At 64.6% G+C, this 55,008-nt stretch carries 55 protein-coding genes and 1 pseudogene (1 of these 56 cut by a window edge); 29 read left to right on the plus strand and 27 right to left on the minus strand.

Features of this window, described 5'->3' with window-relative positions; translation table 11 throughout:
* On the plus strand, positions 1–203 hold the 3' portion of the coding sequence (locus MnOB_RS15910; RefSeq protein ID WP_077525185.1) for a DUF2788 domain-containing protein. It extends 1 nt beyond the left edge of the window; 203 of the gene's 204 nt are visible here — the last part of the coding sequence; only part of the start codon is in view: it crosses the left edge, with 2 bases visible at positions 1–2; it ends in the stop codon at positions 201–203.
* 131 nt (positions 204–334) lie between these two features.
* Here MnOB_RS15910 and MnOB_RS15915 read toward each other — a convergent pair whose 3' ends face one another.
* Entirely contained in the window at positions 335–961 is a 627-nt protein-coding gene (locus tag MnOB_RS15915) for a pseudouridine synthase (protein WP_077525186.1), read from the minus strand.
* Between the two features lie 81 nt (positions 962–1,042).
* On the opposite strand from MnOB_RS15915, the gene MnOB_RS15920 reads away from it, so the two are divergent.
* Entirely contained in the window at positions 1,043–2,086 is a 1,044-nt protein-coding gene (locus MnOB_RS15920) for an MBL fold metallo-hydrolase (protein WP_234358276.1), read from the plus strand.
* A gap of 128 nt (positions 2,087–2,214) precedes the next feature.
* Here MnOB_RS15920 and amn read toward each other — a convergent pair whose 3' ends face one another.
* From amn to MnOB_RS15940, 4 genes are all read right to left on the minus strand, one after another.
* Complete coding sequence (amn, locus tag MnOB_RS15925; protein ID WP_077525188.1) at positions 2,215–3,696, minus strand: AMP nucleosidase; 1,482 nt, start codon at positions 3,694–3,696, stop codon at positions 2,215–2,217.
* A 117-nt stretch (positions 3,697–3,813) separates the two neighbouring features.
* Positions 3,814–5,463 (minus strand): acyl-CoA dehydrogenase family protein, encoded by a 1,650-nt coding sequence (locus MnOB_RS15930; protein WP_077525189.1) that lies wholly within the window; start codon positions 5,461–5,463, stop codon positions 3,814–3,816.
* Positions 5,460–6,113, minus strand: coding sequence for a TetR/AcrR family transcriptional regulator (locus MnOB_RS15935; protein WP_077525190.1), 654 nt, complete (start codon positions 6,111–6,113; stop codon positions 5,460–5,462). Before MnOB_RS15935 ends, MnOB_RS15930 begins: the two co-directional genes overlap by 4 nt.
* A 104-nt stretch (positions 6,114–6,217) precedes the next feature.
* A complete protein-coding gene (locus MnOB_RS15940) occupies positions 6,218–8,614 on the minus strand; it encodes a hybrid sensor histidine kinase/response regulator (RefSeq protein WP_077525191.1) in 2,397 nt (798 codons plus the stop codon).
* Between the two features lie 252 nt (positions 8,615–8,866).
* Between MnOB_RS15940 and MnOB_RS15945 the strand changes: the two genes are divergently transcribed.
* The 5 genes from MnOB_RS15945 to MnOB_RS15965 all read left to right on the plus strand — a co-directional run bounded on the left by MnOB_RS15945 (position 8,867) and on the right by MnOB_RS15965 (position 12,899).
* Complete coding sequence (locus MnOB_RS15945) at positions 8,867–9,664, plus strand: hydroxymethylpyrimidine/phosphomethylpyrimidine kinase (protein WP_077525254.1); 798 nt, start codon at positions 8,867–8,869, stop codon at positions 9,662–9,664.
* Positions 9,661–10,290 carry a thiamine phosphate synthase gene (gene thiE, locus MnOB_RS15950; protein ID WP_077525192.1) on the plus strand — a complete coding sequence of 210 codons (630 nt, stop codon included), beginning with the start codon at positions 9,661–9,663 and terminating at the stop codon, positions 10,288–10,290. The genes MnOB_RS15945 and thiE overlap by 4 nt, the downstream gene beginning before the upstream one ends.
* Positions 10,291–10,320: 30 nt before the next feature.
* Complete coding sequence (gene hemL / locus MnOB_RS15955; protein WP_077525193.1) at positions 10,321–11,610, plus strand: glutamate-1-semialdehyde 2,1-aminomutase; 1,290 nt, start codon at positions 10,321–10,323, stop codon at positions 11,608–11,610.
* Positions 11,610–12,257, plus strand: coding sequence for a hypothetical protein (locus MnOB_RS15960; RefSeq protein WP_077525194.1), 648 nt, complete (start codon positions 11,610–11,612; stop codon positions 12,255–12,257). Before hemL ends, MnOB_RS15960 begins: the two co-directional genes overlap by 1 nt.
* A gap of 93 nt (positions 12,258–12,350) precedes the next feature.
* The gene (locus MnOB_RS15965; RefSeq protein ID WP_077525195.1) at positions 12,351–12,899 is read left to right on the plus strand and encodes a tetratricopeptide repeat protein; all 549 of its coding nucleotides are present in this window, start codon (positions 12,351–12,353) and stop codon (positions 12,897–12,899) included.
* Between the two features lie 34 nt (positions 12,900–12,933).
* Here the strand turns inward: MnOB_RS15965 and MnOB_RS15970 are convergent, their stop codons facing one another.
* Positions 12,934–13,257 (minus strand): DUF1820 family protein, encoded by a 324-nt coding sequence (locus MnOB_RS15970; protein WP_077525196.1) that lies wholly within the window; start codon positions 13,255–13,257, stop codon positions 12,934–12,936.
* Between the two features lie 136 nt (positions 13,258–13,393).
* Here MnOB_RS15970 and miaB point away from each other — a divergent pair, with 136 nt between their 5' ends.
* The 5 genes from miaB (at position 13,394) to lnt (ending at position 18,798) form a co-directional block, all read left to right on the plus strand.
* Positions 13,394–14,734, plus strand: coding sequence for a tRNA (N6-isopentenyl adenosine(37)-C2)-methylthiotransferase MiaB (gene miaB / locus MnOB_RS15975; protein ID WP_077525255.1), 1,341 nt, complete (start codon positions 13,394–13,396; stop codon positions 14,732–14,734).
* Positions 14,735–14,826: 92 nt separating this feature from the next.
* Entirely contained in the window at positions 14,827–15,846 is a 1,020-nt protein-coding gene (locus tag MnOB_RS15980; protein WP_077525197.1) for a PhoH family protein, read from the plus strand.
* Complete coding sequence (gene ybeY, locus MnOB_RS15985) at positions 15,839–16,303, plus strand: rRNA maturation RNase YbeY (RefSeq protein ID WP_077525198.1); 465 nt, start codon at positions 15,839–15,841, stop codon at positions 16,301–16,303. The genes MnOB_RS15980 and ybeY overlap by 8 nt, the downstream gene beginning before the upstream one ends.
* A gap of 21 nt (positions 16,304–16,324) precedes the next feature.
* A complete protein-coding gene (locus tag MnOB_RS15990; RefSeq protein WP_077525199.1) occupies positions 16,325–17,164 on the plus strand; it encodes an HlyC/CorC family transporter in 840 nt (279 codons plus the stop codon).
* A 113-nt stretch (positions 17,165–17,277) separates the two neighbouring features.
* Positions 17,278–18,798 carry an apolipoprotein N-acyltransferase gene (gene lnt / locus MnOB_RS15995; RefSeq protein WP_077525200.1) on the plus strand — a complete coding sequence of 507 codons (1,521 nt, stop codon included), beginning with the start codon at positions 17,278–17,280 and terminating at the stop codon, positions 18,796–18,798.
* A 67-nt stretch (positions 18,799–18,865) separates the two neighbouring features.
* Here the strand turns inward: lnt and MnOB_RS16000 are convergent, their stop codons facing one another.
* Positions 18,866–19,627 (minus strand): YdcF family protein, encoded by a 762-nt coding sequence (locus tag MnOB_RS16000; protein ID WP_077525201.1) that lies wholly within the window; start codon positions 19,625–19,627, stop codon positions 18,866–18,868.
* Between the two features lie 24 nt (positions 19,628–19,651).
* Positions 19,652–20,089, minus strand: coding sequence for a hypothetical protein (locus tag MnOB_RS16005; protein ID WP_077525202.1), 438 nt, complete (start codon positions 20,087–20,089; stop codon positions 19,652–19,654).
* 255 nt (positions 20,090–20,344) lie between these two features.
* Between MnOB_RS16005 and leuS the strand changes: the two genes are divergently transcribed.
* The 6 genes from leuS (at position 20,345) to lipA (ending at position 27,501) form a co-directional block, all read left to right on the plus strand.
* On the plus strand, positions 20,345–22,966 hold the full coding sequence (gene leuS, locus MnOB_RS16010) for a leucine--tRNA ligase (protein WP_077525203.1): 2,622 nt from the start codon (positions 20,345–20,347) through the stop codon (positions 22,964–22,966).
* Between the two features lie 60 nt (positions 22,967–23,026).
* Entirely contained in the window at positions 23,027–23,635 is a 609-nt protein-coding gene (locus MnOB_RS16015; protein ID WP_077525204.1) for an LPS-assembly lipoprotein LptE, read from the plus strand.
* Between the two features lie 39 nt (positions 23,636–23,674).
* Positions 23,675–24,712 (plus strand): DNA polymerase III subunit delta, encoded by a 1,038-nt coding sequence (gene holA / locus MnOB_RS16020; RefSeq protein ID WP_077525205.1) that lies wholly within the window; start codon positions 23,675–23,677, stop codon positions 24,710–24,712.
* Between the two features lie 70 nt (positions 24,713–24,782).
* Positions 24,783–24,941 (plus strand): alternative ribosome rescue factor ArfA, encoded by a 159-nt coding sequence (gene arfA, locus MnOB_RS16025; protein WP_077525206.1) that lies wholly within the window; start codon positions 24,783–24,785, stop codon positions 24,939–24,941.
* Between the two features lie 55 nt (positions 24,942–24,996).
* A complete protein-coding gene (locus MnOB_RS16030) occupies positions 24,997–26,304 on the plus strand; it encodes a lytic murein transglycosylase (protein ID WP_077525207.1) in 1,308 nt (435 codons plus the stop codon).
* A gap of 144 nt (positions 26,305–26,448) precedes the next feature.
* Positions 26,449–27,501, plus strand: coding sequence for a lipoyl synthase (gene lipA, locus MnOB_RS16035; RefSeq protein WP_077525208.1), 1,053 nt, complete (start codon positions 26,449–26,451; stop codon positions 27,499–27,501).
* A gap of 98 nt (positions 27,502–27,599) precedes the next feature.
* On the opposite strand, the gene lipB is transcribed toward lipA, so the two are convergent.
* From lipB to MnOB_RS16090, 11 genes are all read right to left on the minus strand, one after another.
* Positions 27,600–28,226, minus strand: a complete 627-nt coding sequence (gene lipB, locus MnOB_RS16040; RefSeq protein WP_077525209.1) for a lipoyl(octanoyl) transferase LipB — start codon at positions 28,224–28,226, stop codon at positions 27,600–27,602.
* Positions 28,226–28,507, minus strand: coding sequence for a DUF493 domain-containing protein (locus MnOB_RS16045; RefSeq protein ID WP_077525210.1), 282 nt, complete (start codon positions 28,505–28,507; stop codon positions 28,226–28,228). Before MnOB_RS16045 ends, lipB begins: the two co-directional genes overlap by 1 nt.
* A 74-nt stretch (positions 28,508–28,581) precedes the next feature.
* Positions 28,582–29,745: a D-alanyl-D-alanine carboxypeptidase family protein gene (locus tag MnOB_RS16050; RefSeq protein WP_077525211.1), complete on the minus strand. Its 1,164-nt coding sequence runs from the start codon at positions 29,743–29,745 to the stop codon at positions 28,582–28,584.
* Between the two features lie 59 nt (positions 29,746–29,804).
* Positions 29,805–30,815: a septal ring lytic transglycosylase RlpA family protein gene (locus tag MnOB_RS16055; protein WP_077525212.1), complete on the minus strand. Its 1,011-nt coding sequence runs from the start codon at positions 30,813–30,815 to the stop codon at positions 29,805–29,807.
* 3 nt (positions 30,816–30,818) lie between these two features.
* Positions 30,819–31,808, minus strand: coding sequence for a lytic murein transglycosylase B (gene mltB / locus MnOB_RS16060; RefSeq protein WP_077525256.1), 990 nt, complete (start codon positions 31,806–31,808; stop codon positions 30,819–30,821).
* A 35-nt stretch (positions 31,809–31,843) separates the two neighbouring features.
* Positions 31,844–32,989 (minus strand): rod shape-determining protein RodA, encoded by a 1,146-nt coding sequence (gene rodA, locus MnOB_RS16065; protein ID WP_077525213.1) that lies wholly within the window; start codon positions 32,987–32,989, stop codon positions 31,844–31,846.
* Complete coding sequence (gene mrdA, locus MnOB_RS16070) at positions 32,986–34,884, minus strand: penicillin-binding protein 2 (protein ID WP_077525214.1); 1,899 nt, start codon at positions 34,882–34,884, stop codon at positions 32,986–32,988. Before mrdA ends, rodA begins: the two co-directional genes overlap by 4 nt.
* 9 nt (positions 34,885–34,893) lie before the next feature.
* Complete coding sequence (gene rlmH / locus MnOB_RS16075) at positions 34,894–35,361, minus strand: 23S rRNA (pseudouridine(1915)-N(3))-methyltransferase RlmH (protein ID WP_044872302.1); 468 nt, start codon at positions 35,359–35,361, stop codon at positions 34,894–34,896.
* Positions 35,362–35,373: 12 nt separating this feature from the next.
* Positions 35,374–35,727, minus strand: a complete 354-nt coding sequence (rsfS, locus tag MnOB_RS16080) for a ribosome silencing factor (RefSeq protein ID WP_077525215.1) — start codon at positions 35,725–35,727, stop codon at positions 35,374–35,376.
* Between the two features lie 22 nt (positions 35,728–35,749).
* Positions 35,750–36,394, minus strand: a complete 645-nt coding sequence (gene nadD, locus MnOB_RS16085) for a nicotinate-nucleotide adenylyltransferase (RefSeq protein ID WP_077525216.1) — start codon at positions 36,392–36,394, stop codon at positions 35,750–35,752.
* Entirely contained in the window at positions 36,394–37,659 is a 1,266-nt protein-coding gene (locus MnOB_RS16090) for a glutamate-5-semialdehyde dehydrogenase (RefSeq protein WP_077525217.1), read from the minus strand. The genes nadD and MnOB_RS16090 overlap by 1 nt, the downstream gene beginning before the upstream one ends.
* A 273-nt stretch (positions 37,660–37,932) precedes the next feature.
* On the opposite strand from MnOB_RS16090, the gene MnOB_RS16095 reads away from it, so the two are divergent.
* Positions 37,933–39,162 carry an alpha/beta fold hydrolase gene (locus MnOB_RS16095; RefSeq protein WP_077525218.1) on the plus strand — a complete coding sequence of 410 codons (1,230 nt, stop codon included), beginning with the start codon at positions 37,933–37,935 and terminating at the stop codon, positions 39,160–39,162.
* Between the two features lie 255 nt (positions 39,163–39,417).
* Here MnOB_RS16095 and MnOB_RS16100 read toward each other — a convergent pair whose 3' ends face one another.
* Positions 39,418–40,263: a class I SAM-dependent methyltransferase gene (locus MnOB_RS16100; protein WP_077525219.1), complete on the minus strand. Its 846-nt coding sequence runs from the start codon at positions 40,261–40,263 to the stop codon at positions 39,418–39,420.
* Positions 40,264–40,378: 115 nt separating this feature from the next.
* On the opposite strand from MnOB_RS16100, the gene MnOB_RS16105 reads away from it, so the two are divergent.
* Both MnOB_RS16105 and MnOB_RS16110 read left to right on the plus strand, forming a co-directional pair.
* On the plus strand, positions 40,379–41,089 hold the full coding sequence (locus tag MnOB_RS16105; protein ID WP_077525220.1) for a DNA-3-methyladenine glycosylase: 711 nt from the start codon (positions 40,379–40,381) through the stop codon (positions 41,087–41,089).
* A complete protein-coding gene (locus MnOB_RS16110; RefSeq protein WP_077525221.1) occupies positions 41,086–42,402 on the plus strand; it encodes a bifunctional DedA family/phosphatase PAP2 family protein in 1,317 nt (438 codons plus the stop codon). The genes MnOB_RS16105 and MnOB_RS16110 overlap by 4 nt, the downstream gene beginning before the upstream one ends.
* A gap of 28 nt (positions 42,403–42,430) precedes the next feature.
* Here the strand turns inward: MnOB_RS16110 and MnOB_RS16115 are convergent, their stop codons facing one another.
* Genes MnOB_RS16115 through MnOB_RS16125 form a run of 3 tightly spaced genes read right to left on the minus strand, consistent with a single transcriptional unit; the run spans position 42,431 to position 44,106 of the window.
* A complete protein-coding gene (locus tag MnOB_RS16115; protein WP_077525222.1) occupies positions 42,431–43,021 on the minus strand; it encodes an LON peptidase substrate-binding domain-containing protein in 591 nt (196 codons plus the stop codon).
* A 9-nt stretch (positions 43,022–43,030) separates the two neighbouring features.
* A complete protein-coding gene (locus MnOB_RS16120) occupies positions 43,031–43,747 on the minus strand; it encodes an LrgB family protein (RefSeq protein WP_077525223.1) in 717 nt (238 codons plus the stop codon).
* Entirely contained in the window at positions 43,744–44,106 is a 363-nt protein-coding gene (locus MnOB_RS16125) for a CidA/LrgA family protein (protein ID WP_077525224.1), read from the minus strand. The genes MnOB_RS16120 and MnOB_RS16125 overlap by 4 nt, the downstream gene beginning before the upstream one ends.
* Before the next feature lie 214 nt (positions 44,107–44,320).
* Between MnOB_RS16125 and MnOB_RS16130 the strand changes: the two genes are divergently transcribed.
* From MnOB_RS16130 to MnOB_RS16150, 5 genes are all read left to right on the plus strand, one after another.
* On the plus strand, positions 44,321–44,776 hold the full coding sequence (locus MnOB_RS16130) for a MaoC family dehydratase (protein WP_077525225.1): 456 nt from the start codon (positions 44,321–44,323) through the stop codon (positions 44,774–44,776).
* Positions 44,777–44,863: 87 nt separating this feature from the next.
* Positions 44,864–46,591, plus strand: coding sequence for a C13 family peptidase (locus MnOB_RS16135; RefSeq protein WP_077525226.1), 1,728 nt, complete (start codon positions 44,864–44,866; stop codon positions 46,589–46,591).
* Positions 46,592–46,619: 28 nt separating this feature from the next.
* The gene (locus tag MnOB_RS16140) at positions 46,620–47,261 is read left to right on the plus strand and encodes an oxidoreductase (RefSeq protein WP_077525227.1); all 642 of its coding nucleotides are present in this window, start codon (positions 46,620–46,622) and stop codon (positions 47,259–47,261) included.
* Positions 47,262–47,358: 97 nt separating this feature from the next.
* Positions 47,359–47,970 (plus strand): class I SAM-dependent methyltransferase, encoded by a 612-nt coding sequence (locus tag MnOB_RS16145; protein WP_077525228.1) that lies wholly within the window; start codon positions 47,359–47,361, stop codon positions 47,968–47,970.
* Positions 47,971–48,022: 52 nt separating this feature from the next.
* A complete protein-coding gene (locus tag MnOB_RS16150; RefSeq protein ID WP_077525229.1) occupies positions 48,023–48,490 on the plus strand; it encodes a YbaK/EbsC family protein in 468 nt (155 codons plus the stop codon).
* A gap of 123 nt (positions 48,491–48,613) precedes the next feature.
* On the opposite strand, the gene MnOB_RS16155 is transcribed toward MnOB_RS16150, so the two are convergent.
* The 4 genes from MnOB_RS16155 to MnOB_RS16175 form a co-directional block, all read right to left on the minus strand.
* Positions 48,614–48,904 carry a YceK/YidQ family lipoprotein gene (locus MnOB_RS16155; RefSeq protein ID WP_077525230.1) on the minus strand — a complete coding sequence of 97 codons (291 nt, stop codon included), beginning with the start codon at positions 48,902–48,904 and terminating at the stop codon, positions 48,614–48,616.
* Complete coding sequence (ubiX, locus tag MnOB_RS16160; protein ID WP_077525231.1) at positions 48,897–49,526, minus strand: flavin prenyltransferase UbiX; 630 nt, start codon at positions 49,524–49,526, stop codon at positions 48,897–48,899. Before ubiX ends, MnOB_RS16155 begins: the two co-directional genes overlap by 8 nt.
* Before the next feature lie 4 nt (positions 49,527–49,530).
* Positions 49,531–50,883, minus strand: a complete 1,353-nt coding sequence (gene mpl / locus MnOB_RS16165; RefSeq protein ID WP_077525232.1) for a UDP-N-acetylmuramate:L-alanyl-gamma-D-glutamyl-meso-diaminopimelate ligase — start codon at positions 50,881–50,883, stop codon at positions 49,531–49,533.
* A gap of 202 nt (positions 50,884–51,085) precedes the next feature.
* Positions 51,086–51,958: a LysR substrate-binding domain-containing protein gene (locus MnOB_RS16175; RefSeq protein ID WP_077525234.1), complete on the minus strand. Its 873-nt coding sequence runs from the start codon at positions 51,956–51,958 to the stop codon at positions 51,086–51,088.
* Positions 51,959–52,088: 130 nt separating this feature from the next.
* Between MnOB_RS16175 and MnOB_RS16180 the strand changes: the two genes are divergently transcribed.
* The 3 genes and pseudogenes from MnOB_RS16180 to MnOB_RS28620 all read left to right on the plus strand — a co-directional run.
* Positions 52,089–53,258: a 2-aminoethylphosphonate--pyruvate transaminase gene (locus MnOB_RS16180; RefSeq protein ID WP_077525235.1), complete on the plus strand. Its 1,170-nt coding sequence runs from the start codon at positions 52,089–52,091 to the stop codon at positions 53,256–53,258.
* Positions 53,259–53,542: 284 nt separating this feature from the next.
* Entirely contained in the window at positions 53,543–54,871 is a 1,329-nt protein-coding gene (locus MnOB_RS16185; RefSeq protein ID WP_077525236.1) for an MFS transporter, read from the plus strand.
* Positions 54,872–54,911: 40 nt separating this feature from the next.
* A pseudogene (locus MnOB_RS28620) lies at positions 54,912–55,008 on the plus strand (phosphonoacetaldehyde hydrolase); the annotation flags it as partial.

Here is a 55,008-nt window from a genome sequence, read left to right on the forward strand (position 1 = left end):
TGAGTCCGGAGAAGTTCGAAGAGTTGATGATGACGGCGATGATCGCCGTGCTGGTGGCCTTCATGGCCTTCATCGTCTGGGACCTGGCCAAGAAGTCCAAGGCCGGTCGCTTCGGCACCATGATCCTGTTCCTGGCCCTCGGTCTGGGCGTGCTCGGCTTCGTCATCAAGACGCTGGTGATCGGCAGTATCGAAGGCCTCTGAGTACAGCACTACCGCGTTCGCGAGCTAGAGCGAGACAAGGCGCTCACATTCGAGAAAGCGGAGTTTACGACTGTAAATGAGCATTTCGAGAGTGTGAGCAACGCTGTATCGCCGACGCGCAGCAACGCGGTTCAGAGCTTGGCCGGCACTTCGCGATATTCTCCCAACCCCAGCCCTTCGAGGCTCCACGGCCCGATGCGCACCCGCACCAGACGCAGCGTCGGCAAGCCAACCGCAGCGGTCATGCGCCGCACCTGACGGTTACGCCCCTCGCGAATCACCAGTTCCAGCCAGGCCGTGGGCACGCTCTTGCGAAAACGCACCGGCGGATTGCGCTCCCAGAGCGCGGGCTCTTCGATCTGACGGGCTTCGGCGGGCAGGGTCGGGCCGTCATTCAGCTCGACGCCTTCCCGCAGCTGCTTCAGTTGCTCGTCACTGGGCTCCCCTTCCACCTGCACCCAATAGGTCTTGGCCAGCTTGTGCTTGGGATCGGCAATGCGCGCCTGTAGCTGGCCATCGTTGGTCAGCAGCAGGAGGCCTTCGCTGTCACGGTCGAGGCGGCCGGCCGGGTAGATGCCGGGGATGGGGATGTAATCCTTGAGGGTCGCGCGGCCATCGCCGTCGCTGAACTGGGTCAGCACGTCGAAGGGCTTGTTGAACAGCACCAGGCGCGGCTCGACCGGCGGCGCCTTGGCCACACGACGAGGCGCGGCGGGGCGGCGGGAAACGGGGCGGGAGGGGCGAGTTGGGCGCGACATGCCTGGAAACGGGTTGGCGGTCTGGAAATGGGAGAGGCATGCTAGGTTGACTGCCTTCCCGCCGCAAGAGAGAACGCCATGCTGCGTCCGCTGCGCCCCACCTGGCTGATCAACCTGATGACCCTCGCCGGTTATCACCGCTCGCCCTATCGTGGACCGGCATCGAACAACTTCGACGGCCGTCGCTTCCGCAACCTCGAGCCCAAGCCGCACAAGGACCTGCGTTCCTTCCTGCGCTGGCAGTTCAGCCGCGAGAAGCAGGCAGATTGGCTCGACCAGCCGGGCCCTGCCGTGCCGCCCGATGTTCCCGCACGCGTGGAAGGCGACGAACTCCGCGTCACCTACATCAACCACGCGACGCTGCTGATCCAGCATCGTGGGCTGAATATCCTGACCGACCCCGTGTGGTCGCAGCGGGTCAGCCCGTTCAGCTTCCTGGGCCCGAAGCGCCATCACCCGCCGGGCCTGCAACTGGACCAGTTGCCCCCCATCGACCTGATCCTGGTCAGCCATAACCACTACGATCACCTCGATCTGGAAAGCCTGCGCGGGCTGGTGGAGCGTTTCCCGAGGGCCACAGTCGTCAGCGGCCTGGGCAATGGCATGCTGATTCGCGAGGCTGGCTTCAAGCAGGTTGTCGAACTGGACTGGTGGCAGGAGCTGCCTTTGGCCGGTGGACTGAAGCTCCATTCGGTGCCGGTTCAGCACTGGTCGGCGCGGACCCGCAGCGACACCAATGAAACGCTGTGGATGGGCTTTGTCATCGAGTCGCCCGACGGGCCGTTCCTGTTCCCCGGGGATACCGGCCTGGGACCGGAGTTCCGCCTCATTCGCGAGCGCTTCGGGCCGATGCGCTTCGCTGCGTTGCCCATCGGAGCCTACGCGCCACGCTGGTTCATGCGCGACAACCACATGAACCCGGACGATGCCGTGCAGGCCCACCAGCAACTGGAATCCGGCAATAGCCTGGCCATCCACTTCGGCACCTTCAACCTCACTGACGAAGGCCAGTTCGCACCGCCCCGCGACCTCGGCAAAGCGCTGACTGACTGGCAGGTGCCGGCGGACAACTTCCGCGTGCCGACACCGGGCTATCAGTGGCTGATTCCGCCCATGGCGCGGTAGCAATCCTGTAGGGGCGAATTCATTCGCCAAGCAGGCCAGAGGTCTGCCTTGTGATGCTTTTCGGGACCGCGCTGCGGTCCATGGCGAATGAATTCGCCCCTACAATGACGCCTCCAGGGCCGCCGCGATCAGCGGAACGGCGGTTCGTCGAAGCTGCGCAGTTTGCGCGAGTGCAGCGAGTTGAGCTGGTTACGCAACAGCTCGAGGGCGGCGATGCCGATGCGCAGGTGCTGGCTGACGGCACGCTGGTAGAAGGCACTGGCCGAGCCTGGCAGCTTGATCTCGCTGTGCAGGGGCTTGTCGGATACGCACAGCAAGGTCCCGTAAGGCACCCGCAGGCGGTAGCCCTGGGCCGCCACCGTGCCGCTCTCCATGTCCACCGCCACGGCCCGCGACAGATTGATCAGCGGCCGTTCCTGGGCCCACCGTAGCTCCCAGTTGCGATCGTCGTAGGTGAGCACGGTGCCGGTACGCAAGCGCCGCTTGAGGTCTTCACCGCGCTCGCCGGTGACTTGCGCCGCGGCCTCCTGCAGCGCCTGCTGCACTTCGGCCAGCGCCGGTAACGGAATGTGAGGCGGCAGTACCCGGTCGAGAATGCCGTCGCGACGCATGTAGGCGTGGGCCAGCACGTAGTCGCCAATGGTCTGCGACTGCCGCAGGCCGCCACAGTGGCCGATCATCAGCCAGCAGTGCGGACGCAGCACGGCCAGGTGGTCGGTGATGTTTTTCGCGTTGGACGGGCCGACGCCGATGTTCACCAGGGTTACGCCGTGGCCGTCGGCGGCGAGGAGGTGGTAGGCCGGCATCTGGTAGCGGTGCCAGATCACGCCGTCGACGATGGCCTGCATCTCGCCCTCGTCCATGCCGCGCTCCACGATCACGTTGCCCGGCAGGACCATGCGCACGAAGCGCGGGTCCTCTCGCAGTTGGTCGATGCCATGGCGAATGAACTGGTCGACGTAACGGTGATAGTTGGTCAGCAGGATCCACGGCTGGACGTAGCGCCAGTCGCTGCCGGTGTAATGCACCAGGCGGCGCAGGGAGAAGTCCACCCGCGCGGCGTCGAAAAGAGCCAGGGGTAGCGGGTCTGTGTTCTCCCAATCGTAGAGGCCGTCGGCTACGCCATCGGTGGCGGCGGAAAGGTCCGTACTGGGGAAGACCCGCGCCAGCTCGGCGGCGGTCACACCGGACCCGGCCAACTCCTCGCCATGTTCCACCACGTAGGGGTACGGAATGTTCTGCTGGCTGGTGCCCACTTCGACCTGCACGGTGAAGTCGTGCATCAGCGGCCGCAGCTGCTCCAGGAGATAAGTGCGGAAGGCGTCCGGGTGGGTGACGGTGACACTGTAGTTACCCGGCACCTGAATCTTGGCGAAGGCCCGGGTCGTGGAAGGAACCTCGCCCTGGCAACGGTATGTGATGCGCAGCAGCGGGTAGCGGAATGAAGCGCGCTGGGCGGCGCTCGGCTCGATACGTTCCTTGATGTAGTGTTTCAACGCCTGACTGAGGGCACCAGTGGCCTGCCTGTGCAGCTCGGCGAGGCGATCAACGGCTTCCTCGGCGGTTTCGGCAATCACAAAATCATTCGGTTCGAGGCTCACGGTCGGCATCCTGTCTGTTCGCTCTGGACCTATCTTGCCTGCTTGGACAGGTAAAGGCATAGAACGATTCGGCAGGATGCCGCGCCCCTGGCGCCACCCGTCGCAAGGGCGGGCGGCCGGGTTGGATCAGGCCAGGTGTGGCGTCGACCGGGCTACCAGGGCCTCGACATCGGCCCCGCGTGGCAGGGTTCCATAGACACGCCCGTGATCGCCCAGGCGGCTAGCGATGAAGGCATCGGCAACCGTGGCGTTGCCGGCCTCCAGCAGCAGCTTGGCCTGCAATGCCACGGCGACGTCTTCGGTGAGCTGGCGGGCGCGATACTGGATGTCGGCGGTGTCGGCGAAGCCCTTCTTCAAATTGCCGATGAAGGACGCCAGGCGAGCATCGCCATGGCCGTCACCCAGTTCGGCGAAGAGTGCATCGAGTACACCGGGCTCCTTCGACAGTGCACGCAGTACATCCAGGCACTGCACGTTGCCGGAGCCTTCCCAGGTGGAGTTCACCGGGGCTTCGCGGTACAGGCGCGGCAGGATGGTGTCCTCCACGTAGCCGGCACCGCCCAGGCACTCTGCAGCCTCGTTGATCATCGCGGGCGCCCGCTTGCAGATCCAGTACTTGCCCACGGCGGTCACCAGGCGAGCGAACTTGTCTTCCTGCTCGTCGTGGGCACTGTCCAGGGCACGTCCCATGCGCATCGTCAGGGCGAGCGCAGCTTCACTTTCCAGAGCGAGATCGGCCAGCACGTTCTGCATCAGCGGTTGCTCGGCCAGCACGCGGCCGCCGACCTTGCGGTAGGCGCAATGGTGCGCGGCCTGGGTCAATGCCTGACGCATCAGGGCGCTGGAACCGATCATGCAGTCGAAGCGGGTCAGGGACACCATCTCGATGATGGTCGGTACGCCACGGCCCTCTTCCCCTACCATCCAGGCCAGGGCGCCGCGGTACTCCACCTCGCTGGAGGCGTTGGACCAGTTGCCCAGCTTGTTCTTCAGCCGCTGGATATAGAACTCGTTGCGGCTGCCGTCCGGTCGATGGCGAGGCAGCAGGAAGCAGGACAGGCCCTTGTCGGTGTAGGCCAGGGTCAGGAAGGCATCGCACATCGGCGCCGAGCAGAACCATTTGTGGCCCACCAGCTCGTAGGCCTGGCCTGGCCCCGGGATGCCGACGGGATGGGCGCGGGTCGTGTTGGCACGCACGTCGGTACCGCCCTGCTTCTCGGTCATGGCCATGCCGATGGTGACACCGGACTTCTGCTCCATGGGCAGATTGCGCGGGTCGTATTCAGTCGAAAGGATTTTCGGCAGCCACTTCTCGGCGATCTCCGGCTGCAACTTCAGAGCAGGCACGCTGGCGAAGGTCATGGTCAGCGGGCAGCCGGTGCCGGCTTCGGCCTGGCTGTGCAGGTAGCTCAGGCCGGCCCGGGCAACCTGGGCACCGGCGCGCGGATCGGTCCAGGGCATCGAAGGGATGCCGTGCTCGATAGAGGCGCGCATCAACTCGTGGTAAGCCGGGTGGAATTCCACCAGGTCAATGCGGTGTCCGTAGCGATCATGGCTCTTGAACACCGGTTTGTTCTCGTTGGCGAGGAAGCCAGCGCTCATCAGCGGACCACCAGCCAGGGCCCCGTAGGCATCGAGGCGCTCTTCGGCCCAGCCGCCCTGATAACGGCGGACCCACTCCTGCAACGGCAGGTCAACGCGATAGAGGTTGGCGCCATCCAGCGGAGGTACCTGGTTGAAGACTTCGTGGGTTTCGGCGAATTCGTGCAGGCTCATCGCAGGTTCTCCTTAACAGGTTGGCTGGCACCCAGGGCGCGCAGGCAGAAGGTAACGAGGTTGGTGCAGACGCTCTCGAGGTCGTCCGAATCATGGTCGGCGTCGCGCATTGCTCGGCCCGGGGGCGACAGCGGGCCGACCAGGGATTCGGCGATGGCGCCGACCAGGCAGGCTGCGGTCAGGGGAATCGAGGGCACCTGGAACTCACCGCGCGCCCGGCCTTCCTCCAGCAGTTGGCAGAAGAGATCGGCATATGCCTCGCGATAGAGCAGGCGCTGCTCGTCCACTTCAGGGTCCACGGGTTCAGCGATCAGGGAAAAAGCCAGTCGCCGGCTATGCCAGGCTCGTGCAGCGAACTGACGCAGCCCCCGCGCCAACCGGTCTGCGGCCGAACCCTCGCCGCGCAGCACCACCGCAAGACTGTCCACTTCCACCTGGCTGGCCTGGGCAAAGACCTCCGCAGCCAGTTCGCCCTTGTTGGAGAAGTGCCGGTAGAGGCTGCCGGTGGCAATGCCCACGTCCTCAGCCAGCGCCTGCATGGTCAACGCGGCAAACCCGCCCTCCACGACCCGCGCATGGGCGCAGGCCAGGATGCGGTCGCGTAGCGCCTGGTCACGGTCGATTCGGGAGGTGGTGGTGCGATAGGCCATGATCTGAATCCTGATTCACTTCTTTCAGTGAATCAGGATTCAGACCTTGCAGGAAGTGGGAGATACGCCCCGATTGGTGACATATATGCCGCGCTATTGCCGAATCAGCCCAGCGACTTGACGGTTTCTACCGGCTTGCACAGCAGCCAGTCATGGAGCAGCGAGCGCAATTCATCGAACTTGACCGGCTTGGCCATGTAGTCGCTCATCCCGGCGGCCAGGCAGCGCTCGCGGTCGCCACTGTGGCTATGGGCAGTGATTGCCAACACCGGCAGGTCGGTGCAGCCGGGCATTGCACGCAGGGCCCGGCAGGTAGCGAAACCGTCCATCACCGGCATCTGGCAGTCCAGGAGCACGGCATGGACGGATTCGCGACGAATCTGTTCCAGCGCTTCGGCGCCGTTGTCCGCGGTGAGCACGCGATAGCCGAGCTTGAGCAACATGCCGCGGGTCACCAACTGGTTGATGGCGTTGTCTTCCACCACCAGCACGGTGCACTGCTCCGGCCGGCGCAGGGGCTGGCCGCCGGGACGGCGCGCGGGCAGGACCTGGCTCTGGACCGGCAACGACAGCTTGAGCTCCAGGGTGAAGGTGCTGCCCCGCCCGGGCTGGGACTGGTGGGAAAGCTTGCCGCCGAGGAGCGTCACCAGTTGATCGCTGAGGGCGAGACCGATGCCGAGGCCGCCGTACTCGCGGGTCATGGAGCCATCGAGCTGGTAGAAGCGTCGGTAGATCAGGCCATCCGGCGGGGTGGAGAAACCGATGCCGGTGTCCACGACGTCGATGTGCAGTGCCAGTTCACCGTCAGCCGGTTCATGACCGCTGACTCGCAAGCCAACGCTGCCACGGCTGGTGAACTTGATGGCGTTGTCCAGTAGATAGCCCAGGGCCTGGGCCAGCTTGCCGGCGTCCCCTTCGAGGGTATCCGGGAGACGGTGATCGAGATCCAGCTCGAAGACCAGCCCCTTTTCCACCGCGCGCAGGCCGTACTGCACCCGCAGGCTGTCCATCAGCCCGCGCAGGCTGAATGGCTCGCGTCGCGGGTAGAGCTTGCCGGCCTGCAGTTCGGTCATGGCGAGGATGTCGTTGACCAGGCGCATCATGTCCCGCGCCGAGCCGGAGGCGGTGCGCTGGTACTGCTCCAGCTCCTCGTGCAACGGCAGCGTCTGCATCAGCTCCAGGGAACCGATGACACCATTCATCGGCGTGCGCAGCTCGTGGGTGACCGTGGCGAGGAATTCGTCCTTCAGGCGGTTGCTGTTGGCCAGTTCCTGGTTGAGTGCCTCCAGCTTGCGTCCGGCGTCCTGGAGGATGCGCGTGCGCTCTTCCTTCATGGCATTGATACGGTCGGCCAGGGCGAGGGACAGCAGCCCCACTTCCAGCGCCGAACCAATCTGGCTGGCGTACATGGTGAGGAAGACGTTGGGGAGATAGCCCAGCACCATCAGGGTGTTGATGGCGCCTCCAATAAGGAAGGCGCTCCAGGCGATGATGAAATAACGCGCCACGCGCATGCCGCGCAGCCAGGCCAGCATGCCGGCGGCGAAGATCACCACGGTAAAGATCAGCGCCAGCGAAGTGGCCAGCCGCAGGGCCAGGCCGTAGCTGGCCGTCAGCGCCAGGACCATTGCCAGCCCGCCGAACGCCATCAGTCCAAGCAGTGCACGGTCGACCCAGGGACTGTGGTCGGCTGTGTGCAGGAAGCTGCGCGCGAACTGGCAGCCGAACAGCGCCGCCGAACCGATCAGAAAGGGCGTCGCCGCATTGGCCCACCAGGGATTGTCCGGCCAGAAGTACTGGATACCCGCGCCGTTGACGGAAATCTGGTAGAGGCCGAACGAACCGATATAGAGGATGTAATAGAGGTAGCTGGTGTCGCGAACGCTGAGGTAGATGAACAGGTTGTAGAAGAGCATCACCAACAGCACGCCGTAGATGATGCCCAGTACATAGATGCGTTCCGGCTGTTCCTCGACGAAGGCCTGGGGTGACCAGAGCGTCAGCGGCGCCTGGATGGAACCTTCGCTCTGCAGGCGCAGGTAGATGCGCTTGGGCTGGTTGGATTGCAGGGGAATACTGAAGACGTAGTTGTTCTGCCTGATCTGCCGGCTGTCGAATGGCAGCGCGTCGCCGGTGCTTTGGGCGAGACGGTAACCTCCGTGGTCGTCCGGGAGGAACAGATCGAGACGGTCCAGTGGCGGGTAGGCCAGCTCCAGCAGCCAGTTCTGTTGGTCGCTCCGGCCATGCGACTGGTAATCCAGGTCGATGCGCAACCAGAAGACCGAGTGCGAATAGCCGGCATTGAGCACGGGTTTTTCATGGCGGCGGAAATTGCTGTCCAGGGCGGGGGACGTGATGTCGTCGATCTCGGCATCGCCACGAACGTCTTCGAACACGTCCATGTGCTGGCCCAGCGGGAGACTGCGCAACTGCTCGTCGAATTGCACGGCATTGGCCAGGCCGGCGAGCAGGTAAAGGCAGAGGAAAAAGAGGATACGCATGCAGCCCCGCAGTGGCCTACTGACCGCGTCCGGGAGCCCCGCCTCCTTGTCCGACGCGCCACCCTGGGCCAGGTTGTTCGAAAAGTGCACTCTAGCACAGCGCAAGGCGGCTGAAAGCTGCACATTGCCATCACCATGGAACAGCTCTATTCCGGTGCTTTCAGCTGTACCACCAAGGCCATGAGCGATCCCCCTGAGGCATAGCGCCGCCGGTGCGGCCCGGCGAGGTGATTAATGGTAAGCTCGCCGACCATGAAAACGACCAACTCTCGCCCCGTAGTCCTCTGCCTTTCCGGCCACGACCCCAGTGGTGGCGCCGGCCTCCAGGCGGATATCGAAGCCCTGATCGCACAAGGCTGCCACGCCGCCCCGGCCGTGACCGCCCTGACCGTGCAGGATACCGTCAACGTTTCCGACTTCCGCGTCCTCGACCGCGAATGGGTGCTGGCCCAGGCCAATGCCGTGATCGCTGACCTGCCGGTAGCCGCCGTCAAGCTGGGCATGCTCGGCTCGGTGCAGATGGTCGAGACCGTCCTGGAAATCATGCAGTCCTTGCCAGGCGTCCCACTGGTCTGCGACCCGGTGCTGCGTGCTGGCGGCGGCGGAGCGCTGGGCAAGGACGAGGTGGGTTTCGCGATCCGCGAACGCCTGCTCCCGGTCGCGGCCATCGCCACCCCGAACCTGCCGGAGGCCCGCATCCTCGCCGAACTGCCTGAAGGCACCCCGGACGAGTGCGCGGAAAAGCTCCTGCCGTTCTGCCGCAATCTGCTGATCACCGGCGGCCATGGCGACGAGAATGAAGTGCACAACCGCCTGTACACCCAGGATGGCCAGCGCTTCACCTATACCTGCCAGCGCCTGCCCGGCAGCTACCACGGCTCGGGCTGCACCCTGGCCAGCGCCCTCGCCGGCCGCCTCGCCCTGGGCGAGGAGCTGTCCAGTGCCGTACGTAGCGCGCTCGACTACACCTGGCGCACCCTGCGCGATGCCGAACAACCCGGTCACGGCCAGTACGTGCCGCGTCGCCTGCCGCTGGACTTCTGCCAATGAAACTGCGCGGCCTCTATGCCATTACCGATAGCCAGTTGCTGGCCGGCGGCAAGTTGCTGCCCTATGTCGAAGCGGCCCTGAAGGGCGGCGCCAAGCTGCTGCAGTACCGCGACAAGTCCAGCGACGAGGCTCGACGCCTGCGCGAAGCCGAAGCCCTCGGCGAGTTGTGCACCCGTTACGGCGCCCAGTTGATCATCAACGATGACGCCGAACTGGCCGCACGCCTGGGCGTCGGCCTGCACCTGGGCCAGGGCGACGGTTCCCTGGCCGCGGCTCGCGCCCTGCTGGGCCGCCAGGCCGTGATCGGCGGCACCTGCCACGCCAGCCTGGATCTGGCAGCCACCGCAGTCCGGGAAGGCGCCAGCTACATTGCCTTCGGCCGCTTCTACAATTCCCAGACCAAGCCGGGCGCCCCCGCCGCCACCCTGGACCTGCTGGACCAGGCACAGCAGCGTTTTCAGGTACCGATCGTCGCCATCGGCGGCGTGACCCTGGAAAACGCCCCCGAGCTGATCAACCGCGGCGCCAGCATGGTTGCGGTGATCCACGCATTGTTCGGCGCCGATTCGGCCGCCGAGGTGGAACGCCGCGCGCGTGCCTTCAGCGCCCTGTTCGACGCCGCCTGACCCAGAATTCGCTTGAAAGAGAGACCTGCCATGTCCCGTTCCGAAACCCTCTTCGCCAACGCCCAGAAACACATCCCCGGCGGCGTCAACTCGCCGGTCCGCGCCTTCAAGAGCGTCGGCGGCACGCCTCTGTTCTTCAAGCACGCGGAAGGCGCCTACATTACGGACGAGGACGACAAGCGCTACGTGGACTATGTCGGCTCCTGGGGTCCGATGATCCTCGGTCACAGCCATCCGGACGTGCTGGGTGCGGTGCGCAAGCAGCTGGAGCACGGCCTGTCCTACGGCGCGCCCACCGCCCTGGAAGTGGAAATGGCCGACCTGGTCTGCTCCCTGGTGCCGTCCATGGAGATGGTGCGCATGGTCAGCTCCGGCACCGAAGCCACCATGAGCGCCATTCGCCTGGCCCGCGGCTTCACCGGTCGCGACAGCATCATCAAGTTCGAAGGCTGCTACCACGGCCACTCCGACTCCTTGCTGGTGAAAGCCGGTTCCGGCGCCCTGACCCTGGGCGTACCGAGCTCTCCCGGCGTGCCTGCGGCCTTCGCCCAGCACACCCTGACTCTGCCGTTCAACGACATCGACGCCGTTGAAAAGACCCTCGCCGACGTGGGCAACGAAGTCGCCTGCATCATCGTCGAGCCGGTGGCCGGCAACATGAACTGCGTACCGCCGGCACCCGGCTTCCTCGAAGGCCTGCGCAGCCTGTGCGACAAGCACGGCGTGGTGCTGATCTTCGACGAAGTGATGACCGGCTTCCGCGTCGCCCTCGGCGGCGCCCAGGCCCACTACGGCATCACCCCGGACCTGTCCACCTTCGGCAAGATCGTCGGTGGCGGGATGCCGGTCGGCTGCTTCGGCGGCAAGCGCGAGATCATGTCGCACATCGCCCCGCTGGGCCCGGTCTACCAGGCTGGCACCCTGTCCGGTAACCCGCTGGCCATGGCCGCCGGCCTGACCACCCTGAAGCTGATCAGCCGCCCCGGCTTCCACGCCGAGCTGACCGACTACACCAACCGCATGCTCGACGGCCTGCAACAGCGTGCCGATGCCGCCGGCATCCCCTTCGTCACCACCCAGGCAGGCGGTATGTTTGGCCTCTACTTCAGTGGTGCTGACGACATCGTTACCTTCCAGGACGTGATGGCCAGCGATGCCGAGCGCTTCAAGCGCTTCTTCCACCTGATGCTGGATGGCGGCGTCTACCTGGCACCGAGCGCCTACGAGGCTGGCTTCACCTCCATCGCCCACGGCGACAAGGAACTGGCGATCACCCTGGACGCAGCCGAGCGCGCCTTCGCCAAGCTGAAACAGGCTTGATGCAATACAGCACCGCCCTCTCCGACGGCATCCTCGCCCTCGCCTGCCTGGCCAGCGCCTTTGCGCTGGTCCGGGCCGGCAAGGGATTCGCCGACGAAGAGCGGCCGACGTGGTTATGCGCCCTGCTCGGGCTGCTGATCCCGGCGACTGCAGCCCTGTGCGGGGTGGTGCGTTTTTCTATAGACCCGTCCTGGCGCGAGGCCCACAGCCTGCTCAGCCAGGCCGGCACCTTCCTCGCCTTGCCGCTGGTCGCCTTGGCGATCTTCGCCTTCTCCCGCAACGTGACCTGGAGCCAAGCCTCCTGGGGACGTCTGGTGATCGGCCTGTGCGTGACATTCGAGCTGGCCCGGCGAACCGGATTGCTTGCCGAGTACCGACTGCTGCTCAGCCTCACCGCGTTCACCCTGATCCTGCTGGCGGGCCTTGGCAGGCTGCCGGAGCGGGCTTCGCCAGCGCTGGCGGCGTTCGCCATCGTAGGATTGTTCCTAGTGGCCGGATTGCTGGTGGGGACCGATGGCGTTATCGGCCCTTTACTCCGGGTCGATCTGTTCCACGCCCTTCTCACGCCCGCCTACCCGATGATGGCCTGGCTGCTCCTGCAACTTCGCGACACAGTGCCAAGCGCAAACAAAGTAAAGGCTTTGTAAGATCGGCCTCGCTTATTTCATAATGTGACGGTCGGCGCGTTTCTCGCCGGCCGGGCATGATGCCCGCACTGCTTCCGAGGCACTGTGATTCCCATGAACCGCACCGGCCGCACCCTTATCCTGGGCTGCCTGTTGCTTTTCCAGCCACTGCTGGCCAATGCCGGCGGTAACTCCCTGCTGATCCCAGCTACCGGCCGCTGCAACCTGAACAGCCTGCCGGAAAACCTCTCGGAAGCCATTTCTGCCTGCCAACAGGCGGCCAAGGGCGGCGACGCTGAAGCCCAGTACGAGCTTGGCGAGTTCTATTACGACGGCAAACGCACCCCGCGCGACCTCGCACAGTCCCTGCAATGGTTCGAGCAGGCCTCTCTCAAAGGCCACGCCCAAGCGCAATTGCGCCTGGGCAACATGTTCTTCCGGGGCGAAGGGGTACCGGCCAATAACGTGCAGGCCTACATCGTGCTCAAGATGGCAGCGGTGAACGGTTCGGACGAGGCGATGGACAGTGCCGACCTGGTGGCCGCCCAGATGCGTTCTGACGAGCTGGAAATCGCCACCCAGGTACTCGGGCAGATCTTCCGCAACTACCTGCTGGAACTACAGGCCGCTGACGGCGGCTCGCCCTTCTCGCCTCTGCCCTGAACCCGGGGCAGCGGCACCCATCAGACGATCCGACCTACTTCTCCGGCATCGGCATGGGGAATGGCATCACGTTGCCGCCCCCTCGCGCCTCGCTGATCTTCGGCGTGCCAAGGCGCTCCACTTCATCGATACGGATGATCGAGTGCATCGGCAGGAAACTGCGCACCACGCCTTCGAACTGAGCCTTGAGCTTCTCCTCGCTGGGATCGACCACCACCTGGGTGCGCTCGCCAAAGACGAATTCTTCCACTTCCAGGAAGCCCCAAAGATCACTCTGGTAGATCTGCTTGGCGTACATCTCGTACACCTGGCCCTGGTTCAGGAAGATCACCTTGTAGATGGGGGCGGGCTTGCTCATGAGGAGTCGGCGGGTCGTCGCGGGGGAATTTCGGGGGCGCAGATCATAGCACAGCCGCCAGGCAGCCGGTGCTAGGAACACTGGAGGGATGGCGATTATAATGCTCGGTTCTTCGAACCACCTGATTCAAAAGCGAATGGCCAAGAAGCTCTATATCGAAACCCACGGCTGCCAGATGAACGAGTACGACTCGTCGCGCATGGTCGACCTGCTCGGCGAACATCAGGCACTGGAAGTCACCGAACACGCCGAAGAAGCCGACGTCATCCTGCTCAACACCTGCTCGATCCGCGAGAAGGCGCAGGAGAAGGTGTTCTCGAAACTTGGCCAGTGGCGCGAGCTGAAACGACAGAATCCGGAGCTGGTCATCGGCGTGGGTGGCTGCGTGGCCAGCCAGGAAGGCGCCGCCATCCGTGAGCGCGCTCCCTATGTAGACGTCGTGTTCGGCCCGCAGACGCTGCACCGCCTGCCGGAAATGATTGACGCCGCACGGGTCACCCGCAAACCCCAGGTGGACATCAGCTTCCCGGAAATCGAGAAGTTCGACCGACTGCCCGAGCCCCGCGTCGATGGCCCCAGCGCCTTCGTCTCGGTCATGGAAGGCTGCAGCAAGTACTGCACCTTCTGTGTGGTGCCCTACACGCGCGGCGAGGAAGTCAGCCGTCCGTTCGACGACGTATTGGCCGAAGTCATCCACCTGGCCGAGAACGGCGTGTGTGAAGTGACCCTGCTGGGCCAGAACGTCAACGGCTATCGCGGCCTGACTCATGATGGCCGCATCGCCGACTTCGCCGAGCTGATCCGCGTGGTGGCCGCCGTCGATGGTATCGAGCGCATTCGCTACACCACTTCGCACCCGCTGGAGTTCTCCGACGCGCTGATCCAAGCCCACGCAGAAGTGCCGGAACTGGTGAAGTTCGTCCACCTGCCAGTGCAGGCGGGCTCCGATCGCATCCTCGCGGCCATGAAGCGAAATCACACCGCACTGGAATACAAGTCGCGCATCCGCAAGCTGAAGGCTGCGGTGCCAGACATCTGCATCAGCTCGGATTTCATCGTCGGTTTCCCCGGCGAGACTGACAAGGACTTCGAGGCCACCATGAAGCTGGTGGAAGAAGTCGGCTTCGACTTCTCCTTCTCCTTCATCTACAGCTCGCGCCCTGGCACCCCCGCGGCGGACCTGCTGGATGACACGCCGGACGACGTCAAGAAGCAGCGCCTCCAGATCCTGCAGACCCGCATCCACCAGCAGGGTTACGAGATCAGCCGACGAATGGTCGGCAGTGTCCAGCGCATCCTCGTCAGCGACTATTCCAAGAAGGACCCGGGCATGCTCCAGGGCCGTACGGAGAACAACCGCATCGTCAACTTCCGCAGCGCCAACCCGCGCCTGATCGGCCAGTTCGTCGATGTGCACATCGACGATGCACTGCCCCATTCCCTGCGAGGCAGCCTGCTCGAAGAAAGCCTGCACTGATCGACCTTCGGGGTCCGTGCTTTTCGAGGCGGGCCACCGGGGTTATTCTGCATGACATCCCATTGCTACCGCCCAAGGGCGAACACACGACATTGAACGCCTCCCTGGATCTGCACCGCTTCACCCTGGAACCCTTTGAAGCCCGCCGCTTCGCCAATCTGTGCGGCCAACTCGACGAGCACCTGCGCTTGATCGAGCAACGCATGGCCATCGAAATCCGCAACCGCGGCAACCAGTTCGAACTGGTCGGCGACCCGCAACTCACCCGTGCAACGGAAAACCTCCTGCGCCGCCTCTATCGCGAAACCGAGGCCATCGAGCTGTCGCCCGACATGGTGCATCTCTTCCTGCGCGAAACGGGCATGGAAGAAGCGGCCAATCCGAAGACCGAGGCTGTGAGCCTGCGCACCCGCAAGGGCAATATCCGTCCCCGCGGCGCCAACCAGCAGCGCTACGTGAAGTCGATCCTCGATCACGACATCAACTTCGGCATCGGCCCGGCCGGCACCGGCAAGACCTACCTGGCCGTAGCCTGCGCCGTGGACGCCCTGGAGCGCGAGCAAATCCGCCGCATCCTGCTGGTGCGCCCGGCGGTCGAGGCCGGCGAGAAGCTCGGCTTCCTCCCCGGCGACCTGTCCCAGAAGATCGACCCCTACCTGCGCCCGCTCTATGACGCCCTCTACGAGATGCTCGGCTTCGACCACGTCGCCAAGCTGATCGAGAAGCAGGTGATCGAGGTCGCACCGCTGGCCTACATGCGCGGCCGCACCCTTAACAACAGCTTCATCATTCTCGACGAGAGTCAGAACACCACCCTCGAGCAGATGAAGATGTTCCTGACCCGTATCGGCTTCGGCTCCACAGCGGTCATCACCGGCGACATCACCCAGATCGACCTGCCGCGCGGCACGAAATCCGGGCTGATCCACGTGATCGACGTGCTGCGTGACGCGCAGGGGATCAGCTTCACCCACTTCAAGTCTCAGGACGTGGTGCGCCATCCGCTGGTCCAGCGCATCGTGGAAGCCTACGACCGCTTCGACAGCCGTCAGCAACCCGCCAAGGCCAAGCCAGCCGACAACGACCCGGGCGCAATAGACGACAATGCTTGAACTCGACCTGCAACTCGCCAGCGAGGCCCAGGGCCTGCCGAGCGAGGCGGACTTCCGTCGCTGGTGCGAACTGGCCCTGCGCCAACGCAGCGCCGATTCCGAACTGACCATCCGACTGGTGGACGAGCCCGAGGGCCGCGAACTCAATCGCACCTGGCGCCACAAGGACTACGCTACCAACGTACTCTCCTTCCCTGCGGACGTGCCGGACGAGTTGCTGGATATCCCGCTGCTCGGCGACCTGGTGATCTGCGCGCCGGTGGTAGCCCGGGAAGCCTCGGAACAGGGCAAGGCCCTGGAGGCTCACTGGGCTCACCTGGTCATCCACGGCTGCCTGCACCTGCTCGGCTACGACCACATCGAGGATGAGGAAGCCGAGGAAATGGAAGCATTGGAACGGGAATTGCTGGCTGAACTTGGCCACCCCGACCCTTACATAGACGACGAAGACCAATAAGAAGCACCGAGCAAAGGACATATGAGCGAAGATCGATCGAGTAACGGGCACAGGTCCTGGCTGGAAAAGCTGACCCAGGCCTTTGCCCATGAACCGAAAAGCCGCCAGGAGCTCCTCGAGCTGCTGCGCGAGGCCCACCAGAACAAGCTGCTCGATAGCGAAGCGCTGTCGATCGTCGAAGGGGCCATTCAGGTCGCCGACCTGCAGGTGCGCGACATCATGGTGCCGCGCTCGCAGATGATCAGCATCAAGGCCAACCAGACGCCGAAGGAGTTCCTCCCGGCGATCATCGACGCTGCCCACTCCCGCTACCCGGTCATCGGCGAAAGCCTCGATGACGTCATGGGCATCCTCCTGGCCAAGGACCTGCTGCCACTGATCCTCCAGGACAACGGTCAGGCCTTCAACATCAAGGACCTGCTGCGTCCGGCCACCTTCGTGCCCGAATCCAAGCGCCTCAACGTGCTGCTGCGCGAATTCCGCGCCAATCACAACCACATGGCCGTGGTCATCGACGAATACGGTGGCGTGGCGGGACTGGTGACCATCGAGGACGTGCTGGAGCAGATCGTCGGCGATATCGAAGACGAGCACGATGTCGAGGAAGACAGCTACATCAAGCCACTGCCCAGCGGCGACTTCATCGTCAAGGCACTGACCCCGGTGGATGCCTTCAACGAATTCTTCGAGACCGACTTCTCCGAGGACGAGTTCGACACCGTCGGCGGCCTGGTCATGGGCGCCTTCGGCCACCTGCCCAAGCGCAACGAAACCACCGAGATCGGCGAATTCCGCTTCCGCGTGCTCAACGCTGACAGCCGCCGCATCCATCTGCTGCGCCTCTCCCCGCTGTCCCGTTGATTCGCGCGCGCCCCTCCACAGCGGAGGGGCGTCCGTGGATAATCGCGCCCCGAGCCGGCAACAAAAGGCTCGCGCTGCACCTCTCCAGCTCCCCATCCGCCCAAGGACCGAGCATGAACTGGATCACCCGCCCCGGCTGGCCGGGCAACTTGCTGGCGCTCGCCGCTGGCGCCCTTACGCCCCTGGCATTCGCCCCCTTCGATTTCTGGCCTCTGGAACTGCTGTCGCTCGCCCTCTTCTATCTGGGCCTGCGCGACCTGACACCCAAGGCCGCGTTCTGGCGCGGCTGGTGGTACGGCCTCGGCCTGTTCCTGACCGGCACCGGCTGGATCTACGTCAGCATCCACGACTACGGCGCGGCGTCCGTGCCACTGGCCGCGTTCCTCACCGTCGGTTTCAGTGCCGGCGTGGCACTGTTCTTCGCCCTGCCAGCAGCAATCTGGGCGCGCTGGCTGCGCCGCAGCGAGGCGGCCCTGGCCGATACCCTGGCCTTCGCCGCACTCTGGCTGGTCCAGGAAGCGTTTCGTGGCTGGTTCCTTACCGGATTCCCATGGCTCTACGCCGGCTACAGCCAGCTGGACGGCCCGCTTTCGGGCCTGGCGCCGGTCGGCGGTGTCTGGCTGGTGTCCTTTGCCCTGGCGCTGACCGCAGCCCTGCTGGTGAACCTGGCCCGCCTGCGCAGCCGCCCTGCATTCCTGGGGGCCGGTATCGCCCTGCTGATCGCGCCCTGGGCCGTCGGCCTCGCGCTCAAGGGCCATGCATGGACCCAGCCCGCTGGAGCGCCGCTGAAGATCGCGGCCATGCAAGGCAACATCGAGCAGAACCTGAAGTGGGACCCGGAGCAGCTCAACGCCCAGCTCGCGCTTTATCGCGACATGACCTTCAGCTCGCAGAAGGCCGACCTGATCATCTGGCCGGAAACCGCGGTACCGGTGCTCAAGGAGTTCGTCGACGGCTACCTCGGCGTGATGAGCCGTTTCGCCAACGATCGGCAGTCCGCGCTGATCACCGGCGTACCGATTCGCCAGAACAACGATCGCGGCGAGAAGCGCTACTACAACGGCATCACCGTGGTCGGCCAGGGTGAGGGCACCTACCTCAAGCAGAAGCTGGTGCCCTTCGGCGAATACGTCCCGCTGCAAGAGGTTCTGCGCGGGCTGATCGCCTTCTTCGACCTGCCGATGTCCGACTTCGCCCGTGGCGACTCCGATCAGGGTCCGCTGATGGCCAAGGGATACCGAATCGCTCCGTATATCTGCTACGAGGTGGTCTATCCCGAGTTCGCCGCCGACCTGGCCGCACAGAGCGACATCCTGCTGACCGTCAGCAACGACACCTGGTTCGGCACCTCCATCGGCCCACTGCAGCACCTGCAGATGGCGCAGATGCGCGCCCTGGAAGCCGGCCGCTGGATGATCCGCGCGACCAACAACGGCGTGACCGTGCTGATCGACCCGTTCGGCAAGGTCACCGAAGGCATCCCGCAATTCCAGCAAGGCGTGCTCTACGGTGAAGTCCTGCCCATGCAGGGCCTGACGCCCTATCTGCAGTGGCGCGCCTGGCCCCTGGTGATCCTCTGCGGCCTGCTCTTCGCCTGGGCGCTGATGGCCAGCCGAATCGCCAAGACGGTGTAAGCCCAATGTAGGAGCGAGCTTGCTCGCGAAAAATGATCGCGAGCAAGCTCGCTCCTACAGGAAACCCTCAGTCATAGGCCAACGGATAGGCCAGCAGTCCAATGGCCTCGTTCAACAGCATTCCGTTCTGTGCCACGGCCTTGCTCTCGGGTAGCCAGCCACCCAAAGGCCAGCCATTGGGCACACCCAGGTAGCCCATGGGTGCTGCCACCACCTCGAAGCCTGCACGCTCGAAACACCAGCGCGCCCGTGGCATATGCGCAGCCTGGGTGACCAGTAGTACCCGGCGAATCCCCTCGGGCTGGAGCACTTTCGCGCTATAGGTGGCGTTCTCCCAGGTGGTACGGCTCTCCCCCTCTTGCCAACGCACCTCCAGTCCATAGTCGCGCTTGAGGGTATCCGCCATGATCTGCGCCTCGCTGGGGGGCACGCCAAAGTGCAGGCCACCGCTGGTCAACAATGGCAGGCCGCTGGTGCGGGCCAGACGTGCCGCGAAACGCAAACGCTCCAAGGCCATGGCCGACGGCTGATCACTACCCCAGGCAGGGTCGGCAAGCTGACGCCCGCCCCCCAGCACGACGATCGCATCCACCCGCTCGGCCAACTGTGCCCATTCCGACTCAGCCAGTGGCGCATCGCGCTCGAGCGCCCGGGCCGACCACTCGACCACGATCGGCAGGCTCATCAGCCAGAGCCCCCCCAGCCCCATGACGAAGCAGGCCAGTGACAGCCGCGGCATACGCCGGCGCAACCACCAAGCCAACAGCAGCAACAGGAGAAGGCCGCCAGGAGGCAGCAGGAATTGCTTGATGATGTAACGAATGGGCATGGGCACCTCCAGGGTGCCCGGAGACTAGCGGGGATTGGATGTCCGGAAAAGCTGCGAACCGCAGGACATGCACGCCTGCACACCCTGGCCGCGCTGCCAGGTGGCAGGCGTACCGCACATGGCGCAGCAGAGCTGCTGGCGGCGCTTGAACATGGGTTTGGGCTTGAGGGCGAAACTCTTGGGTGGCCCGCTGTCGCCACGCGGGGATCGGCGGGGTAATTGCTCGATGGCCGCCAGTTCCTCGGCAGCCGCGTGCCAGCCGCGCAGCCAGCGCATGTCCCGATCCAGATAAGCGCGGATAAGCTCCATTTCGGCAGGGGTCAGTCCCTTGAGCTCAAGCTCAAGCGGTTCCTCGTCGCGCAAGCGAACCGCCGTATCCGCCTCATCCAGTGCCAGGGCCAACCGGTGCAACAACCGTTCATAGGGCCCATTCCCTGCTTCCGTCCGCCGCAACTCACCCATCCCAACACCTCGAAACACGTAAACGCTTGCCTTGCTTATGAAAAGCTTAGCGTTCGGTTCCTGGCTGCAAGGTGCCCGCGACAAACGGCGCCGGTATTGGCGACGGACGTCCACCCGTGAATTCAGGGTTTCCCTCGGTCGGCGGGGGTCATGTATGCTACGTCGCTTGAATTTCCTTTTCCTCCAGGGTCCGACGCCACGGCCACGGCCAACGCAACCGGCCCCAGGGAACTCCATCCTCCAGCGCCAGTAGCCATGCACGAACAGTATCAGCCCCGCGAAATCGAAGCCGCCGCGCAAGCCCACTGGGACGCGCATAAATCCTTTGAAGTGAGTGAGCAGCCCGGCAAGGACACCTTCTATTGCCTGTCGATGTTCCCCTACCCGAGCGGCAAGCTACACATGGGGCACGTGCGCAACTACACCATCGGAGACGTGATCGCCCGCTACCAGCGCATGCTGGGCAAGAACGTGCTGCAGCCCATGGGCTGGGACGCGTTCGGCATGCCGGCGGAAAACGCCGCGATGAAGAACAACGTCGCGCCGGCCAAGTGGACCTACGAGAACATCGACTACATGAAGACCCAGCTGAAAAGCCTGGGCCTCGCCATCGACTGGTCCCGTGAAGTCACCACCTGCAAACCCGATTACTACCGCTGGGAGCAGTGGCTGTTCACCAAGCTGTTCGAAAAGGGCGTGATCTACCGCAAGAACGGCACCGTCAACTGGGACCCGGCGGACCAGACGGTCCTCGCCAACGAGCAGGTCATCGACGGTCGCGGCTGGCGCTCCGGTGCGCTGGTAGAGAAACGCGAAATCCCGATGTACTACTTCAAGATCACCGCGTACGCGGATGAACTCTTGAGCAGCCTCGACGACCTGGACGGCTGGCCCGAGCAGGTCAAGACCATGCAGCGCAACTGGATCGGCAAGTCGCGCGGCATGGAAGTCAGCTTCCCCTACGACCAGGCCAGCATCGGCCAGGCCGGCGCAATGAAGGTCTTCACCACCCGTCCGGATACCCTGATGGGCGCCACTTACGTGGCCGTCGCAGCCGAGCACCCGCTGGCGACCCTCGCGGTGCAGAAGCTGACGGCTGACAAGGCCGCTGAACTGCAAGCCTTCATCGATGAGTGCAAGCGCGGCGGCGTTGCCGAAGCCGACATCGCCACCCAGGAGAAGAAGGGCCTGCCCACGCCGCTGTTCGTCGAGCACCCGCTGACCGGCGACAAGCTGCCGGTCTGGGTCGCCAACTATGTCCTGATGAACTACGGCGAAGGTGCCGTGATGGCCGTACCGGCCCACGACGAGCGCGACTTCGCCTTCGCCCACAAGTACGACCTGCCGATGAAAGCAGTGGTGCGCACCTCCGCCGGTGACGAAACTCCTGCCCCGTGGCAGGACGCCTATGGCGATCACGGCCAACTGATCAACTCCGCTGAATTTGACGGCCTGGACTACCAGGGCGCCTTCGACGCCATCGAAGTCGCCCTGCAGAAGAAAGGCCTGGGCCAGGCCCGCACCCAGTTCCGCCTGCGCGACTGGGGCATCAGCCGCCAGCGCTACTGGGGCTGCCCGATCCCGATCATCCACTGCCCGAGCTGCGGCGACGTACCGGTGCCGGAAGACCAGTTGCCGGTCGTCCTTCCCGAAGACGTGGTACCGGACGGCGCCGGCAGCCCGCTGGCGAAGATGCCCGAGTTCTACGCCTGCACCTGCCCGAAATGCGGCACCGCGGCCAAGCGCGAAACCGACACCATGGACACCTTCGTGGAAAGCTCCTGGTACTTCGCCCGCTATGCCTCGCCGAACTACGACAAGGGCATGGTCGACCCGGCCGCAGCCAACCATTGGCTGCCGGTGGATCAGTACATCGGTGGCATCGAACACGCCATCCTGCACCTGCTCTACGCACGCTTCTTCCACAAGCTGATGCGTGACGAAGGCCTGGTCAGCTCCGACGAGCCGTTCAAGGACCTGCTCACCCAGGGCATGGTCGTCGCAGAAACCTACTATCGCGTTGCAGCCAACGGCGGCAAGGACTGGTTCAACCCGGCCGATGTCGAAGTCGAGCGCGACGCCAAAGCCAAAGTCATCGGCGCCCGCCTGAAGACCGACGGCCTGCCAGTGGAAATCGGCGGCACCGAGAAGATGTCCAAGTCGAAGAACAACGGCGTGGACCCGCAGGCGATGATCGACCAGTACGGCGCTGATACCTGCCGCCTGTTCATGATGTTTGCCTCGCCGCCGGACATGAGCCTGGAGTGGTCCGACTCCGGCGTCGAAGGCGCCAGCCGCTTCCTGCGTCGCGTCTGGCGTCTGGCCCAGGCCCACGTCGCTGCCGGCCTGCCGTCCGCCCTGGATCGCAGCGCCCTGAACGACGAGCAGAAGGCCGTGCATCGCGCCATCCACCTGGCCATCAAGCAGGCCAGCCAGGATATTGGCCAATATCACAAGTTCAACACCGCCATCGCTGCTGTGATGACCCTGATGAACGTCCTGGAAAAGGCCCCGCAAGCCAACGCCGAGGACCGCGCCCTGCTACAGGAAGGCCTGGAAGCCATCGCCCTGCTGCTGGCGCCCATCACTCCGCACATCAGCCATGAGCTCTGGCGCGAGCTGGGCCACACCGGTGCTGCCATCGACGCTGCCTGGCCCACCGTGGACGAAGCCGCCCTGGTGCAGGACAGCCTGCAACTGGTCGTGCAGGTCAACGGCAAACTGCGGGGCCATATCGAAGTGCCGGCAGACGCCAGCCGCGAAGCGGTGGAAGCCGCTGCGCGCGCCAACGAGAACGTGCTGCGCTTCACCGACGGCCTGACCATCCGCAAGGTCATCGTGGTGCCAGGCAAACTGGTCAATATCGTCGCCAACTGATCGAAGCCGGCGCCCTCCTCCGGGAGTGGTGCCGGACTGTTTGCAAGGGGAAAGCAAGAAATGATGAAACGGAATCTGCTGGTCCTGGGCCTTACCGTGCTGCTGAGTGCGTGCGGCTTTCAACTGCGCGGCACCGGTGACGCCCAGTTCGCCCTGAATGAATTGGACGTAACCGCTCGCAACCAATACGGCCAGACCATCAAGGAAATGCGCGAGGCGCTGGAAAGCAACGGGGTGAACGTCCACGCAGGCGCTCCTTACACCCTGGTGCTGGCCCGCGAAGACGAGAGCCAGCGCACCGCTTCCTACACCTCCGGTGCACGCAGCGCGGAATACGAGCTGACCAAGACCCTGCAATACGAGATCCGCGGCAACAACAACCTGTTGCTGATGAGCGACAAGCTGACCGTGCAGAAGTACTACGTGTTCGACAGCAACAACCTGATCGGCTCCGACCAGGAAGCGGCTCAGCTGCGTGAAGAAATGCGCCAGGAAATGATTCAGCAGATGCTCATGCGCCTGCAGCTCGTCAGCCCGGCCCAACTCGACCAGCTGCAGCAGACTGCAGAAGCCAAGGCCAAGGCGGAAGCCGAAGCCCTGGAAGCCGCACGCCAGGCCGAGAAGGCCCAGCAGCCGCAGCAGTCTCCGCTGCAACTACCCATCCAGTGAGTAAAAGGGGCCGCACAGCGGCCCCAGTCATTTGCGCCTATGAAACTCAACCCCGCACAACTGGGCAAACACCTGCAGGGCCAACTGGCGCCTGTGTACGTCGTCAGCGGCGATGAGCCACTGCTCTGCCAGGAGGCCTGCGACGCAATTCGCGCCAACGTTCGTGCCCGGGATTTCAGCGAGCGCCAGGTATTCAACGCCGAGGCCAACTTCGATTGGGGCTTGCTGCTGGAAGCCGGCGCCAGCCTGTCGCTGTTCGCCGAGAAACGTCTGCTGGAAGTGCGCCTGCCCTCGGGCAAGCCAGGGGACAAGGGCGCCGCGGCATTGCTGGAATACCTTTCCCGACCGCCGGAAGACACCGTGCTGCTGCTCAGCCTGCCCAAGCTCGACGGCAGCACCCAGAAGACCAAATGGGCCAAGGCCCTGATCGACGGCGCCGACGCGCAATTCATCCAGATCTGGCCCATCGAGGCCCACAACCTGCCGCAGTGGATACGCCAACGCCTTTCCCAGGCTGGCCTCGCCGCCAACCAGGAAGCGGTTGATCTGATCGCTGCCCGGGTCGAAGGCAACCTGCTGGCCGCCGCCCAGGAAATCGAGAAGCTCAAATTGCTCGCGGAGGGCGGCCAGGTGGATGCCGCCACGGTCCAGGCCGCCGTCGCTGACAGCGCCCGTTTCGATGTCTTCGGCCTGATCGACGCGGCCCTCAATGGCGAGCCCGCCCACACCCTGCGGACGCTGGAAGGCCTGCGCGGCGAAGGCGTGGAGCCTCCCGTGATCCTCTGGGCGCTGGCCCGAGAGCTGCGCCTGCTGGGTGGACTGGCCCAGCAATACAGCCAGGGTGTGCCGCTGGAGAAAGCCTTTGCCGCAGCCCGTCCACCCGTCTGGGACAAGCGCCGCCCGTTGGTCACCCGCGCCCTGCAACGTCACCCGGCGTCACGCTGGAACCTGTTGCTGCAGGACGCCCAGCGGATCGACGCGCAGATCAAAGGCCAGGCCCCTGGCGACCCGTGGAACGGACTCGCTCGTCTTGCCCTGCTGCTGGCCGGCCAGCGTCTACCGCTGCCGGCCGAATGACTGGACATTTTCTGACCAGCAGCCGATGATGCGCGCGCTCGCACTGTGCGGGCCCCATCGAGGATCGGACATGGCCAAGAAACGCAAGCCAGGCGCACCCAACCGCGCCAAAACCCTGGTAGCTCAACCCCTCTTCCGCTGCCGCCAGGAAAAACCCATGAAGGGCAAAGGAAGTTACCGCCGCGAAGCCTCCCACGATTGGGAGGCTTCGTCGCTTATAGCGGTCTGAATTGGCTCGGACATGTTAAGGTCGCGACTTGATTCGTCTGCCTCGAGACTCGCGTATGTTCGATGCCCCCGCCCCCGGCCTGATGTTCCGCAGCCTGGCCGTGGCCTCTGCCCTCACCCTGCTCAGCTCCTGCGCCGATGCCCCGGCCCAGAAATCCGCTACCGCTCCCCTGCCTCAGGCAACCCAGCCCGCCAGTAAAACCACCGCAACGCCCGCCCAGCTTCCTGTGCAGATGCCCGCCATCAGCTTCAGCGCGTGGCGCGACGGTTTCCGCCGCGAGGCCCTGGCCCAAGGCATAGACGCCAGCCTCTTCGACCGAGCCTTCGCCGGCATCTCCCCCGATCCGAGCGTGATCACCGCTGACCGCAGCCAGCCCGAGTTCACCCGACCGGTGTGGGAGTACCTGGAAGGCGCCATCTCTCCCTATCGCGTGCGCAAGGGTCAGGCCCTGATAACGGAGAACGCCGCGACGCTGGATGCCATCGAGCAACGCTTCGGCGTAGACCGCGAACCGCTGGTGGCCATCTGGGGCATGGAAAGCAGCTTCGGCCAGTTCATGGGCGACAAGTCGGTGATCCGCTCCCTGGCTACCCTGGCCTACGAAGGCCGTCGTCCCGAGTTCGCCCATGCGCAGCTTATGGCTGCCTTGCAGATCCTCCAGCACGGCGACATCCAGCCCGACAGCATGCTGGGGTCCTGGGCGGGCGCCATGGGACAGACCCAGTTCATCCCGACCACCTACAACAGCCATGCCGTGGACTTCGATGGCGATGGTCGCCGCGACATCTGGAACTCCTCGGCCGATGCCCTGGCCTCCGCCGCCCACTATCTGCAGGCCTCGGGCTGGCGCAAGGGCCAACCCGCCGCACTGCAGGTGCAGTTGCCACAGGGCTTCGACTACGCCCACGCGGATGGCGACATCCGAAAGTCGGTGGCGCAATGGCAGGCAATGGGCGTGCAAGTCGGTCCGCAAGGCGCGAGCCTCGGCAACAACAGCGCCTCCCTGCTGCTGCCGGCCGGCCATCGTGGCCCGGCCTTCCTTGTTCTGGACAACTTCCGCGCCATCCTCAAATACAACAATTCCTCGTCCTACGCCTTGGCGGTCAGCCTGCTGGGCGAGCGCTTCGATGGCCGAGGAGAGCTCACCGGCAGTTGGCCGCGCGACGAGCGTCCGCTGAGCCGCAGCGAGCGGGTGGAGCTGCAGGAGTCCCTGGCCGGAGCCGGCTACAACCCGGGCACCGCGGACGGCATCATCGGCGCCAACACCCGCAAGGCGATCCGTGGTTACCAGCAGCGCCTGGGATGGCCGGCGGATGGCTACCCCAACCTGGATCTGCTCAAGCAATTGCGTGAGGGGCGCTGAGGCGCCCTGACCTTTTTTTGCGGCCGCCGCACGCGCTCGCCGGCAGACGGCTGCGAGTTCGTGCAAACGCCTTTGTGATAAACTGCGCCACCCCTTTTTGCCCCTGCGGCAGCCAACGGAGCCACCAGCGGAGCCAGATTTCCGATGTCCGATACAGACTCGTCCAAACACGTCGCGAGCGGTGAAAAGTTCCGTACTGCTCAGGGCATTACCGCAATCAAGGATGGCCAGAAGCGCCGCGCCTCGGCTGAACCCCAGGTGTTCGAGCCCAAGCCCAAGTGGTTGCGGGTAAAGGCACCAGGCGGTAGCCGTTTCGAAGCGGTCAAGCGCAATGTCGGCGAGCATCGCCTGAGCACCGTGTGCCAGGAATCGCACTGCCCGAACATGGGTGAGTGCTGGTCCAACGGCACCGCCACCATCATGCTGATGGGCTCGGTCTGCACCCGCGCCTGCCGCTTCTGTGCCGTGGACACCGGCAATCCCAATGGCTGGCTGGATCTGGAAGAGCCGCAGAACACCGCCAAGTCGGTCGAGCTGATGGCGCTGCGCTACATCGTACTGACCTCGGTGGATCGCGACGATCTGGACGATGGTGGCGCCGGCCATTACGCCGCTTGCGTACGCGCCATCAAGGCGAATACTCCGCAGGTGGTCGTGGAAGCCCTTACCCCCGACTTCGATGGCGACCACCTGGCCATCGAACGCGTCGTGGATTCCGGTCTGGAGGTGTTCGCGCAGAACGTCGAGACGGTCAAACGCCTGACCCATGTCGTGCGCGACCCGCGTGCGGGCTACGAGAAGACCCTGCGCGTGCTGGAGCATGCCAAGCGCCACCGTCCGGACGTGCTGACCAAGACCAGCCTGATGCTCGGCCTGGGCGAGACCGACGAAGAAATCATCGAAACCATGGATGACCTGCGCGCAATCGGCGTGGACATCCTGACCCTCGGCCAGTACCTGCAACCCACTCGCAACCACCTGCCGGTGAAGCGCTGGGTCAGCCCGGAAGAATTCAACCGGTTCCGCGATATCGGCCTGGAAAAGGGTTTCATGGAAGTCGCAGCCGGTCCGCTGGTGCGTTCCAGCTACCGGGCTGACCGGGTGTTCGAGAAGAACAACCTGGGCTTGGCGGCACCGGTGCCAGTACCTGGCCAGGCCCTCGATCCGAGCATCATTCCCGCACTCAACCTGGGCTAAGCAGGAACTGCTCAGCCCGCGAGCGCAGCAAGGCTGAATAACAAAACGGCCCCCTCTTCCGATGGAAGAGGGGGCCGTCGTTTTTCGGGAGTCTGCGTCTACTGCGTGTAGCCCAACCGCCGGCGCAGAGCCTGCTCCAGGCGCTGGGCAACCTCGTCGAGCTGCGGCGGCGTGTCGATCAGGTCCTTGAGCTGCACCATCTTCAAACCGGCGTAACCACAGGGATTGATCCGCCAGAATGGCGACAGGTCCATGTCCACGTTGAGCGCAAGGCCGTGGAAGGAGCAGCCGCGGCTGACCCGCAGTCCCAGCGAGGCGATCTTGTCGCCGTTCACATAGACGCCGGGAGCGTCCGCCTTGGGCGCCGCCTCGACGCCGTAACCTGCCAGCACATCGACCAGGCTCTGCTCCAGGGCGGTCACCAGCTCACGCACACCCAGTCCCAGGCGACGCAAGTCCAACATCACATAGGCCACCAACTGGCCAGGGCCGTGGTAGGTAACCTGACCACCGCGCTCGACCTGGATGACCGGGATGTCTCCCGTCTCCAGCAGATGCTCGGCCTTGCCGGCCTGGCCCTGGGTGAACACGCGAGGGTGCTGCAGCAGCCAGATTTCGTCGGGCGACTGCGCATCGCGTTCGGTGGTCAGGTGGCGCATCGCTTCCAGAGTCGGCAGGTAGTCCACCAACCCCAGATGACGCACGATGAGTTCGGCGGACGCCACTAGAGGACCATGTGCACGCGGCCAGTGGCGCGCAGGTCGACATGGATCGCTTGCAGTTGGTCGACGCCGGTAGCGGTGATCAGTACCTGCACCGAGAGGAAACGACCATTGCGGCTATCGCGCACCACGAGGGTGCCGGCATCGAGGTCTGGAGCGTGGCGCCGGATGATTTCGATCACCAGGTCGGAGAAACCATCGAAGGAATCGCCGATCACCTTGATGGGATAGCGCTCGCAGGGAAACTCGATTTTCGGGGGTTGTACGTCAGGGGTATCGGTCATGGTAGCGGCGGACTCGTGATCCGCGATGCGGACGCCTCGTTCCCGTACAGGGTGCGAGGCGTCGGCTCAGTTGGTCAGTTGAACAGGCCGTAGAAGAACAGGCGGATGCTATCCCACAGGCGGCGGAAGAAACCACCTTCCTCGACGGTCTCGAGGGCGATCAGATCGGCACTGTGGACAACCTGGTCTTCCATCTTGACCTCCACCTTGCCGATCACGTCACCCTGCTTGATGGGGGCGATCAGTTGCGGATTCAAGGTCATGCTGGCCTGCAGCTTCTTGGCCTGGCCTTTCGGCAGGGTCAGCGTCAGGTCCTGGGCCAGGCCCGCCTTGGCTTCGCGGACAGCGCCCTTCCACACCTGGGCTTTCGCCAGTTCGGCGCCCTTCTGATAGAAGGTCTGGGTTTCGAAGAAGCGGAAGCCGTAGGTCAGCAGCTTCTGGGTTTCGGCGGCACGGGCCTGCTCGCTGTTGGTGCCGAACACCACGGCGATCAGACGCATGTTGTCACGTACGGCGGACGCCACCAGGCAGTAGCCGGCCTCGTCGGTGTGGCCGGTTTTCAGGCCGTCGACGGTCTTGTCGCGCCACAGCAGCAGGTTGCGGTTGGGCTGCTTGATGTTGTTCCAGAAGAATTCCTTCTGGGAGTAGATGGCGTAGTGAGTCGGGTCTTCGTAGATGATCGCGCGGGCCAGGGTGGCCATATCGTGAGCGGTGGAATAGTGCTCAGGATTGGGCAGGCCGGTGGCGTTCATGAAGTGGCTGCCGGCCATGCCGAGCTTCTCGGCGGTGGTGTTCATCATGTCGGCGAAAGCGTCTTCGCTGCCGGCGATGTGCTCGGCCACGGCCACGCTGGCGTCGTTGCCCGACTGGATGATGATGCCGTGCAGCAGGTCGCTCAGGGTCACCTGGGTGTTCACCTGGACGAACATGCGCGAACCGCCGGTGCGCCAGGCGTGCTCACTGATGGTCACCGGGTCGCTCTCGCCGATCTGGCCCTTGCGGATCTCCAGGGTGGCGATGTAGGCGGTCATCAGCTTGGTCAGACTCGCCGGAGGCAGACGCTGGTCGCCGTTGTTCTCGACCAGGACCTGGCCGCTCTGGGCGTCCATCAGCACATAGGATTTGGCGGCCAGTTGCGGCGGCGACGGGATGATCTGCTGGGCCGCCATGGAGACCGGCGCGACGATGAGCAGGGCTGCGGGCAGAAGTACGCGTTTGGCAAAACTGAAGATGTTCATCCGTCTCTCTGAGAAATAGCTAATGGTCTATCAGGCCCTTGCGGGCAAAGAAGAAGCCGTCAGTCCGGCTTCACCAGGGTGGGTTGGCCGAGGTTGGCCAGGCGCACGGAGTTTTGCACCTCTTGTGCCTCACCCTGAGTTCCGATCGGCCCCAGGCGTACCCGGTGCAGTATCTGCTGGTTGCGCACGACCGAGCTGATGAAGACTGGTGCACTCACCGTCTCGCTCAGCTTGGCCTTGAGGAGTTCCGCAGCGTCCGGATTGGCGAAGGCGCCCACCTGGAGATACAGGCCAGACGCTGCGAGTGAATCGTTTTTTTTTGCGTCGATCTGCACGGGCAGCACGGCGGCGGCATGTTGCTGCGGCGGCGGGGTGTACTGCTCGATCGGCGCGCTGGCGACCTGCACGACAGGCTGGGGTTGAGCTTGAGGTTTCGCCTGTGCAGCCATCTTCGGCTGGGCGAGGACCATGGGCACCGGACGCCCCTGGGCAGCCCACCACTCATGGGGATCGATGCCCTCGACCTTGACGCGGGCGGTACCGGTCTCGGCGTAGCCAAGCTTCTTCGCCGCGGCGAAGGACAGGTCGATGATGCGATCGGAATAGAACGGACCACGGTCGTTGACCCGCAGAATGACGTTGCGGCCGTTGTCGAGATTGGTCACACGGACATAGCTCGGCAGCGGCAGGGTCTTGTGCGCGGCGGTCATACCGTAGAGGTCATAGGCCTCGCCATTGGCGGTGGCCTGGCCATGGAACTTGGTGCCGTACCAGGACGCCGTGCCTACCGCCTGATAACGACGCGCGTCATTCATCGGGTAGTAGGTCTTGCCCAGCACGGTATAAGGATTGGCCTTGATCGAGCCGTAATGCGGCATCGGCACGGCATCGGGAATGCGCGAGACATCGACGTCCCACCATGGCGCGCCGTCCCTGTGGGGACGCGCATAGTCTCCAGGACCAGAAATCTGCCCGCCCGGTTGGACCGGTTCCGGCGCTCGGCTGCTCGAGCAGCTGGCCAGCAACAATGCTACGGCGCCGTAGACAGCGACTCTTATCGTTTGTGGCATCGGTTAACGCCCGCCCCTTGCGTTGACCAGCAGTTCGGATAGCTGATGCACTGCCATGGCATACATCGCGCTGCGATTGTAGCGGGTAATGACGTAGAAGTTCGGCAGTCCCATCCAGTACTCCGCCCCCTCGTCACCCTCCAGCCTGAAAGCCGTAACCGGCACATCATCGCGCAGTGCGTCGCTGCTTGCCCAGCCCAGCGTCCTAAGATCGCCGACGTTCTTCACCGGGTCCAGTCCCTGGGTCAACCCTTCGTCGATTCGATCACCGCGAACCTGGGCACGGCTGACCACCGGGGCACCGTGCACCCAGCCGTGGCGTTTGAAGTAGCTGGCGACGCTGCCGATGGCATCCACCGGGTTGTTCCAGATGTCGATGTGACCGTCGCCGTCGAAGTCCACGGCATAGGCGCGGAAGCTGCTTGGCATGAACTGCGGCAGGCCCATGGCGCCGGCGTAGGAGCCTTTGAGCATCAGCGGATCGACCTGTTCTTCGCGAGCCAGCAGGAGGAACTCCTTGAGCTGCTTGCGGAAGAAGTCGGCACGCGGCGGGTAATCGAAGCCGAGGGTGGACAGCGCATCGATCACACGGAAGTTGCCAGTGTTGCCGCCATAGAAGGTCTCGACGCCGATGATCGCGACGATGACCTGGGCCGGCACGCCGTATTCCTTCTCGGCACGGGCCAGGGCCTCGGCATGCTGGTTCCAGAAGGTGACGCCCTTCTGGATGCGTGCCGGGGTGATGAAGATCGGGCGGTAGTCCTTCCAGGGCTTGACCCGTTCCGCAGGGCGGGAAATGGCGTCGAGGATGGACTGCTTGCGTTCCACTTCACGGAACAGGTCCACCAGTTGCTCGCCAGCGAAACCGTAGTCACGGGTCATCTCGGCGACGAACTCGGCCACCTGCGGCGATCCCTCATAGTCCCCGGAAAATGCAGGTGCGGCTGCCCCCAGCAGTCCCACCAGGGCAGCCCCGGAGGCTGCCAACTGCATCCATTTGCGCAGTGCTTTCAAATCATTCACTCGTTTCAAACCTGGGCGATCCATTTGCGATGGGTATGGATCGCCATCAACACCCCAAACCCTGACAGCAGCGTCACCAGATGGGTTCCGCCGTAGCTAATGAAGGGCAGGGGCACCCCCACGACCGGCAGCAGTCCACTGACCATGCCGATGTTGACGAACACGTATACGAAGAAGGTCATGGTCAGACTGCCTGCCAGCAACTTGCCGAACAGGGTCTGCGCCTGGGCGGTGATCACCAGGCCACGGCCGATCAGGAGCAGGTAGACCAGAAGCAGCAGGCAGGCGCCTACCAGGCCGAACTCTTCGCCGAGGACGGCAATGATAAAGTCCGTGTGGCTTTCGGGCAAAAAATCCAGGTGCGACTGGGTGCCCAGCAGCCAGCCCTTGCCGAACACCCCGCCCGATCCGATCGCGGCCTTGGACTGGATGATGTTCCAGCCGGTACCCAGCGGGTCGCTCTCCGGATCGAGGAAGGTCAGTACACGCTGCTTCTGGTAGTCGTGCAGCACGAAGTACCACATGGCCACCGCCACCGGCACCACCGCAGCCACCGCGCCGGCGATCCAGCGCCACTGCAGGCCGGCCATGAACAGCACGAAGGCGCCGGACGCCAGGATCAGCAAGGCGGTGCCGAGGTCGGGCTGCTTCAGGATCAACACGAAGGGCATCAGGATCAGCACCAGGCTGATGGCGATGTGCTTGAGCTTGGGTGGAAGGTTGTGCCGCGACAGGTACCAGGCGATGGTCGCCGGCATGATGATCTTCATGAATTCCGAGGGCTGGAAGCGGATCACGCCGGGGATGTTGATCCAGCGGGTGGCCCCCATCGCCGTGTGCCCCATGATTTCCACAACCCCCAGCAATGCGACTCCGACCACGTAGGCCAGAGGCACCCAACGGGCCATGAAGCGCGGCTCGAACTGGGCGATGACGATCATCGCGCCGATCCCCAGACCGAAGGAGCTGGCCTGCTTCATCAGCAGGTCCCAGTGCTTGCCGCTTGCCGAGTAGAGGACGAACAGGCTGCCGGCCGCGAGCATCAGGATGATCAGCAGCAGCCAGCCATCGATGTGCAGGCGCTGCAGGAGGGTGGCGCGGCGCTTGAGCACGTCCTCCTTGGAGATGGTGCGGTCGAAGTTGCTGTTCATCGAATGGCGCTCTGCTGCTCGGCCAGCGGTTGCGGTGGCCGGAACTCGGGTTTCAACTGGCCGTCGTCGCCGAGGAGCCAGGCATCCATCACCTGCTTGACCACAGGTGCGGCAACGCCCGAGCCGGACTCGCCGTTCTCCACCATCACCGCCACGGCGATCTTCGGATCTTCAGCCGGGGCGAAGGCGACGAACAGGGCATGGTCACGGTGGCGCTCCTGCACCTTGGAGCGGTCGTACTTCTCGCCCTGCTTGATGGCCACCACCTGGGCGGTACCGGACTTGCCGGCGATACGGTAGACGGAGGAGGCGCCGACCTTGTGCGCCGTACCCCGCGCACCGTGGACCACCTGTTCCATGCCGTTGCGGCCGGCATCCCAGTATTTCGGGTCGCGCAGGATGATGTCCGGCATCGGGCTCGGGTCGATCGGCGGCCGGCCCTCGATGGTCTTCGCCAGGTGCGGACGGATCCACTTGCCACGGTTGGCCATCAGCGCCACAGCCTGGGCGAGTTGCAGCGGCGTGGACTGCATGTAGCCCTGGCCGATGCCGAGAATGAGGGTTTCGCCCGGATACCACGCCTGGCGATAACGGGCTCGCTTCCAGTCGCGCGACGGCATCAGGCCGGAGGATTCCTCGAACATATCGAGGGCCACGCGCTGCCCGAAGCCGAAGCGGCTCATGTAGTCATGCAGGCGATCGATGCCCATTTTATGCGCAAGATCGTAGAAGTAGGTGTCATTTGACCGCATGATCGCGGTCTCCATGTTCACCCAGCCGTCGCCACTGCGGTTCCAGTTACGGTATTTGTGGTCGTAGTTCGGCAGTTGGTAGAAGCCCGGGTCGAACACGCGGGAGGCGGGCGTCACCACGCCTGCGTCCAGGCCGGACACAGCCACCATCGGTTTGATGGTCGAACCTGGCGGGTACAGACCGCGCAACACGCGGTTGTAGAGCGGCCGATCGATGGAGTCGCGCAACTCGGCATAGGCCTTGAAGCTGATGCCGGTGACGAAGGGGTTGGGGTCGAAGCTGGGCTGGCTGACCATCGCCAGCACGTCGCCAGAGGACGGTTCGATGGCGACGATGGCGCCACGCCGACCCGCCAGGGCTTGCTCGGCCGCCTCCTGCAGGCGCACATCGAGGGTCAGGACCAGATCCTTGCCGGGTTTCGGGTCGGTCCGCTTGAGCACACGCAGCACGCGGCCACGGGCGTTGGTCTCGACTTCCTCGTAACCCACTTCGCCGTGCAACTGGTCTTCGTAGAAGCGCTCGATGCCGGTCTTGCCGATGTGGTGGGTACCGCTGTAGTTCACCGGATCGAGCTGCTTGAGCTCTTTCTCGTTGATCCGGCCGACATAGCCCACGGAATGGGCGAAATGCGCGCCCTGCGGATAGTGGCGCACCAACTGCGCCACGACGTCGACGCCTGGCAGACGGAACTGGTTCACCGCCACGCGGGCGATCTGTTCTTCGGTCAGCTCGAACAGGATGGGAACCGGCTCGAACGGCCGACGCCCCTGCCGCATACGCTTCTCGAACAGTGCGCGATCATCCGGCGTCAGTTGCAGCACCTCGACGATCACGTCGAGGGTTTTCTCCCAGTCGGCAGCCCGTTCGCGCGTGACGCTGAGACTGAAGCTGGGCCGGTTGTCCGCGATGATCACGCCATTGCGGTCGAAGATCAGCCCCCGCGTGGGCGGAATCGGCTGCACATGGACGCGATTGTTCTCGGACAGCGTCGAGTGGTACTCGTACTGGATCACCTGCAGGTAATAGAGACGGGCGATCAGCACGCAGGTCAGCAGCAGCACCGCCACCGCGCCCACGACCACGCGCCGACGCACCAGGCGGGCGTCCTTCTCATGGTCTTTCAGGCGAATCGGCTGCGGCATGGACAGGGCTTACTTGTGATAGGGATGGCCGGACAGCACAGTCCAGGCGCGATAGATCTGCTCGCCGATGAGGATGCGAACCAGCGGATGCGGCAATGTCAGCGGCGACAGCGACCAACGCTGCTCGCTGCGCGCGCAAACCTCCGGCGCCAGCCCTTCCGGGCCGCCGACCATGAGGTTGACGGTGCGCGAATCGAGACGCCAGCGGTCCAGCTCGGCAGCCAGTTGCTCAGTACTCCAGGGCCGACCTTGGACTTCCAGGGTCACGATGCGTTCCCCCGGCTGAACCTTGGCCAGCATGGCCTCGCCCTCCTGGCGGATCATCCGCGCCACGTCGGCATTCTTGCCGCGCGTGGTCAGGGGAATTTCCACCAGTTCCAGGCTGAGCTCGGAAGGCAGGCGCTTGACGTACTCGTGCCAACCCTCTTCCACCCAGCGCGGCATCCGCGTGCCAACAGCGATCAGACGTAGACGCAAGGGACGCCCCGCTTACTCGTGGCTGTGGTGCGCGCGGCTCTGCTCAGCGCCCTGCCACAGGCGCTCCAGGTCGTAGAACTGGCGGGTGGCGACTTGCATCACATGCACCACGACATCGCCCAGGTCCAACAGGGCCCACTCGCCGCCGTCCAGGCCTTCGCTGCCCAGGGGACGCACGCCTTGTTCCTTGACCTTCTCCAGCACGTTCTCGGCCATGGATTTGACGTGACGGCCGGAGGTACCGCTGGCAATCACCATGAAGTCGGTGATGCTGGTCTTGCCGCGTACGTCGATGGTGGTGATTTCCTGACCTTTCAGGTCTTCCAGGGCCGCGATTGCGACCTTGACGAGTTCTTCGTTTTGCATCGGGTTCAACTACCTCAGTGAATCAGTTCGGCGCACGGTAAAGGTCGTGCGCATGGATATAGGCCAATACGGCGTCGGGCACGAGAAAGCGCGCCGAGCGCCCCTCCCCCAGCAATTGGCGAATCTGGGTGGCGGAAATTGCCAAGGGGGTCTGCCAGACGAAGGCTATCTGCCCGGCCGGCCCCTGTAGGGATTGCGGGTCGACGGCGCTACGCGCCGCCAACAGGTCACGCAGGTCTTCCGGAGCCTCGCTGTCGGCATCCGGACGTTGCAGGACCAGGATGTGGCAATGGTCGAGCAGCTCACTCCAGCGATGCCAGCTCGGCAGTCCACAGAAGGCATCCCAGCCGACCAGCAGGAACAGCTGGTCATCGGCGTCCAATTCGGCACGCAGGGACTCCAGCGTCTCGATGGTCCAGGACGGCCGCTCGCGCTTGAGCTCACGGTCGTCCACCACCAGCGGCGCTACTCCGGCCACGGCCAGCCGCACCATCTCCAGACGCTGCGCAGCGGACACTCGCGGGCTGTCGCGGTGCGGCGGCCGCGCACTGGGAATCAGGCGCAGCTCGTCGAAGCCGAACTGCTCGGCCACCTCGACGGCGCTGCGCAGATGACCGATGTGCACAGGATCGAACGTGCCGCCGAAGAGACCGATGCGCTTGCCCATCAGGTGCGTACGTGACCGTCGCCGAAGACCACGTACTTCTCGCTGGTCAGGCCTTCCAGACCGACCGGCCCACGTGCGTGCAGCTTGTCGGTGGAGATGCCGATCTCCGCGCCCAGGCCGTACTCGAAACCGTCGGCGAAGCGGGTCGAGGCGTTGACCATCACCGAAGCGGAATCCACTTCGGTGAGGAAGCGCCGGGCATCACTGAAGTTCTCGGTGATGATCGCGTCGGTGTGTTGCGAGCCGTAGGCATTGATGTGCTCGATGGCCTGGTCCAGGCCGTCGACGATGCGGATCGAGAGGATCGGCGCGTTGTACTCGGTGCGCCAATCTTCTTCGGTCGCCTCCAACACGTCCTTGCCCAGCAGGGCGCGGGTGGCGGCGTCGCCGCGCAATTCCACACCCTTGTCGCGATAGATGGCGGCCAGGGGCGGCAATACGCGGGCGGCGATAGCCTCGTGCACCAGCAGGGTTTCCATGGTGTTGCACGGCGCATAGCGCTGGGTCTTGGCGTTGTCGGCCACGCGGATCGCCTTGTCCAGGTCGGCAGCAACATCGATGTAGACGTGGCAGATGCCGTCCAGGTGCTTGATCACCGGCACCTTGGCCTCGCGGCTGATGCGCTCGATCAGGCCCTTGCCGCCGCGCGGGACGATCACGTCGACGAACTCCGGCATGCTGATCAGCGCGCCCACGGCAGCACGGTCGGTGGTTTCCACCACTTGCACCAGCTCGCTCGGCAAACCGGCTTCGGCCAGGCCCGTCTGGATGCAGCGGGCGATGGCCTGGTTGGAATGAATGGCCTCGGAACCGCCGCGCAGGATGGTGGCGTTGCCGGACTTCAGGCAAAGGCTGGCGGCATCGATGGTCACGTTCGGCCGCGATTCGTAGATGATCCCGATCACACCCAGCGGTACGCGCATCTTGCCCACCTGGATACCGGACGGCAGGTAACGCATGTCGCGGATCTCGCCGATGGGGTCCGGCAGGGTGGCGACCTGACGCAGGCCCTCGATCATGTCGTCGATGCGCGCCGGGGTGAGTGCCAGGCGATCGAGCATAGCTGGCTCGAGGCCATTGGCCCGGCCATTGGCCAGGTCCTGCTCATTGGCGGTGGACAGCTCGGCACGAGCTGCATCCAGGGCATCGGCGGCAGCCAGCAGGGCGCGGTTCTTCTGCGCGGTGCTGGCACGGGCGGCCACACGCGAGGCGGCGCGTGCGGCGCGGCCAAGGCGGGTCATGTAATCGAGAACGGACTCGGTCATGGTCTCGGGTTCTGGCGAAAGGAAAGCGGCTGATTATAGCGGCCGCGCTCGCCCGCGCCCAGCGGCGCCGGGCGGATGGTAGACAGGCCATTCCACGGGCCTTTTTCGGTAACGACGCAAACCTCGGCCCAAGCGGGCCGCGGTCTGGACGGTGACACCCGGCCACCGCGCCCGCCCGAAGGTTGGGTAAACAAAAGTGTCTCCGCTGTTTACCTTCCAATCGCAGTCGTCGCAGAAGAACAAGAAGCGCCCCCCGGCGCCGGAGAATCCGCCATGCGTTACCAGACCGACTTCGCCCCCCAGCACCTGAATGATGCACCCCGCATCCTCCAGGTCGGCACCTGGACCCTGCACTACCAGGCCTTCTCCCAGCACGCCGAAGACACTCGCGAGCCGATCCTGATGCTTGGCGGCGCCTTCCAGAGCTTCCGCTCCTTCGTCTCCGAGGTGCAGGAGCTGTTGCCCCGCCACCCGGTGATCCTGCTCGATCTCCCGAGCCAGGGTGGCAACCTGCAACTGGCGCCCGAACTTTCGCTCGAACAGCTGGCTGACCTGATCGCAGCCTTCGCCGAAGAACTCCGGCTACCGCCGTTGATGCCAATCGGCCTGTCCTATGGCTCCGCTCTGGCAGCCCTGTTCGCGGTTCGCCATCCACGGCATTGCGCACGCCTGCTGCTCGCTGGAATCACCGCGTTCGGCCGCCCCGGCGCCCGCCGCATGCTGGAAGAAAGCCTGGACCTGCTAGCCGAAGGCCAGGTCCAGCGCTTTGCCCAAGGCGCCCTGACCGGTCTGATCAATCCCCTGCGCCTGGAGGAAACCGGAATCTCGCCGGTCTTTCGCAAGGCACTTTTGCGACAGATGCAGCGCCTTTCCCCGCAGGAACTCGAACGATACCGGCAAAACAGCCAGCGTCTGCTGGACTTTCAAGGCTTCGCGCGCCACCCGGCTTGCCCCACCCTGGTGCTGGCCGGCGAGTTCGATCACTTCACCCAGCCCTGGGAGCACGCGGGCTTCGCCGCTGCCTGCGCCGATGCCGACTGCGCACTTATCCACAATGGCGATCACCTCGCCCAGTTCGAACAGCGCGAGGCCTGCGCCAGCTTCTACCGTCCGTTCCTCCTCGGTAGCACCCTGCCCCTTGCCGCCCCTGGTGCCACGCGCCTGGCCCGCAATCGTCTGGACCGCCTGGAACGACGGCAGGAACTGCGCCTGGCCCCATTGAACCGGCGCGGCCGGCTGCTTCACGACGAAGCAGGCGAGTGGCCGGTGGAAGTCAACGAACTGGGCTTCTTCGGCGGCCTGCTGGCCGGCAACCTGCCGAGCGCACTGCCCTCGCGTGGTTGGCGCCTACAGGCCGGCGATCTGCCGGAACTGGATGCCCTGCCCTTGCGTCATGAGGGCGATTGCCTCGCGCTGGTCTTCCCCCACACCGATGCGCAGGCCAGCGACGCGCTGGCGGCCCAGGTGGTACAGACCGAGCCACAGGTGGTGGCCTACGCCTGAACGTAGAACATGGAATTGCGGTATTCCCCTGGAAGGGGACGCCCGTCCCGGGCACAAGGTCGATTTCTTTAGCTCAGCCTGGACCGTAGGGTGCGCTGTGCGCACCGATTCCGGGATCAGCTTCGGCACAAAACCGCTGGTGCGCACGGCGCACCCTACCGAATCGGCTGCATCCTGTTAGCCCAGTCACTCGAATCGTCACAGGTGACTCAGGACGTGGTCTCCCAAGTTCGCTCCCACATCAGCAGTCCATCCTCAGGTTCGCGCCTCCACCACCCTCACCAGCGCCGGCCCGGCATCCGACAGCGCCGACTCCAGCTCCTTCGGATCATGCACCCGGACTTCCCCGAAGCCGCAGCCTTCAAAGCCCGCGACTATGGCGTCGTCTCCCCGGTAATGCAGGTAATAGCGACCTCGGGTGAGCCGACCTACCAGATCGATGCCCCAGCGCAACTGGCGATAGCGCGGATGCTCGCGCAGGTCGGGATAGAGGTCGGTGAGGTAGGTGGCAGCCGGGAACTGCTTCAGCTGGTCCGCCAACCGGCTCCAGAAGGCTTCTATCACCGGCAGTTCGAAGTAGTTCACCAACCCTTCGGTGATCACCAGTACCGGCGCGTCATGATCCAGCCCGGAAAACAGCGCCTGCAGGTCGTTCACGCCCTGCTCGGCGAGGATATCCACAGGGCGCACCTGATGCCGCGCGCCCAGCCAGCCTTCTTCATGGAGCAGCAGGCGCTTGCGTGCGGCCATGGGTGGCAAGTCGGCCTCCAGGTAACGCAGCTCCGGATAGCGGGAACAGAAGCGCCTTCCCCGGGGCGACAGACCGCAGGCGATCTCCACGACCTGGCGCACCCCGCGCTGCTCGATGGCCTCGCTCAACAGCGCATCGATCAACAGATGGCGCTGCAACAGGAAGCGCTCGACATCCAGCCCGAAGGCCACCCGCGCGCCCCAGCTCACTGGCGCCAGCACGCCGTGGGCGAAGCGTCCGAAGGGCGTAACGAAGGGGGCTTCGGCAAGCTGGTGGCGATACCAGACGTAACCGGTGTAGTGCGCACTGGGGGTGATGTGGGCACTGTCGAGACGGGCAGCTCGGGACATGGCAACGGGCTCTTGTTATTTTGCGTGACGATTCCGACGCCGGCGTTCAGCTTCGGCTCAGCAGGCTTCCGTATAATCGCGAGCCTATTCCGACCCGTAACCCTGCGACAGCCCCATGTCCTGCGATCCCATCCTTAGTTTGCCCTGGCCGGGTGCCCGCCCGCTGACCGATGCCTTTTTCGACCGCGATGCCCAACTGGTGGCCCGCGAGCTGCTGGGCAAGGTGATCCGCCACCGGGCAGGCGACCGCTGGCTATCTGCCCGCATCATCGAGACCGAGGCCTATTACCTGGTGGACAAGGGCAGCCACGCGTCCCTCGGCTACACCCACAAGCGTCGCGCGCTGTTTCTCGATGGCGGGCACATCTATATGTACTACTCCCGTGGCGGCGACTCGCTTAACTTCAGCGCCCACGGCGCCGGCAACGCGGTGCTGATCAAGTCCGGGCATCCCTGGGTGGACGCCATCTCTCCCGCCGACGCCCTGGCCGCCATGCAACGCAACAACCCCGACGCCCAGGGCCAGCCTCGCCCCGCCGACCGCCTCTGCGCCGGCCAGACGCTGCTGTGCAAATCCCTTGGCCTGAAAGTGCCTGACTGGGACGGCCAGCGCTTCGACTGGCAGCGCCTGTTCGTCGAAGACGTCGACGAACGTCCCGCCTGCATCATCCAGACCGCGCGCCTGGGCATCCCCCACGGCCGCGATGAACACCTGCCTTACCGCTTCGTCGATGCCGCCTATGCTCGCCATTGCACACGCAACCCGCTGCGCCGCGGGCAGGTCGAAGGATTCGACTACACGCTGATCGAGGACATACACGCATGAGTCAATGGTTCGACCAGGTCACCGCCTGGCTTGGCGCCAACCCGGAATGGTTGGGCCTGGCCATCTTCCTGATCGCCTGCATCGAATGCCTGGCTATCGCCGGCATCGTCGTACCGGGCGTAGCGCTGCTGTTCGCCGTCGGCGTGATGGCCGGCAGCGGCGCCCTGGAACTCTGGCAGACCCTCCTCCTGGCCTACTGCGGCGGCCTGGTGGGCGACTTGATCTCCTACGGCCTGGGGCGACGCTTCCACCAGAACATCCGCCGTCTGCCCTTGCTGCGCGGCCACCCCGAATGGATCACCGGCGCTGAGAACTACTTCCAGCGCTATGGCATCGCCAGCCTGCTGGTGGGCCGCTACATCGGTCCGCTGCGTCCCATGTTGCCGATGGTAGCGGGCATGCTCGACATGCCCTTCCCCCGCTTCGTCGCCGTCAGCATGCTGGCGGCCGCTGGCTGGGCCGTGGCCTACCTGGTTCCCGGCTGGGCCACCGGGGCGGCATTGCGCCTGCCGCTGCCGGAAGGTTTCTGGAGCGAAGCCGGGGTCGTGATAGTCGTGGTCGTCGCCATGCTCGGTCTGATCATCCACAGCACGCTTCGTGAGAAACGCTCGGCCAACCCATTGGCGGCCGGACTGTGCCTGGCGGCCCTAGGCGCCCTGTTGATCGGCTGGCCACACCTGCAGGCCCTGGACCAGGGACTGATGGCGCTGGTTCAGGAGCAGCGCCGGGATGGTTTCGATCATTGGATGGTGCTGGTCACTCGTGTCGGCGACTTCGAGACCCAGTTGCTCGCCGGCGCGCTGCTCGGCGCCCTGTTACTGCTACTGCGCCAGTGGCGCCCAGCCTGCTTTGCCATCGGCACCCTGCTGATCACGGGGTTGGCCAATACCGGCCTCAAGCACCTCTACGCACGCGCACGTCCCGAGGTTCTGGTCGAGCCGCTGACCACCTTCAGTTTCCCCAGCGGCCACAGCTCCGCGGCCTTCGCGTTCTTCCTGGTACTGGGCGTTCTGGCCGGGCGCGGCCAGCCGGGGCGCCTGCGCCTGACCTGGCTGCTGCTGGCCTGCTTGCCGGCCCTGGCCATTGCCCTGTCGCGGGTCTACCTCGGCGTGCACTGGCCCACCGACATCCTCGCCGGCGCTTTGCTGGCTGGCGGCATCTCGGCGGCCGGCCTCGCGCTGATGCAGCGTGCGGCGCCACTGACGGCGATGAGTGCGAGGGTGTGGGCGCTGATCCTGCCGGCCTGCCTGGCCCTGCTTGGCGGCGTCGCCACCTGGGCCCTGCCGGAAGCACTGGCGCGTTACACCTACTAACGGCTGCGCCAGGCACGACAGGAAGTAGTCAGGCGATGGATTCGCCCTGCAGCTGATCGAGCAGGCCCTGGAGGAAGTCCAGGCGCTCGTCGGGATCGCTCAGGGTCAGCAGGTGAATCTTTTCCTTGATGTGGAACGGCAGCAGGTAGGACAGCTGATTCGCCAGCGCCTGCTGCCCGTCCACCACGCCGCCCATGCCCAGCCCCTGGACCATGGGGTGCTCGGCCAGGGCGTTGAGCAATGCGGCCAGATCAGCATGCTCCCCGCGCAGGGGGCGCTCAGGCTCATCGGCCAGCCATTCGACTTCAGCGAGGGTCAGTTGGTCGCGCAGCACTTCCGCCTTGCTCACATGGAAGCGCCGCCCACCTTCCACGCGGATGCCCAGCAAACCGTTGGGACGCTGCTGCCAGTCGCGGATCAGCGCCTCGCAGCCGATGGCGGCGAAGCGACTGGCCGCCTCGCCCACTTCCTGGCCTTCAAGAATGCAGACCACGCCGAAGCCTTCGCCCTGCTTCATGCAGCGCCCCAGCATGTCCAGGTAGCGCGCCTCGAATATCTGCAAGTCCAGCGTGCAACCCGGAAACAGCACGGTGTTGAGCGGAAACAGCGGCAACTTCATGCATCGACCTCAAGCAATCATGGCAACGGCGAGCGGCAGCAGCACCGCTGTGGCGACACCCATGAGGCTCATCGCCAGGGCGGCGAACGCACCGCACTCCTCGCCTTCCTGCAAAGCCCGCGCGGTGCCCACGGCGTGAGCGGTGAGTCCCAGGGCCATGCCCTGTGCCGCCGGGTGACGCACACCGCAGCGGCGCAGCAGCTCCGGACCGAGAATGGCGCCGAGCACGCCGGTGATCAGCACGAACACCGCCGCCAGGGCCGCCACGCCGCCAAGCTGCTCGGCCACCAGCATGGCGATGGGCGAGGTCACCGACTTCGGCAACAGCGTCATCAGGACCATGCGCTCGGTGCCGAACCACCAGCCCAGTACAGCTACCGACAGCGTAGCGAAGAGCCCACCGAACACCAGCGTCAGCAGGGTCGGCCAGAGCAGCTGGCGAATACGCCGCAGGTTGAGGAAGAGCGGTACGGCCAGCGCGACAGTGGCCGGACCGAGGAAGACCGTCAGAAGTTGCGTGCTCTGACGGTACTCCTGGTAGGTGATACCGAAGGCCAGCAGCACGCCGATCAGCAGCAGCATGGACAGCAGCACCGGCTGCAAGAATACCCAGCGGGTCTTTTCGTATGCCGCCAGGGCCAATTGATAGGCCGCCAGGGTCATGCCGAAGCCGAACAGAGGGTGATGCACCATCGCCTGTATCGCGGCTTGCCAGTCGAGGCTCATGTGTCCTCCCGGCGATTTGCCTGTCGATCGATGAGCTTCTGCATCATCCAGCCACAGAAGAGGAAGGTCGCCAGCAGGGACAGCACCAGCACCCCGACTATGGCCCAGAAATCCTCCCAGATGGCCTGCGCATAAACCATCACGCCCACTGCCGGCGGCACCAGCAGCAGCGGCAGGTAGCGCAGCAGGCTGCTGGCAGCCAGGCTCAGCGACTCGCTCACTTCGCCGCGCGCCAGCAGGTAGAGGAACAGCAGCACCAGGCCGATGATGGGCCCCGGCAGCATCGACAGGAACAGGGCATTGAGCCCGCTACCGATCAGCTGGAACAGCACCAGCCAGGTCAGTCCGCGCAACAGCATGAAATTCTCCACGGGTCAGGTCCGGCCAGGCAGGGCCTCGGCCGGGACGGGGGCATTATAGGCTCGCCCGACGCCTCGCTATAACCCGCCATTCGCAGGGGGCATGGCGTCTTGACCCGACGGGTCCGGCATGGTGATCTAAGCGCTGCATGCAAGACCGGGCTCACCCCCGAATCAATAAGAATTACAACACTGCATCCACGGAGGATGACGTATGGCGTTCGTACCAGTAGCGGAACTGAAGAACTACGTTGGCAAGGAACTCGGCCACTCGGACTGGATAAGCATCGACCAGAACCGTATCAACCAGTTCGCCGAATGCACCGAAGACCACCAGTTCATCCATGTCGACCCGGAGCGCGCCAAGCAGACGCCCTTCGGCTCCACCATCGCCCACGGTTTCCTCAGCCTGTCGCTGATTCCCAAGCTGATCGACGGCCTGCTGGTCCTGCCCGAAGGCGCGAAGATGGTGGTGAACTACGGCCTCGACAGCGTGCGTTTCATCCAGCCGGTCAAGGTCGACTCCCGTGTGCGCCTGGCCGTGAAGGTCATCGACGTCAACGAGAAGAACCCCGGCCAGTGGCTAATCAAGGCCCTGTGCACCCTGGAGATCGAAGGCCAGCAGAAGCCCGCGTACATCGCCGAGTCCCTCAGCCTCTGCTTCGTCTGAGCCGCTCCTCGCCGCCAAAAAAGCCCGCAATCGCGGGCTTTTTTGCGCCACACTGAAAGGCAGATGCCGACCAGGACAAGCACCCCGATGAAGCCGCTTCTGCCCCTCACCCTCGCCATCCTGCTCGCAGCCTGCGGCGAGGGCGAACCCCTGACGCCGCCGGACGCCCGCCTGCCGGATGGCTCACGCTACCGCGGCGAACTGGTCGACGGCCTACTGCAGGGGCCGGGCCGCCTCGACTACAACAACGGCACCTGGTTCGAAGGTCAGTTCAAGGATGGCCAGCCGGAGGGCCAGGGCGAATGGCACGGGCCCGGCGGTCTGGTCTACATCGGCGAATTCAAGGCGGGCCTGTTCCATGGCCAGGGCCGCCTCGCATACGGAAACGGCACTACCTACGAAGGCGGCTTCGCCCAGAACCAGTTCCACGGCGAAGGCACCCTGCGCCAGGGCGAAGTCACCTATCGTGGCCAGTTCCACAACGACAAATACCAGGGCTTCGGCATCCTCGAATGGACCGACGGCAGCAATTACCAGGGCCTCTTCAAGGCCGGCCAGCCAGAGGGCGAAGGCGTCCGTACCGATGAAGCCGGCAACCGTTTCAGCGGACGTTTCATACGCGGTCAGCTGGAGGGCCAAGGGGCCTATCAGGGCCAGGACGGCTCCAGTTACATCGGTGAGTTCCGCAACAGCCTGTTCGACGGCAAGGGGCGCTTCACCAGTGGTGACGACGATGTCTGGAGTGGGACCTTCAAGGAAGGCAACCTGATTGGCCAGGGCGAATTCACCGGAGCCGACGGCAGCCACTACCTGGGGCACTTCCGGCACTGGCGCTACCAGGGCGAAGGCATCCTTTCGCTGGCCGACGGCAGCCGTTACCAGGGGAACTTCAGCGACGGACTCTACAGCGGGAGTGGCAGCCTAACGCGATCGGATGGCAAGCAGGAAACCGGCACCTGGCAGGAGGGGTCCCGCATCCGCGACGAAAAGGGCAAAGCCCTGCCCGACCCGCTGGAAATCGGCCTGCTGGCCCAGGGTCACCTGCTCGAGCAGGCCATCGATGCCTTGCCGGTCTCCACGCCGGAGGTGGAGCTTTACTCCATCACCCTCGCGGGCGACGGCCGCCAGAGCGTATTCCTGCGTGAAGCGGATTACGTCTCCAGACTCCTGGCCGAACGCTTCGGCGCCCACGGTCAGCTCACCCTGGTCAATCACCGCGAACACATGGCCGACCGCCCACTGGCCACCCGAGAAAGCCTGTCCCGTGCGATCAAGGCCGTCGCCAGGCGCAGCGGCCCGGAAGACCTGGTGTTCATCTACCTCACCAGCCACGGCTCACCGACCCACGAACTGGCCCTGGAGCAACCCGGCCTTCAGCTGGGCCACCTGCCGGCACAGGAGCTCGCGGACCTGCTCACCCCTCTCAAGGACAGGTACAAGGTGCTGGTGATCTCCGCCTGCTACTCCGGCGGATTCATTCCACCTCTCAAGGACGACAGAACGCTGATCATGACCGCTGCGCGTACCGATCGTGTGTCCTTCGGCTGCTCCGAGGAGAATGACTTCACCTACTTCGGCCGTGCGCTGTTCGCTGACGCCTTCAGCGAAACCGACGATCTGGAGCGCGCATTCGGCATCGCCCGGGAGAAAGTCGCCGAACGCGAGAAGGCCGACGACTTCGAGGCCTCGGAACCACAGATCTGGGCGCCCAAGGGTGTCACCGCGCGCTGGCGTGCACTTCGCGAACACCAGGCGGAACAGGCCCTGACCGCACAGAGCGCCGAGGACCCCGACAAAACCGCTCTTAGTCACTAAGCTCAGTGTGTATCAGCGGAGAAACAGCATGCATTTGACGCCCCAGCCCATACTGCTCGCCGGCGCCACTGGATTGACCGGCGAGCACCTGCTCGACCGCCTGCTCAACGAACCCACGGTAGCCCGTGTCCTGGCCCCGACCCGGCGCCCGCTGGCTGAACACCCGCACCTGCTGAACCCCGTCGGTCCGCTGGCCGAACTGCTGCCGCAATTGGAGGGACGGGTCGACGTCGCCTTCTGCTGCCTGGGCAGCACCATCCGCCAGGCCGGCTCCCAGGAGGCTTTCCGCGCAGTCGACCTGGACCTGGTCCTGGCGTTCGCCCAACGCGCCCGCGAGTTGGGCGCCCGGCACTTCATCGTGATCAGCGCGCTGGGCGCCAACCGCGCATCCTCGATCTTCTACAACAAGGTCAAGGGCGAGATGGAGGAAGCCCTCAAGGCAATGGACTGGCCGCAACTGACCATAGCCCGCCCGTCGCTGCTGATCGGGCCACGCAGTGAATTCCGCTTCGGCGAACGCCTGGCCGCCGCCTTCATGCGCTGGCTGCCGGGCAAATTCCGCGGCATCGACGTCTGCACCCTGGCCCGCGCACTCTGGCGCCTGGCGCTGGAGGAGGAAGACGGCATTCGCATCATCGAGTCGGACGACCTGCGCCGCCTCGGGCGCTGACAACGGCGGGAGCACACCCGCCAATGGCCGAAATCCCCGCGCCCTTGTGATTTACCCCTGCTAAGGTGGACGGCGTCCTTCGCCGGAGACAGCCAGCATGGGCTTCTATGATCGCCACATCCTGCCCCACCTGATCGACTTCGCCTGCGGCATGGGACATGTGATGAAGACCCGTTCCCTGGTCGTGCCCCAGGCTGAAGGCCAGGTGCTGGAAATCGGCATCGGCACCGGACTCAACCTTGCTTTCTACGATTCCTCCCGTGTCAGCCGCGTCACCGGCGTCGACCCCGCTGCGCAAATGCAGGCCCTGGCGCGTCGACGCGCCGAGGCCATCGCGATCCCCGTAGACACCATCGCTTTGGAGCTCGACGAGATCCAGGCTGCCGACGCCAGCTTCGACAGCATCGTCTGCACCTTCACCCTCTGCACCATTCCGGACGCAATCGCCGCCCTGCGTGAAATGCGTCGCGTACTCAAGCCCGGCGGACGCCTGCATTTCGCCGAACACGGCCTGGCGCCAGACCTGTCCGTGGTGCGCTGGCAGCACCGGCTCACCCCGTTGTGGAAACCGCTGGCCGGCGGCTGTCACCTCGACCGCGACATCCCGCGCCTGATCGAAACGGGCGGATTCAACATTGGCGAGCTGCACAGCAGCTACCTGCCCGGCCCGAAACCCATGACCTTCGTCTACCGCGGCTGGGCGGATTGACGCCGGCTTGCGGCTGAACAAGGATTCGACCTTTATCCAGAGGGATCGCCCCATGAGCCTCGAATCGGTCCGAGCCTTCTTCGCCGGGAAGGCGCCGGAAATCGACATCATCGAATTGCAGACCAGCACAGCCACTGTCGCCTTGGCGGCTGAAGCCCATGGCGTTGAACCGGGCAGAATCGCCAAGACCCTGGCCTTTCGCATAGGCGAGGATGCCGTGCTGGTGGTAGCGCGTGGCGACGCCCGCATCGACAACCGCAAGTTCAAGGAAACCTTCGGCGCCAAGGCCAAGATGCTGGATGCCGACACGGTGGAAGCCCTGACTAGTCATCCGGTGGGCGGGGTTTGTCCGTTCGGGCTAGCCACCCCGCTGGCGGTCTATTGCGACCGGTCCCTGCAAGCCTTCGATGAAGTGGTGCCAGCGGCAGGTGCCGTGCACAGCGCAGTGCGCATCACCCCGGCCTACATGGCCGAGCTGGTGGAAGCGAAATGGGTGGACGTCTGCCAGGAGCCGGAATGAATCAGAGCGACATCTCGCTCTGTTGTAGGGGCGAATTCATTCGCCAAGGGATGCGCAGCATCCCCCGCAAACCCGAGGGCCGAGCCTACGGCCCGGTTGGCGAATGAATTCGCCCCTACAGGTTCAATACCCGCCCGTTACCCCCAGGCTCACACCCAACTCCGCCGCCACTGCGAAGGGCAGCAGTAGCGTATCCAGCAATGCACTGGCGGGCAGGTCCAGTGCCGGGTAGGCCGGCGGCTCGACGCCGAAGCGGTCCGTGGGGCAGCAGCCGCCATTGAGCGAATACCAGTCCAGACGGGTGCCGGAATAGATGATCGGCGCGCCCGGCTTGGCGGCGTTCAGGGTCCCGACACTGGCGCAGCCTTGCAGAAGGCTCAGCGCCAGCGCGATAACGGCGAAGGGTTTAGTCATCGACGCCCTGATGGTGTTCGCCCCAACGCGGCAGCATGTCCTGGGGGATATCCAGCAAGTTGAGGATGCGCGCCACCACGAAGTCGACCAGGTCATCGATGGTCTGCGGCTGGTGATAGAAGCCCGGCGAGGCCGGCACAATCACCGCCCCGAGGTTGGACAGCTTGAGCATGTTCTCCAGGTGAATGCTGGAGTACGGCGCCTCGCGCGGCACCAGGATCAGCTGGCGGCGCTCCTTCAGGGTCACGTCGGCGGCGCGCTCGATCAGGTTGTTGCAGGCACCGGTGGCAATGGCCGAGAGCGTCCCGGTGGAACAGGGCACCACCACCATCGCCGCTGGCGCGCCGGAGCCGGAAGCCACTGGAGACATCCAGTCTTCCTTGCCATAGCAGCGAATCTGACCCGGTGCGGCACCGGTGTACTCGCTGAGGAAGGCCTGCATGGACTGGGGCTTGGCCGGCAGGGTGACGTCGGTTTCAGTGGCCATCACCAACTGCGCCGCCTTCGAGATGAGGAAGTGCACCTCGCGGTCTTCCTGAATCAGGCAATCCAGTAGGCGCAGACCGTACTGGGCGCCGGAGGCGCCAGTCATTGCCAGGGTGATGCGGGACGGTCCGTTCATGGCCTCACTCCGCCAGGGCCGAGGCCAGCTTGCCGTGCAGACCGCCGAAACCGCCGTTGCTCATGATCACCACCTGAGTGCCGGGCGCGGCGATGGCCTTCACCCCCTCGATGATGGACTCCAGGGACTCGCACACCTGGGTCGGCACAGTGGAGCCGGCAACGGTGGCGGCCAGATCCCAGCCAAGGTTCGGCGGCGCGTACCAGAACACCTGGTCGGCCAGCTTCACCGAGTCCGGCAGGCCGTCGCGGTGGGCGCCGAGCTTCATGGAGTTGGAGCGCGGCTCGATCACCGCGATCACCGGGGCGTCGCCCACGCGCTTGCGCAGGCCGTCGAGGGTGGTGGCGATGGCGGTCGGGTGGTGGGCGAAATCGTCGTAGATGGTTACGCCATTCACTTCCGCCACCTTCTCCATGCGTCGTTTGACGCTCTTGAAGACCGACAACGCGGCGACACCCAGCTCCGGCACCACGCCAACATGGCGGGCCGCAGCCAGGGTGGCGAGCGCATTGGCAACGTTGTGCTGGCCGGTCAGTTCCCAGTCTATGGTGCCGGCGACCTGACCCTCGAACAGTACGTCGAAACGCGAGCCGTCTTCGGACAGCAGGCGAGCCTGCCATTGACCGCCTTCACCAGTGGTCTGCACCGGGGTCCAGCACCCCATGTCCAACACGCGCTTGAGGGCGGTATCGGACGTCGGGTGGATGACCAGCCCCTCGCCGGGGATGGTCCGCACCAGATGATGGAATTGGCGTTCGATGGCGGCGAGGTCGGGGAAGATGTCCGCGTGATCGAACTCGAGGTTATTGAGGATGGCGGTGCGCGGGCGGTAGTGGACGAACTTGGAGCGCTTGTCGAAGAAGGCGCTGTCGTACTCGTCGGCCTCCACCACGAAGAAGGGCGTGCCGCCCAGGCGTGCGGAGACACCGAAATTCTGTGGAACGCCGCCGATCAGGAAGCCCGGGCTCATGCCGGCATGCTCCAGCACCCAGGCCAGCATGCTGGTGGTGGTGGTCTTGCCGTGGGTACCGGCGACCGCGAGTACCCAGCGCCCCTGCAGCACATGGTCGGCCAGCCACTGCGGGCCGGAGACATAGGGCAGGCCCTTGTTCAGCACGTACTCGACGGCGGGGTTGCCACGGGACAAGGCATTGCCGACGACCACCAAGTCTGGAGCGGGCTCCAGATGGGCCGGCTCGTACCCCTGCATCAACTCGATTCCCTGTGCCTCCAGCTGGGTGCTCATGGGCGGGTAGACGTTGGCGTCGGAGCCGGTGACACGGTGGCCAAGTTCCTTGGCCAGCACCGCCAGCGAACCCATGAAGGTGCCGCAGATGCCGAGGATGTGGATATGCATGGATGACCTCTGAAACGGGCCGCCCCGGCCCGGAAAAAACTTGTCGCAGGTTAGCACAGCGGCCCCTCTGGGAGCCCCAGGAGACTGGTGTAGGGGCGAATTCATTCGCCAAGCAGGCCGAAGGCGTGCCATGGGCGCCTTTGGGGACCGCTACGCGGTCCTTGGCGAATGAATTCGCCCCTACAAGGAGAAAGCGAACCAGCTAGCCGCCGTTCGACCGCACGATGTCGAAAAAGGTCTCGATGATGCGCCGCGAACCCTGCTCGCGCAGGCACACCAGCGTCTCCGTCATGCGCTGCAGGCAATCGCGGACCGGCAGTACATGCACGTTGGCGCTGGCCCCCACTTCCGCCGCCGAAACCAGCCCCACGCCCAGGCCCGCAGCAACCATCTCGAAGGTCGCCTCGCGGCCCTCCACTTCGATGGCCGGGCGGATGGCAATACCGGCGCGGCGCATCTCTTCCTCGAGTATCTGTCGAGTCATGGAACCACGCTCGCGCAGCACCATCGGCATGTCTTCCAGGTCGGCGAGAACGATCGACTCACGCGCCGCCCAGGGGTGCGAGTGAGCCACGAAGGCCACCAGCGGATCGGCGCTGAGCACATGGGTGATCAGGCTGTCGTCTTCCACCACGCGGCCCAGCAGGGCGAAGTCCGCCTTGTACTCCTGCAGCCGGCGCAGGCACTCATCGCTGTTGCCCGTGACCAGGCTGACGCGGATGCCCGGATAGCGCTCGCAGAACCGCGCGATATGCGCCAACAGGTGCACCGGCGAATCCACCGCCAGGGTCAGGCTGCCGGTCTCCAGCGCGCGCGAGGTGGACAGCAGTTCCTGCGCTTCGGACTCCGCTGCGAACAGCCGCTGGGTAATGGTCAGCAGGCGCTCGCCAAGGTCGGTCAGTTGCACCGAGCGCTTATTGCGGTGGAACAGCAGGATGCCGAAGCGCTCCTCTAGCTTGCGCACCTGGTCGGAAACCGCCGGTTGGCTGAGAAACAGCGCCTCGGCCGCACGGGTGAAATTGCCGTGCACCGCCACGGCGTGGAAGGCCTTGAGCTGTGCCTGGGAAACCGCCATTCGCCTGCTCCTCGATAAATAAGCTCAACTTATTTTTGAAATACTATAAATCGATTTTTTTTATTTCTAGGGAATTGGTTTTATCTCTCCATCGCAACGCGCCCTCACCAGAACAACGCTGGAGACGACCATGACCAAAGCCGAATTCCCCACCAACACCCAACCGCTGGCAACCCCCGCCCTCGGCGAGCCCTACCTGCTGACCCCCGGCCCGCTGACCACCTCCAAAGCCACCAAGGAAGCCATGCTGCGTGATTGGGGCTCGTGGGACGGCGCCTTCAACCTGGTAACCGCCGAAGTGCGCCAGGAACTGCTCTCGATGGCCGGTGTGCAGGACGACAGTTTCGCCTGCGTGCCCCTGCAAGGTAGCGGCAGCTTCTCGGTGGAAGCCGCACTCGCCACGGCAATCCCCCGTGACGGCAAGTGCCTGATCCTGATGAATGGTGCCTACGGCCAACGTGCCGCCAAGACCCTCGATTACCTCGGCCGCGCCTACATCACCCTGGACAAGGGCGACTATCTGCCGCCGCAACCGGACGAAGTGGCCGCCCTGCTGAAGGCCAACCCGGACGTCACCAACGTCTTCCTGGTCCACTGCGAAACCAGCTCCGGCATCCTCAACCCACTGCGTGAAATCGCCGACGTGGTGAAGGCCCACGGCAAGAGCCTGATCGTCGATGCCATGAGCTCTTTCGGTGCGGTCCCGCTGACCATCAACGAAATCGCCTTCGACGTGCTGGTGTCTTCCGCCAATAAATGCATCGAAGGCATCCCAGGCTTCGGCTTCGTGATCATCCGTCGCTCGGTGCTGGAAGCCGCCAAGGGCCGCGCCCATTCCCTCGCCCTCGACATCTACGAGCAGTGGCTCTACATGGAGCGCACCGGCCAGTGGCGCTTCACCCCGCCGACCCACAGCGTGGTGGCCTTCCGCGCGGCGCTGGAGCAGCACGCTGCCGAAGGTGGCGTAGCCGGCCGCCTGGCGCGCTACAGCCGCAACCGCGATGTGCTGGTCGCCGGCATGCGCGAAATCGGTTTCAAGACCCTACTGGAAGACCAGTGGCTGTCGCCGATCATCACCACCTTCTTCAGCCCAGAGCACCCGAACTTCGAGTTCAAGCGCTTCTACGAGGAGCTGAAGGCCCGCAGTTTCATCATCTACCCCGGCAAGCTGACCGTGGCCGAGAGCTTCCGCATCGGCTGCATCGGCCAGATCGACGAACACATCGTCCGCCAACTGCTGCGCGCCATCGCCGACTCCCTGGAAGCGATGGGCGTGGAGATCGAGCAAACGGCTGCCTAAGTCGAAAGGCCAGCCCATTCCAGGTCACCCACCGTCCTGAGACGGTTCCCGCTGCGGGTAGCGGGGCCGTGGTGCGGTGACCTTTTTCTGAAACATTTCCGTAGTAAACCGACCGCTCGGCCACGCCGGGCAGGAGCCAAGACCAACGCCGAATCTCATCCACCAGCCTGACGCCACGACCGCTGCAATCTGACCAAGGCCGTGCGTTTAGACAGCCCAGCAGTAAAACAACAACAACCTCCCTATTTGCACTGTCCGGCATACCCACACGGGGTCAGAAAACCATGAACAACAACGCAGGTGCCTTGCACAGCGGCTGGAAGTCCCTCCAGCGCTGGCGTGTCCAGATCTTCCTCATCACCTGGCTGGCCTACGCCGCCTTCTACTTCACCCGGAAAGCCTTCTCCGTCGCCAAGCTCGGCATTGGCGAAGACCCGAACTTCGAACTCGACAAGGCCGCGATGGCCAACCTCGATGCCCTCTACCTGGCCGCCTACGCCGTGGGTCAGTTCACCTGGGGCATCTTCGCCGACCGTTTCGGTCCACGCGTGGTGGTACTCGGCGGTCTGGTGATTTCGGCCCTGGTAGCCGTTGTCATGGGCACCTTCGCCACCCTGCCGATCTTCGCCACCTGCATGGTGGTCCAGGGTCTGGCGCAGTCCACCGGCTGGTCGGGTCTGTGCAAGAACATCGGGAGCTTCTTCGCCACCGGCGAGCGCGGTCGTGTCCTGGGCTACTGGAGCACCTGCTATGCGTTCGGCGGCCTGGTCGCCACACCCTTCGCCGGCTGGTGGGCCTACGAGGTGTTCCATGACTGGCGCATGGCGTTCCTCTCCAGCGCCCTGGTGGTGGGCGTCGTCGCGGTGCTGTTCTATTTCCTGCAACGCAACAAGCCAGAAGACGTCGGCCATGCGCCGGTCGAAGTGGAAGCCAGCACCAACGGGCCGCGTGAAGGCCACTGGGTCGCCCTGCGCAAGGTGCTTAAAAACCGCACCGTGCTGGTCCTCGGCCTCGCCTACTTCCTGTTGAAGCCCGCGCGTTACGCCATCCTGCTGTGGGGCCCGGTGATCGTCTACGAACGCATGCCGGCCATCGGCAAGGTCGCCTCCGCCATCGTCCCCACCGCCTTCGAGCTGGCTGGCCTGGTGGGTCCGATCCTGATCGGCCTCGCTTCGGACAAGCTCTTCGGTGCCCGCCGTATGCCGGCCTGCGTGTTCAGCCTGATCGCCCTCACCGTGTGCCTGGCGCTGTTCGTCCCGGCCATGCAGAGCGGCAGCCTGTACCTGGTGGTCGGCCTGCTGTTCATGATGGGCATGACCCTCTACGGACCGGATTCGATGATCAGCAGCTCCGCTGCCATCGACTTCGGCACCCAGGAAGCCGCCGGCACCGCCGCAGGCTTCGTCAACGGCTGCGGCTCGGTGGGCGCCATCCTCGGCGGCCTGCTGCCGGGCTACTTCGACACCACCACCGTATTCGTGGTGTTCACCGCCGCGGCGCTACTGGCCAGCCTGATGCTGGTGCCCTTCTGGAACAGCCGCCCGCAACCCTTGAAATCGCCGGAAAACTTCCCGGCAACCGGTCAACCGGCCCTGGCCGGGGCCAAGTCCTGAATTCCCTTAGCCCAACCTGCAATCCGCTGGAGTCATCACCATGCATTACAAGCAACCCACCCAACTGCAAGCCGTCATCCTTGACTGGGCCGGCACCGTCGTCGACTTCGGTTCCTTCGCACCGACCCAGATCTTCG

The organism is Metapseudomonas resinovorans (assembly GCF_002003485.1).
Taxonomy (GTDB): Bacteria; Pseudomonadota; Gammaproteobacteria; order Pseudomonadales; family Pseudomonadaceae; genus Metapseudomonas; species Metapseudomonas resinovorans_D.

Bases quoted from the DNA above. Each gene is read 5' to 3' on its own strand.
- MnOB_RS15915 (WP_077525186.1), bottom strand. From the start codon at position 961: ATGTCGCGCCCAACTCGCCCCTCCCGCCCCGTTTCCCGCCGCCCCGCC.
- amn (WP_077525188.1), bottom strand. From the start codon at position 3,696: ATGCCGACCGTGAGCCTCGAACCGAATGATTTTGTGATTGCCGAAACC.
- MnOB_RS15930 (WP_077525189.1), bottom strand. From the start codon at position 5,463: ATGAGCCTGCACGAATTCGCCGAAACCCACGAAGTCTTCAACCAGGTA.
- MnOB_RS15935 (WP_077525190.1), bottom strand. From the start codon at position 6,113: ATGGCCTATCGCACCACCACCTCCCGAATCGACCGTGACCAGGCGCTA.
- MnOB_RS15940 (WP_077525191.1), bottom strand. From the start codon at position 8,614: ATGCGTATCCTCTTTTTCCTCTGCCTTTACCTGCTCGCCGGCCTGGCC.
- MnOB_RS15945 (WP_077525254.1), top strand. From the start codon at position 8,867: ATGAAAACGACCAACTCTCGCCCCGTAGTCCTCTGCCTTTCCGGCCAC.
- thiE (WP_077525192.1), top strand. From the start codon at position 9,661: ATGAAACTGCGCGGCCTCTATGCCATTACCGATAGCCAGTTGCTGGCC.
- hemL (WP_077525193.1), top strand. From the start codon at position 10,321: ATGTCCCGTTCCGAAACCCTCTTCGCCAACGCCCAGAAACACATCCCC.
- MnOB_RS15960 (WP_077525194.1), top strand. From the start codon at position 11,610: ATGCAATACAGCACCGCCCTCTCCGACGGCATCCTCGCCCTCGCCTGC.
- MnOB_RS15965 (WP_077525195.1), top strand. From the start codon at position 12,351: ATGAACCGCACCGGCCGCACCCTTATCCTGGGCTGCCTGTTGCTTTTC.
- MnOB_RS15970 (WP_077525196.1), bottom strand. From the start codon at position 13,257: ATGAGCAAGCCCGCCCCCATCTACAAGGTGATCTTCCTGAACCAGGGC.
- miaB (WP_077525255.1), top strand. From the start codon at position 13,394: ATGGCCAAGAAGCTCTATATCGAAACCCACGGCTGCCAGATGAACGAG.
- ybeY (WP_077525198.1), top strand. From the start codon at position 15,839: ATGCTTGAACTCGACCTGCAACTCGCCAGCGAGGCCCAGGGCCTGCCG.
- MnOB_RS15990 (WP_077525199.1), top strand. From the start codon at position 16,325: ATGAGCGAAGATCGATCGAGTAACGGGCACAGGTCCTGGCTGGAAAAG.
- lnt (WP_077525200.1), top strand. From the start codon at position 17,278: ATGAACTGGATCACCCGCCCCGGCTGGCCGGGCAACTTGCTGGCGCTC.
- MnOB_RS16000 (WP_077525201.1), bottom strand. From the start codon at position 19,627: ATGCCCATTCGTTACATCATCAAGCAATTCCTGCTGCCTCCTGGCGGC.
- MnOB_RS16005 (WP_077525202.1), bottom strand. From the start codon at position 20,089: ATGGGTGAGTTGCGGCGGACGGAAGCAGGGAATGGGCCCTATGAACGG.
- leuS (WP_077525203.1), top strand. From the start codon at position 20,345: ATGCACGAACAGTATCAGCCCCGCGAAATCGAAGCCGCCGCGCAAGCC.
- MnOB_RS16015 (WP_077525204.1), top strand. From the start codon at position 23,027: ATGATGAAACGGAATCTGCTGGTCCTGGGCCTTACCGTGCTGCTGAGT.
- holA (WP_077525205.1), top strand. From the start codon at position 23,675: ATGAAACTCAACCCCGCACAACTGGGCAAACACCTGCAGGGCCAACTG.
- arfA (WP_077525206.1), top strand. From the start codon at position 24,783: ATGGCCAAGAAACGCAAGCCAGGCGCACCCAACCGCGCCAAAACCCTG.
- MnOB_RS16030 (WP_077525207.1), top strand. From the start codon at position 24,997: ATGTTCGATGCCCCCGCCCCCGGCCTGATGTTCCGCAGCCTGGCCGTG.
- lipA (WP_077525208.1), top strand. From the start codon at position 26,449: ATGTCCGATACAGACTCGTCCAAACACGTCGCGAGCGGTGAAAAGTTC.
- MnOB_RS16045 (WP_077525210.1), bottom strand. From the start codon at position 28,507: ATGACCGATACCCCTGACGTACAACCCCCGAAAATCGAGTTTCCCTGC.
- MnOB_RS16050 (WP_077525211.1), bottom strand. From the start codon at position 29,745: ATGAACATCTTCAGTTTTGCCAAACGCGTACTTCTGCCCGCAGCCCTG.
- MnOB_RS16055 (WP_077525212.1), bottom strand. From the start codon at position 30,815: ATGCCACAAACGATAAGAGTCGCTGTCTACGGCGCCGTAGCATTGTTG.
- mltB (WP_077525256.1), bottom strand. From the start codon at position 31,808: ATGCAGTTGGCAGCCTCCGGGGCTGCCCTGGTGGGACTGCTGGGGGCA.
- rodA (WP_077525213.1), bottom strand. From the start codon at position 32,989: ATGAACAGCAACTTCGACCGCACCATCTCCAAGGAGGACGTGCTCAAG.
- mrdA (WP_077525214.1), bottom strand. From the start codon at position 34,884: ATGCCGCAGCCGATTCGCCTGAAAGACCATGAGAAGGACGCCCGCCTG.
- rsfS (WP_077525215.1), bottom strand. From the start codon at position 35,727: ATGCAAAACGAAGAACTCGTCAAGGTCGCAATCGCGGCCCTGGAAGAC.
- nadD (WP_077525216.1), bottom strand. From the start codon at position 36,394: ATGGGCAAGCGCATCGGTCTCTTCGGCGGCACGTTCGATCCTGTGCAC.
- MnOB_RS16090 (WP_077525217.1), bottom strand. From the start codon at position 37,659: ATGACCGAGTCCGTTCTCGATTACATGACCCGCCTTGGCCGCGCCGCA.
- MnOB_RS16095 (WP_077525218.1), top strand. From the start codon at position 37,933: ATGCGTTACCAGACCGACTTCGCCCCCCAGCACCTGAATGATGCACCC.
- MnOB_RS16100 (WP_077525219.1), bottom strand. From the start codon at position 40,263: ATGTCCCGAGCTGCCCGTCTCGACAGTGCCCACATCACCCCCAGTGCG.
- MnOB_RS16105 (WP_077525220.1), top strand. From the start codon at position 40,379: ATGTCCTGCGATCCCATCCTTAGTTTGCCCTGGCCGGGTGCCCGCCCG.
- MnOB_RS16110 (WP_077525221.1), top strand. From the start codon at position 41,086: ATGAGTCAATGGTTCGACCAGGTCACCGCCTGGCTTGGCGCCAACCCG.
- MnOB_RS16115 (WP_077525222.1), bottom strand. From the start codon at position 43,021: ATGAAGTTGCCGCTGTTTCCGCTCAACACCGTGCTGTTTCCGGGTTGC.
- MnOB_RS16120 (WP_077525223.1), bottom strand. From the start codon at position 43,747: ATGAGCCTCGACTGGCAAGCCGCGATACAGGCGATGGTGCATCACCCT.
- MnOB_RS16125 (WP_077525224.1), bottom strand. From the start codon at position 44,106: ATGCTGTTGCGCGGACTGACCTGGCTGGTGCTGTTCCAGCTGATCGGT.
- MnOB_RS16130 (WP_077525225.1), top strand. From the start codon at position 44,321: ATGGCGTTCGTACCAGTAGCGGAACTGAAGAACTACGTTGGCAAGGAA.
- MnOB_RS16135 (WP_077525226.1), top strand. From the start codon at position 44,864: ATGAAGCCGCTTCTGCCCCTCACCCTCGCCATCCTGCTCGCAGCCTGC.
- MnOB_RS16140 (WP_077525227.1), top strand. From the start codon at position 46,620: ATGCATTTGACGCCCCAGCCCATACTGCTCGCCGGCGCCACTGGATTG.
- MnOB_RS16145 (WP_077525228.1), top strand. From the start codon at position 47,359: ATGGGCTTCTATGATCGCCACATCCTGCCCCACCTGATCGACTTCGCC.
- MnOB_RS16150 (WP_077525229.1), top strand. From the start codon at position 48,023: ATGAGCCTCGAATCGGTCCGAGCCTTCTTCGCCGGGAAGGCGCCGGAA.
- MnOB_RS16155 (WP_077525230.1), bottom strand. From the start codon at position 48,904: ATGACTAAACCCTTCGCCGTTATCGCGCTGGCGCTGAGCCTTCTGCAA.
- ubiX (WP_077525231.1), bottom strand. From the start codon at position 49,526: ATGAACGGACCGTCCCGCATCACCCTGGCAATGACTGGCGCCTCCGGC.
- mpl (WP_077525232.1), bottom strand. From the start codon at position 50,883: ATGCATATCCACATCCTCGGCATCTGCGGCACCTTCATGGGTTCGCTG.
- MnOB_RS16175 (WP_077525234.1), bottom strand. From the start codon at position 51,958: ATGGCGGTTTCCCAGGCACAGCTCAAGGCCTTCCACGCCGTGGCGGTG.
- MnOB_RS16180 (WP_077525235.1), top strand. From the start codon at position 52,089: ATGACCAAAGCCGAATTCCCCACCAACACCCAACCGCTGGCAACCCCC.
- MnOB_RS16185 (WP_077525236.1), top strand. From the start codon at position 53,543: ATGAACAACAACGCAGGTGCCTTGCACAGCGGCTGGAAGTCCCTCCAG.